Annotated in this window: 54 protein-coding genes, 5 tRNA genes and 2 pseudogenes (1 of these 61 running past the window's edge); 17 read left to right on the top strand and 44 right to left on the bottom strand. The window is 57.5% G+C overall.

The window, feature by feature from the left end; genetic code table 11:
• Nucleotides 1-114 precede the first annotated feature (114 nt).
• From KRR23_RS29445 to KRR23_RS24150, 5 genes are all read right to left on the bottom strand, one after another.
• Nucleotides 115-414 carry a GH-E family nuclease gene (locus KRR23_RS29445; RefSeq protein ID WP_216744553.1) on the bottom strand — a complete coding sequence of 100 codons (300 nt, stop codon included), beginning with the start codon at nt 412-414 and terminating at the stop codon, nt 115-117.
• 182 nt (nt 415-596) lie between these two features.
• Complete coding sequence (locus KRR23_RS24135; RefSeq protein WP_216744554.1) at nt 597-992, bottom strand: hypothetical protein; 396 nt, start codon at nt 990-992, stop codon at nt 597-599.
• On the bottom strand, nt 992-9,220 hold the full coding sequence (locus KRR23_RS24140) for a hemagglutinin repeat-containing protein (RefSeq protein WP_216744555.1): 8,229 nt from the start codon (nt 9,218-9,220) through the stop codon (nt 992-994). Before KRR23_RS24140 ends, KRR23_RS24135 begins: the two co-directional genes overlap by 1 nt.
• A 60-nt stretch (nt 9,221-9,280) precedes the next feature.
• Nucleotides 9,281-9,793 carry a toxin-activating lysine-acyltransferase gene (locus KRR23_RS24145; RefSeq protein WP_103319800.1) on the bottom strand — a complete coding sequence of 171 codons (513 nt, stop codon included), beginning with the start codon at nt 9,791-9,793 and terminating at the stop codon, nt 9,281-9,283.
• 11 nt (nt 9,794-9,804) lie between these two features.
• The gene (locus KRR23_RS24150; protein ID WP_367880668.1) at nt 9,805-11,565 is read right to left on the bottom strand and encodes a ShlB/FhaC/HecB family hemolysin secretion/activation protein; all 1,761 of its coding nucleotides are present in this window, start codon (nt 11,563-11,565) and stop codon (nt 9,805-9,807) included.
• A 148-nt stretch (nt 11,566-11,713) separates the two neighbouring features.
• Between KRR23_RS24150 and KRR23_RS24155 the strand changes: the two are divergent.
• Nucleotides 11,714-11,869 (top strand): annotated as a pseudogene (locus KRR23_RS24155) (IS5/IS1182 family transposase); the annotation flags it as partial.
• A gap of 1,085 nt (nt 11,870-12,954) precedes the next feature.
• On the opposite strand, the gene KRR23_RS24160 reads toward KRR23_RS24155, so the two are convergent.
• Nucleotides 12,955-13,881: a LysR family transcriptional regulator gene (locus tag KRR23_RS24160; RefSeq protein WP_064616817.1), complete on the bottom strand. Its 927-nt coding sequence runs from the start codon at nt 13,879-13,881 to the stop codon at nt 12,955-12,957.
• 176 nt (nt 13,882-14,057) lie between these two features.
• On the opposite strand from KRR23_RS24160, the gene KRR23_RS24165 reads away from it, so the two are divergent.
• Both KRR23_RS24165 and KRR23_RS24170 read left to right on the top strand, forming a co-directional pair.
• A complete protein-coding gene (locus KRR23_RS24165) occupies nt 14,058-14,897 on the top strand; it encodes a pirin family protein (protein WP_216744556.1) in 840 nt (279 codons plus the stop codon).
• Between the two features lie 88 nt (nt 14,898-14,985).
• Nucleotides 14,986-16,065, top strand: coding sequence for an alkene reductase (locus KRR23_RS24170; RefSeq protein ID WP_216744557.1), 1,080 nt, complete (start codon nt 14,986-14,988; stop codon nt 16,063-16,065).
• A 130-nt stretch (nt 16,066-16,195) separates the two neighbouring features.
• On the opposite strand, the gene KRR23_RS24175 is transcribed toward KRR23_RS24170, so the two are convergent.
• Nucleotides 16,196-17,059 carry an aldo/keto reductase family oxidoreductase gene (locus KRR23_RS24175; protein WP_216744558.1) on the bottom strand — a complete coding sequence of 288 codons (864 nt, stop codon included), beginning with the start codon at nt 17,057-17,059 and terminating at the stop codon, nt 16,196-16,198.
• Nucleotides 17,060-17,090: 31 nt separating this feature from the next.
• On the opposite strand from KRR23_RS24175, the pseudogene KRR23_RS24180 reads away from it, so the two are divergent.
• Nucleotides 17,091-17,348: pseudogene (locus KRR23_RS24180) on the top strand (LysR substrate-binding domain-containing protein); the annotation flags it as partial.
• 278 nt (nt 17,349-17,626) lie between these two features.
• Here KRR23_RS24180 and KRR23_RS24185 read toward each other — a convergent pair.
• The 9 genes from KRR23_RS24185 to thrS form a co-directional block, all read right to left on the bottom strand.
• Nucleotides 17,627-17,703 (bottom strand) — tRNA-Pro (locus KRR23_RS24185).
• 89 nt (nt 17,704-17,792) lie between these two features.
• Nucleotides 17,793-18,149 carry a MerR family transcriptional regulator gene (locus KRR23_RS24190; RefSeq protein WP_003179985.1) on the bottom strand — a complete coding sequence of 119 codons (357 nt, stop codon included), beginning with the start codon at nt 18,147-18,149 and terminating at the stop codon, nt 17,793-17,795.
• A complete protein-coding gene (gene ihfA / locus KRR23_RS24195; RefSeq protein ID WP_002553164.1) occupies nt 18,130-18,432 on the bottom strand; it encodes an integration host factor subunit alpha in 303 nt (100 codons plus the stop codon). The genes KRR23_RS24190 and ihfA overlap by 20 nt, the downstream gene beginning before the upstream one ends.
• A 3-nt stretch (nt 18,433-18,435) precedes the next feature.
• Entirely contained in the window at nt 18,436-20,814 is a 2,379-nt protein-coding gene (gene pheT, locus KRR23_RS24200; RefSeq protein WP_216744560.1) for a phenylalanine--tRNA ligase subunit beta, read from the bottom strand.
• A 26-nt stretch (nt 20,815-20,840) separates the two neighbouring features.
• Complete coding sequence (gene pheS / locus KRR23_RS24205; protein WP_007905876.1) at nt 20,841-21,857, bottom strand: phenylalanine--tRNA ligase subunit alpha; 1,017 nt, start codon at nt 21,855-21,857, stop codon at nt 20,841-20,843.
• Between the two features lie 109 nt (nt 21,858-21,966).
• Nucleotides 21,967-22,323: a 50S ribosomal protein L20 gene (rplT, locus tag KRR23_RS24210; RefSeq protein ID WP_007905879.1), complete on the bottom strand. Its 357-nt coding sequence runs from the start codon at nt 22,321-22,323 to the stop codon at nt 21,967-21,969.
• Between the two features lie 29 nt (nt 22,324-22,352).
• Complete coding sequence (gene rpmI, locus KRR23_RS24215) at nt 22,353-22,547, bottom strand: 50S ribosomal protein L35 (RefSeq protein WP_002553160.1); 195 nt, start codon at nt 22,545-22,547, stop codon at nt 22,353-22,355.
• A gap of 60 nt (nt 22,548-22,607) precedes the next feature.
• Nucleotides 22,608-23,159: a translation initiation factor IF-3 gene (gene infC / locus KRR23_RS24220; RefSeq protein WP_173860028.1), complete on the bottom strand. Its 552-nt coding sequence runs from the start codon at nt 23,157-23,159 to the stop codon at nt 22,608-22,610.
• Nucleotides 23,159-25,081 (bottom strand): threonine--tRNA ligase, encoded by a 1,923-nt coding sequence (gene thrS, locus KRR23_RS24225; RefSeq protein WP_216744561.1) that lies wholly within the window; start codon nt 25,079-25,081, stop codon nt 23,159-23,161. Before thrS ends, infC begins: the two co-directional genes overlap by 1 nt.
• Before the next feature lie 385 nt (nt 25,082-25,466).
• On the opposite strand from thrS, the gene KRR23_RS24230 reads away from it, so the two are divergent.
• On the top strand, nt 25,467-25,766 hold the full coding sequence (locus tag KRR23_RS24230; protein WP_145021239.1) for a hypothetical protein: 300 nt from the start codon (nt 25,467-25,469) through the stop codon (nt 25,764-25,766).
• Between the two features lie 293 nt (nt 25,767-26,059).
• Nucleotides 26,060-26,272: a cold-shock protein gene (locus tag KRR23_RS24235; RefSeq protein WP_003179963.1), complete on the top strand. Its 213-nt coding sequence runs from the start codon at nt 26,060-26,062 to the stop codon at nt 26,270-26,272.
• 72 nt (nt 26,273-26,344) lie between these two features.
• Here the strand turns inward: KRR23_RS24235 and KRR23_RS24240 are convergent, their stop codons facing one another.
• Complete coding sequence (locus KRR23_RS24240) at nt 26,345-26,659, bottom strand: I78 family peptidase inhibitor (RefSeq protein ID WP_054596658.1); 315 nt, start codon at nt 26,657-26,659, stop codon at nt 26,345-26,347.
• 163 nt (nt 26,660-26,822) lie between these two features.
• A complete protein-coding gene (locus KRR23_RS24245; protein WP_054598288.1) occupies nt 26,823-27,128 on the bottom strand; it encodes a hypothetical protein in 306 nt (101 codons plus the stop codon).
• A 128-nt stretch (nt 27,129-27,256) separates the two neighbouring features.
• Between KRR23_RS24245 and KRR23_RS24250 the strand changes: the two genes are divergently transcribed.
• The gene (locus KRR23_RS24250) at nt 27,257-27,469 is read left to right on the top strand and encodes a hypothetical protein (RefSeq protein WP_123425772.1); all 213 of its coding nucleotides are present in this window, start codon (nt 27,257-27,259) and stop codon (nt 27,467-27,469) included.
• Nucleotides 27,470-27,502: 33 nt separating this feature from the next.
• On the opposite strand, the gene KRR23_RS24255 is transcribed toward KRR23_RS24250, so the two are convergent.
• The 8 genes from KRR23_RS24255 to KRR23_RS24290 all read right to left on the bottom strand — a co-directional run bounded on the left by KRR23_RS24255 (nt 27,503) and on the right by KRR23_RS24290 (nt 35,171).
• On the bottom strand, nt 27,503-28,531 hold the full coding sequence (locus KRR23_RS24255) for a nucleoside hydrolase (RefSeq protein ID WP_216744562.1): 1,029 nt from the start codon (nt 28,529-28,531) through the stop codon (nt 27,503-27,505).
• Between the two features lie 45 nt (nt 28,532-28,576).
• Nucleotides 28,577-28,981, bottom strand: coding sequence for a D-ribose pyranase (rbsD, locus tag KRR23_RS24260; protein ID WP_216744563.1), 405 nt, complete (start codon nt 28,979-28,981; stop codon nt 28,577-28,579).
• Nucleotides 28,978-29,895, bottom strand: a complete 918-nt coding sequence (gene rbsK / locus KRR23_RS24265) for a ribokinase (protein ID WP_103319789.1) — start codon at nt 29,893-29,895, stop codon at nt 28,978-28,980. Before rbsK ends, rbsD begins: the two co-directional genes overlap by 4 nt.
• 23 nt (nt 29,896-29,918) lie before the next feature.
• Nucleotides 29,919-30,938 carry a LacI family DNA-binding transcriptional regulator gene (locus KRR23_RS24270; protein ID WP_216744564.1) on the bottom strand — a complete coding sequence of 340 codons (1,020 nt, stop codon included), beginning with the start codon at nt 30,936-30,938 and terminating at the stop codon, nt 29,919-29,921.
• A gap of 3 nt (nt 30,939-30,941) precedes the next feature.
• On the bottom strand, nt 30,942-31,919 hold the full coding sequence (locus KRR23_RS24275; protein WP_216744565.1) for an ABC transporter permease: 978 nt from the start codon (nt 31,917-31,919) through the stop codon (nt 30,942-30,944).
• Nucleotides 31,916-33,469, bottom strand: coding sequence for a sugar ABC transporter ATP-binding protein (locus tag KRR23_RS24280; RefSeq protein ID WP_216744566.1), 1,554 nt, complete (start codon nt 33,467-33,469; stop codon nt 31,916-31,918). The genes KRR23_RS24275 and KRR23_RS24280 overlap by 4 nt, the downstream gene beginning before the upstream one ends.
• 57 nt (nt 33,470-33,526) lie before the next feature.
• Nucleotides 33,527-34,480 carry a sugar ABC transporter substrate-binding protein gene (locus KRR23_RS24285; protein WP_054596650.1) on the bottom strand — a complete coding sequence of 318 codons (954 nt, stop codon included), beginning with the start codon at nt 34,478-34,480 and terminating at the stop codon, nt 33,527-33,529.
• Nucleotides 34,481-34,715: 235 nt separating this feature from the next.
• Nucleotides 34,716-35,171, bottom strand: coding sequence for a hypothetical protein (locus KRR23_RS24290; RefSeq protein WP_216744567.1), 456 nt, complete (start codon nt 35,169-35,171; stop codon nt 34,716-34,718).
• Between the two features lie 349 nt (nt 35,172-35,520).
• Between KRR23_RS24290 and KRR23_RS24295 the strand changes: the two genes are divergently transcribed.
• From KRR23_RS24295 to KRR23_RS24305, 3 genes are all read left to right on the top strand, one after another.
• Entirely contained in the window at nt 35,521-36,609 is a 1,089-nt protein-coding gene (locus tag KRR23_RS24295; protein ID WP_103319779.1) for an asparaginase, read from the top strand.
• A gap of 226 nt (nt 36,610-36,835) precedes the next feature.
• Nucleotides 36,836-37,087 (top strand): DUF1654 domain-containing protein, encoded by a 252-nt coding sequence (locus tag KRR23_RS24300; protein WP_311196273.1) that lies wholly within the window; start codon nt 36,836-36,838, stop codon nt 37,085-37,087.
• Between the two features lie 4 nt (nt 37,088-37,091).
• Entirely contained in the window at nt 37,092-37,784 is a 693-nt protein-coding gene (locus KRR23_RS24305) for an endonuclease (RefSeq protein WP_103319775.1), read from the top strand.
• Nucleotides 37,785-37,798: 14 nt separating this feature from the next.
• On the opposite strand, the gene KRR23_RS24310 is transcribed toward KRR23_RS24305, so the two are convergent.
• Nucleotides 37,799-38,164 (bottom strand): SPOR domain-containing protein, encoded by a 366-nt coding sequence (locus KRR23_RS24310; RefSeq protein ID WP_216744568.1) that lies wholly within the window; start codon nt 38,162-38,164, stop codon nt 37,799-37,801.
• Between the two features lie 249 nt (nt 38,165-38,413).
• Here KRR23_RS24310 and csrA point away from each other — a divergent pair, with 249 nt between their 5' ends.
• Entirely contained in the window at nt 38,414-38,608 is a 195-nt protein-coding gene (gene csrA / locus KRR23_RS24315) for a carbon storage regulator CsrA (RefSeq protein ID WP_007920550.1), read from the top strand.
• 227 nt (nt 38,609-38,835) lie between these two features.
• Here csrA and KRR23_RS24320 read toward each other — a convergent pair whose 3' ends face one another.
• A complete protein-coding gene (locus KRR23_RS24320; protein ID WP_216744569.1) occupies nt 38,836-39,291 on the bottom strand; it encodes a DUF2214 family protein in 456 nt (151 codons plus the stop codon).
• A gap of 173 nt (nt 39,292-39,464) precedes the next feature.
• On the opposite strand from KRR23_RS24320, the gene KRR23_RS24325 reads away from it, so the two are divergent.
• Nucleotides 39,465-40,181 carry an alpha/beta fold hydrolase gene (locus tag KRR23_RS24325; protein ID WP_253912243.1) on the top strand — a complete coding sequence of 239 codons (717 nt, stop codon included), beginning with the start codon at nt 39,465-39,467 and terminating at the stop codon, nt 40,179-40,181.
• Between the two features lie 250 nt (nt 40,182-40,431).
• Here the strand turns inward: KRR23_RS24325 and KRR23_RS29210 are convergent, their stop codons facing one another.
• Both KRR23_RS29210 and KRR23_RS24330 read right to left on the bottom strand, forming a co-directional pair.
• The gene (locus KRR23_RS29210) at nt 40,432-40,632 is read right to left on the bottom strand and encodes a hypothetical protein (protein WP_054596642.1); all 201 of its coding nucleotides are present in this window, start codon (nt 40,630-40,632) and stop codon (nt 40,432-40,434) included.
• A gap of 159 nt (nt 40,633-40,791) precedes the next feature.
• Nucleotides 40,792-41,340: an NADPH-dependent FMN reductase gene (locus tag KRR23_RS24330; RefSeq protein ID WP_216744570.1), complete on the bottom strand. Its 549-nt coding sequence runs from the start codon at nt 41,338-41,340 to the stop codon at nt 40,792-40,794.
• 203 nt (nt 41,341-41,543) lie between these two features.
• On the opposite strand from KRR23_RS24330, the gene KRR23_RS24335 reads away from it, so the two are divergent.
• Nucleotides 41,544-41,726: a hypothetical protein gene (locus KRR23_RS24335; RefSeq protein WP_054596640.1), complete on the top strand. Its 183-nt coding sequence runs from the start codon at nt 41,544-41,546 to the stop codon at nt 41,724-41,726.
• Between the two features lie 14 nt (nt 41,727-41,740).
• Here the strand turns inward: KRR23_RS24335 and KRR23_RS24340 are convergent, their stop codons facing one another.
• The gene (locus tag KRR23_RS24340; protein WP_216744571.1) at nt 41,741-42,463 is read right to left on the bottom strand and encodes a metallophosphoesterase; all 723 of its coding nucleotides are present in this window, start codon (nt 42,461-42,463) and stop codon (nt 41,741-41,743) included.
• A 232-nt stretch (nt 42,464-42,695) separates the two neighbouring features.
• Between KRR23_RS24340 and KRR23_RS24345 the strand changes: the two genes are divergently transcribed.
• Nucleotides 42,696-43,217 (top strand): GNAT family N-acetyltransferase, encoded by a 522-nt coding sequence (locus KRR23_RS24345; RefSeq protein WP_145021289.1) that lies wholly within the window; start codon nt 42,696-42,698, stop codon nt 43,215-43,217.
• A 1,053-nt stretch (nt 43,218-44,270) separates the two neighbouring features.
• Entirely contained in the window at nt 44,271-44,816 is a 546-nt protein-coding gene (locus tag KRR23_RS24350) for an NADAR family protein (RefSeq protein WP_216744572.1), read from the top strand.
• A gap of 637 nt (nt 44,817-45,453) precedes the next feature.
• Here the strand turns inward: KRR23_RS24350 and KRR23_RS24360 are convergent.
• A tRNA-Val gene (locus KRR23_RS24360) sits at nt 45,454-45,530 on the bottom strand.
• A 184-nt stretch (nt 45,531-45,714) separates the two neighbouring features.
• Here KRR23_RS24360 and KRR23_RS24365 point away from each other — a divergent pair.
• The gene (locus tag KRR23_RS24365; protein WP_216744574.1) at nt 45,715-46,998 is read left to right on the top strand and encodes an FAD-binding oxidoreductase; all 1,284 of its coding nucleotides are present in this window, start codon (nt 45,715-45,717) and stop codon (nt 46,996-46,998) included.
• Between the two features lie 225 nt (nt 46,999-47,223).
• On the opposite strand, the gene KRR23_RS24370 is transcribed toward KRR23_RS24365, so the two are convergent.
• The 12 genes from KRR23_RS24370 to truA form a co-directional block, all read right to left on the bottom strand.
• Nucleotides 47,224-47,300: transfer RNA gene (locus KRR23_RS24370), tRNA-Asp, on the bottom strand.
• Nucleotides 47,301-47,395: 95 nt separating this feature from the next.
• A tRNA-Asp gene (locus KRR23_RS24375) sits at nt 47,396-47,472 on the bottom strand.
• 54 nt (nt 47,473-47,526) lie between these two features.
• Nucleotides 47,527-47,602 (bottom strand) — tRNA-Val (locus tag KRR23_RS24380).
• Between the two features lie 160 nt (nt 47,603-47,762).
• Complete coding sequence (locus KRR23_RS24385) at nt 47,763-48,539, bottom strand: SDR family oxidoreductase (RefSeq protein ID WP_216744575.1); 777 nt, start codon at nt 48,537-48,539, stop codon at nt 47,763-47,765.
• On the bottom strand, nt 48,536-49,747 hold the full coding sequence (locus KRR23_RS24390; protein ID WP_216744576.1) for an O-succinylhomoserine sulfhydrylase: 1,212 nt from the start codon (nt 49,745-49,747) through the stop codon (nt 48,536-48,538). Before KRR23_RS24390 ends, KRR23_RS24385 begins: the two co-directional genes overlap by 4 nt.
• A 66-nt stretch (nt 49,748-49,813) precedes the next feature.
• Nucleotides 49,814-51,319, bottom strand: coding sequence for an amidophosphoribosyltransferase (purF, locus tag KRR23_RS24395; RefSeq protein ID WP_216744577.1), 1,506 nt, complete (start codon nt 51,317-51,319; stop codon nt 49,814-49,816).
• Between the two features lie 41 nt (nt 51,320-51,360).
• Complete coding sequence (locus tag KRR23_RS24400) at nt 51,361-51,921, bottom strand: CvpA family protein (protein ID WP_103319170.1); 561 nt, start codon at nt 51,919-51,921, stop codon at nt 51,361-51,363.
• 98 nt (nt 51,922-52,019) lie between these two features.
• Nucleotides 52,020-52,682, bottom strand: coding sequence for an SPOR domain-containing protein (locus KRR23_RS24405; RefSeq protein WP_216744578.1), 663 nt, complete (start codon nt 52,680-52,682; stop codon nt 52,020-52,022).
• Nucleotides 52,666-53,973 (bottom strand): bifunctional tetrahydrofolate synthase/dihydrofolate synthase, encoded by a 1,308-nt coding sequence (folC, locus tag KRR23_RS24410; RefSeq protein WP_216744579.1) that lies wholly within the window; start codon nt 53,971-53,973, stop codon nt 52,666-52,668. Before folC ends, KRR23_RS24405 begins: the two co-directional genes overlap by 17 nt.
• On the bottom strand, nt 53,970-54,890 hold the full coding sequence (gene accD / locus KRR23_RS24415) for an acetyl-CoA carboxylase, carboxyltransferase subunit beta (protein ID WP_123425734.1): 921 nt from the start codon (nt 54,888-54,890) through the stop codon (nt 53,970-53,972). The genes folC and accD overlap by 4 nt, the downstream gene beginning before the upstream one ends.
• A 218-nt stretch (nt 54,891-55,108) precedes the next feature.
• On the bottom strand, nt 55,109-55,732 hold the full coding sequence (locus KRR23_RS24420) for a phosphoribosylanthranilate isomerase (RefSeq protein WP_216744580.1): 624 nt from the start codon (nt 55,730-55,732) through the stop codon (nt 55,109-55,111).
• Between the two features lie 63 nt (nt 55,733-55,795).
• Nucleotides 55,796-56,650, bottom strand: coding sequence for a tRNA pseudouridine(38-40) synthase TruA (truA, locus tag KRR23_RS24425; RefSeq protein ID WP_173860009.1), 855 nt, complete (start codon nt 56,648-56,650; stop codon nt 55,796-55,798).
• Nucleotides 56,651-56,832: 182 nt separating this feature from the next.
• Between truA and KRR23_RS24430 the strand changes: the two genes are divergently transcribed.
• Nucleotides 56,833-57,098, top strand: partial view of a M24 family metallopeptidase gene (locus tag KRR23_RS24430; protein WP_216744581.1) — the beginning only. Its footprint extends 394 nt past the window's final position; only the first 266 of its 660 coding nucleotides appear in the window; its start codon is at nt 56,833-56,835; its stop codon lies off the right edge, out of view.

Consider the following 57,098-nt stretch of genomic DNA (forward strand, 5'->3'; position numbering starts at 1 on the left):
GCACGCCGCAAATTCCAAGATAGCCATAGATCCCCACCTTTAAAAATGTGGGGTTCATGGAGCGCTTACGATCTAGTTGCCCAAGCGTATGCTCTATGTGCGAAATTAAAGTCATTAATCAGCAGGCCTCGCCCCGCGTGAACGGTTACAGCCCGGACATTCGAGCCTCGTACCTTGGTTATATTCATCCAATACCTCTGAGCGCGTTTTCCCGGATAGATCACGCTGACTCCAAGGTGGCTGGTGGTCTACATCCCAATCTCTGGGACCTTGTCCTGGCGCAACACTCACATCTTTATTGCAAGTAGGACATGCTTTTGTCCCCGGAGCAGAACCAGTTGCCGCGTTATCCCACGAAAAGGGGACGGATTTATTTTCGATGAGCCTGACAGGACTATCACCTTGCTCACACATATAAAATAAATCCGTCCCCTTTTAGACCGTCCCCTTTTAGACCTTTGAGGTTATCTCGCCATTGCACAAGCAAACCTTCCACAAAAAAGGGGACAGACTTATTTATTCGGATTTGTTTATTCGAAAAATAAAATCAAACAAATCCGTCCCCTTTTCGCTCCGATCTTGAATAAACGCCCCAACTAGACTAGAAACTTATTTGAGTAACGCTTCTCTAATCTTTCAGCAGACCTTAGAACAGCGCCCCCATCATTAGGAAAGAAAGTAGAGTACACATGAGCTGCAATTTTCATCAGGGAAACGTAGTCAGGCACTGGGAGACTCGAAGTTTCCACTTCACCCAAAAAGAAATTGACCTCACTAAAATCTTCTGGATTGTCCCAATCCTGATCGAGAGAGTAAAAAAATCCTTCACTCACAGAGAGGCCAACTCCCCGCGAAGCATCATAGATAAAAGCTGGGAAGTTAGTCCTCCCTCTCGCTATAGCAGCCTCTATGAGTTCGTAAAGATCTTCATAATCCAGGCCAGTTGAAGCAAATGACTCCTTGAGTTTCTCAAGCCAAGCCAATCCATCCATCATTTTGTCCTCGGAGGCATAGTGATAAAGGAGTTTGTTATTTCTCCAGTTTTACTGTTACGTGTTACTTGGAAGTGATAGCCATCAACTTTAATACTAGCCTCTCTCAACGCTGGATTGGCTTTGAACAAAGACTCGGCTTGGACTGCCGCTCGGTTAGACATATCAGCCACCCTGCTATCTGGCAGAACATTCGGATCGTAAGTCGTTTTCGTGGATGTAGGCTTATACCCACCCATCAACTCGCCCTTAGTGTTGGTTCTAGGCAACTGGTAGCTATACTCAACAAGGCCAGGATAGCGGACGTCCGTGATTTTGTTGGAAATTTTTGCGCCAGTTATTTCAACCGACTCTAGGAAGGCATCGCTATTGTGAGCACCAGAAATCGTCCCCGCCTTACTATTTCGCACGCCAATCTGGGTGTTATGACCGAGAACTGACTCACCAAAGTTCTTCGAAAGTGTAGAAGCTGCTTGATCTCCAACCGTGGCAGTTGCTTTTGCACCAACTTCTGCACCTTTTAGAGCCAAAGCTCCGCCACCTAACACTCCAAACGCAGTGCCGCCCAGCGCCGCATCCCCACTTGCCACTTCTGCTGCAATGATAGCCGCCTCATTGCACATCACTGGAGCTAACGCACACCCCATCGCAAGTTCCGGTGCTGCCACTGCAAGCGCTGGAGCCCCAGAAGCATACACCCAGCCAGCGACATATTCATGCCCTGGCCCTTCATACCCGTCCCCTTTGGCAAGGGCTCTCTGCGCTTGACTCCTCTCTTCCGGTGTTGCCCCTTGCTTGATCAAATAGGCATCAAGACTGGCAGCCGCCGCTCCGTAACCGGGATCAATCGGAAGTGATATTTCGTTGTTTTCAACCGAATTCTTAGCCGCCTGAGCGCCTGTCCCCGCACCAGCCGAATTGCCTCCAACCAGCCCCCCGGCAAAACCACCCGCCAACGTCGAAAGCGCCGAAATGGTCTGTTTTTCGGTTTCGGTTAGTTCATCAGTGGATTTGTTCGGGTGCAATTGTTTGGCAATGTACTCCCCTACCCCAGCTCCGGCAGCACCTGCCAATGCCGAGTTACCACTGGCTCCAGCAACCACAGCCCCCAACACGGCATGCGCCATTACACCCGCGGTATCGTCGCCATTAGTCATCGTCTTGATTTCTTGGGCGAGGTAAGGAGCCGACGCGCCTGCTAACGCCCCACCAATATTTCCTCCAGCCACCCCTTCAACAATCGCGGTGACGGCTTGGGCCGCTTTTCTGAAGCTGCTGCCCACTCCGTACTCATGACTAACCTGCTCGGCGATTTGCTCATTGGTCGGGTCAGGATTGCCCTTGTCCAACAGCGCCTGTCGGGCAGCCTTCGATTCTTCGCTATTGGAGTCTTGAGCCGCCTTCATTTTTGCCGTAGCGATGGCATCCGCAAGACCATTGGCCAGTTCTACCGAACTCCTTACAAGCTCCATGCGCTCTTGCATGGCCTTTTCATCAGGCTTGTCCAGCTTCTGATTGGCATTTGCGGTATCGCGGTTGAGCCCAACCAAATCATTCGCGCCCTCGGCGCTACGCACGACTATCGTGCCCTCGCTGACCGCGCTGCGGGTGCGGCTGTGGTCCGAGTCAGTCAGCGCCATACCAAACAAACCACCCAGAGAGGCCGTTGGTCCTCCACCACCACCTGAGCTTCCGGACACGCTCACACCAACCGACTGACTCGTGATCTCGCTGACGTTTTTAATGTCACTGACCATCAGCCGATTCGTGTTCAGCAGGTTCTTGTCCGCAGACGCTTCACTGGCAATCACCGCGCCTTGCAGCGTAGTCTTGTCGCCGACATGAATGTTGTAACCACCCGCCCCGGCGAACAGCCCGCTCTGATCCGTCACCGCCTTGTAGTTGCTGTTCATGTTGCCCGCCGCCAGGCTGGCGGAGGCCGTCACGGGGGTGCCTATGCAGAACGGCGGAATGCAAATGCTCCCGCCGAAACCGGCACTGCCCTGCTTGCTCTTCTGCGTCTCGCTGTCCTGGCGCGAGGTGATAGTGAGGTTGCCGCCGATATCCGCCTTGATGCTCTGCGCCCGAACCTGCGCGCCAGCCAGGGTGGTGTCCTGTCCACTGCGCAGGATTAGCGAGCCGGTATCCAGCGTGCTGTTGACCTGGGTGACCGAATCGCCGGTGCCCATGCTCTTGGCGATGGACGCGCCCAGGTCGAGGGTGAAGCCATTCTGTTCGCCGATATTGAAACTGACACCAATGGCGGTTCGGTCGTTATTGCTGTCGTTGGCCCACTTCGCGGTGCTCTGCGCGCTTTCCAGGGTGAGGTTGTTTTTTGCCTGCAACAGCGTATCGGCGGCTTTCAGGCTGCTGCCGATGACATGAATATCGCCCGCCGTTCCCGGCGCGCTGCCATCGGCGATGATCGTCAGGGTTTTACCGGCCGTGAGCGAGCTTTGTTTGGCGGTCTGGCTGTCGTACTCGCTGGTGCTGGTGTTGTGGGTGCTCGCCAGTTCGGTGCCGATCTTGATCAACGAGCCATTGCTCGCGGAAGCGGCTTTCTTGTTCGTATCGTCCGACAGACCATCGTAGGCATCTGACGCCGCGACCCCCAGGTTGTAACCCGCCAACGCTGCCTGCGCCCACTTCACCGCCTTGAGTCGAGGATTGTCCGCGCTGTTCGCGGCTTTGATCGCGCTACGCATGGTGTTGATGCTATCGATCACCATGCCGCCCACCACTCGCCCCACCGCCAGGCTGCGGCTCTCGTCGGTGCTGTTCTGACTCGCGCTTGCCATACCGGCGGCGATCGTCACGTTGGCACCGGTCAGGCTCATGCTCTGGGTGCTGACCAGGTCACTGGCAGTGACGCCGAGCGTGCGACCGGCGTTGAGCGACACATTGCCGGCACTGGAACCGAGGGTGCTGCCGGTCAAGGTGGTTTCCGAGGAGTCACCGGTATGGTTCTGGCTGCTGGTGGACAAATGCTGGTTGCCGGTCATGTCATCGAGGCCCAGCTTGTTCCCCGTCAACACGCCGGTGAAGTCGTGGTTCTTTTCCTTGTGCAGTTCGTTGCGGCTGAAGGTGTTTTGCGCCGCATCGATCTGCAGGTCGCGCCCCGCGCTCACCGAGAGGTCCGCCGTGCTTACCAGTGACGAGCCGCGCACCAGTCCGTCTTGCCCTGCGTGGACATCGACGCTGTTGCCGGAGACCAGGCTGCCGACCGCCGTGGTCCGGCTTTCGTTGACCTTGTCGGTCACTTTGCTGGCCTTGAATCCACCCAGGCTGCGGCTGTTGCTGTCTTTGTCGTGGCGAGTCTGCGTGCTGTCGACCGCGGCGATAATCGAAATATCGTTGCCGGCCTGGAGCTGCGCCGCGCCTTTTTCCGCGACCACTTGGCTACCTTGAACCACCAGGTTGCGACCGGCCTGGACCGCCAGTTGCTGCGCATCGAGGTGCGAGCCCTGGGCTGTGGTTTCACTGGTGGAGTCGCGGGTGGTCGTGGTTTTGCTGGAAAGGAAGCCATTGCTGCCTTTGACCTTGTGCGCTTCGTCGGCGCTGCGCGCGCTCTCGCCGGCCGTCAGATTGACATCCCGCGCCGCCTGGGCAATCACCGCACCGGCGGTGCTGCTGAGGCTGGCGGCACGCGCGTTGAGGTCGTTGCCCGCACGAAGACCCAGGTCGCCCTGGGTCTTAAGGCTGCTGCCACTCTCGCTACGGCTGGTTTCGGTACGCCAGTTGTCTTTGTCCCAGTGGTTGCTCTGGTCGCGACTCTCGATGACCGTCGTCAGGTTCAGGTCACGACCGGCGGACAGGCTGCTGACGCCCGCGCTGCCGCTATTGACCACCTGCGCGCCCTGCAGGTTGATGTCACGTCCGGCAGTGGCCATCAGGCTGGCCGCCGGATCGGAAACGAACAAACCCGCGACCCGCGACAGGTTGGTCTGGCTGCCCTGCGCACTGTGCGTGGTGATCGTGCTGGACCGCACATTCAGATCACGCCCGGCGCTGACCATCAGGCTCTTGTCGGCGGCGATCTGGCCACCGAGGTTGTTCAGGTCCTGCGTCGCATCAAGGCTGACGGCGCTGCCTTGAATGCGCCCTTCCAGGTTATTGAGCGTGTCCGCCTTGATCGCGACCACTTGACGTCCCGACAAGCTCGCGCTGTTGACCAGATTGCCCGTCACGTTCAGGTTCAGTTGCTGCCCGGCCATCAACCCGCCCGCACCGTTGATGTCACCATCACGGACCCGCACATACACCTGCGGCACCAGCACGCTGCGGACTTCGCCACTGGCCAAGGTGACATCCTTGGCCACCAACCAAACGATATCGCTGGTCAGTTGGGCCATTTGTTGCGCGGTCAGGGCCACACCGGGAATCAGCTTCCAGCTATTGGCGTAGGTGACGGCGTTGTCGATCAGGCCTCGGTACTGCGCTTCGTCGTTGGCATAGCCGTCGACGAAACGGCGACCGGTCAGTTGCGCCACCTGCTCGCGAATCAACTTCTGCTCATAAAAACCATCACCCACGCGTTGCTGGGTCGCCGCCGGGTTCAGGTTCAGCCTGCCGAGCATGTAATCCGAAGACAACCATTTGGCATAGTTGGTGAAGCGCGGATCGGTCTCGATCAGATAGCCGGAGGTGCTGCTGGGCATCGACCGAAACAGTGCGTTGTCCGGCAAGGCGCTGTTCACCCCGCCGGTAAGAATGCGCTCTGCCACGCCACCGACGTTGTTGGTGGAATTGGCCAGTACCTCGCTGATCGGCGTGAGGCTGGGTGCAGTGATCGTGCGGCTGGACACCTCGCTAGCGCCCACCTTCCCAAGACTCAGGCCGGCGAGCTGGGTACCACTGCCTTGCGGGGCGGTGTTCTGTTTATAGACCGTCGGTTGCAAGGAAATGGCCTGCACACTGGGCGCCGGGTTGTAGGCGGCAGAGTCGATCCCCTGACGGTCGCGGCCTTTGCGCTGGATGCGATAAAAGTGTTCGAGTGCGCCGCTGTCCGTGGTGACCTGCTGTCCGGCGACTTCGGTGTTGGTCAGGCTGTTGGCGCTGGCTTGCAACGCGCCACCGGCGATGATCCGACTCTTGTCGTTGAGGACCTGGTCGGCGTTGATGCGCAGATTGCCGCCGGCGAGTATTTGCCCGGGGTCGGAACTGGCAATCTGGGTTTGGATCACGACACGGGTCAGGTTGTAGCGGTTCCAGTCGTCATTACTGCCTTCGGGTGTCACCAGAGTGTCGACTTCGTTGTTATAAGTCGAAATCTGATTCGGATCGTAGCGATTGACCGAGCCGGTCAGTTGATACTGTTGCAGCGCCTGGCGCGAGACCTCGACCTCGCGTGTCGAGAAGTGTTCGTTAGTGTTGCGCACAGAAGCTGCGTTCAACGTCAGGCCGCCGAGGGCCTCGATAGTCGCACTGGCGTTATTGAGTTCGCGGGCTTGACCGGTGGCCTGGTAGGCACTGTCCAGCGCCCCACCGATGGCCATGTCACCGACACTGAAGATCAACCCGTGTTCGCTGTTGTTCAGGTATTGCGCACCGATATCCAGCCGTACGCGGGCGGCAATCACCGCCGCCTTGCCGTTTTCGACGGTATTGGTCAGCGTGCCCGCTGCCAGCGACAGCTGGTCACCGTAGATTCGCCCGGTACCCAGGTTGCTCAAGGTGGGCGCGCTCAGCCGAGTGGACTGGCCGTCGATCAGGCCGCGGTTGACCAGCGACTGGCTGGCACTCAGCTGTACCTGCGGGGCACTGATCACACCGAGGGCGGCGTTATCGATTTGCCGGGCCGACAGCGTCAGGAGGTTGCCCGCCTGCAAGCTGGCCTGGTTGCTCAGTAGCCCCGTAGTTGCCAGGGTCAGGTTGCCATTGGCCTGCAGCAGACCGGTATGGACGTAATCGCCATTGAGCGTGAAGGACAGATCACCCAGGCTCAAGGCCTGACCGCCGCCGCTATAGCTGGCGCTGTTGAGCGTCAACGAGCGTCCGGCGACCAAGGTGCCGCCCTGGTTGCTCACGGTTTGGGTTTTAGCCGCCAGGTTACGGTCAGTCAGCAAAAACTGAGTACCGGCCGAGATCTTCCCGGACTGGTTGTTCACTACCCCGCTTCCGGTCAAGGTCAGTGCCTGATCGGCAATGATCGAGCCGCCCTGGTTGCCCAACTGATCGGCGGTAAGGGTGAGGGTGCGCCCACCAATACCTTGATCCAGACCTTGGGTGCCCGCGTTGTCGATCTGCGCCGCGGTCATCAGCAGATCAGCACCGGTGCGAATCAGGCCGCCGCTGTTATCGAGCTTGCCGTCGATAGTGAACTTGAGGTCGCCCAGCGCTTCGATGCGTCCACCGTGATTGTCGAGGCTGGCGCCCACGATTGTCGTACCGGTACCGCTCTGTAGTTGCCCGGCGCCGCCATTGCCGATGGTCCCCGCGTCGATGTCCAGGGCCTGCCCGGCACCGACGAAGCCTGCGGTGTTGAGCAACTGGCCCGAGACCAGCGCGATCGATTGCAGCGCCTCAAGGTGACCGCTCCTGTTGTCCAGCAAGCCGTTCGTGGCCGTCAGTGTCAGGCTCGACTTCACCGAACCGAGGCTGCCTTGGTAGTTGTTCAGCGAGGCGGCGGTGACTTTCAGTGCGCCCTGACTGGCGATCACACCTTGACTGTTATCCAGTGCTCCCTGCAAATCAATGCTCGTGAGTGAAAGGCCGCTCTGCAGGACTTCGCCTTTCACGTTGGACAACTGACCGGCCTTGATCCCCACTTGAGCCGCACTGACTTTGGCGCCATCGGTGCGCAATACCTTCGCGGCAGTGGCGGTCAGCGTGCCCTTCGCGGCCACGCGCGCCCGGCTGACATCGACATCAACCTGGCGGCTGGTGAGCGTCACTTGGGCGGCGGAGGTCTGACTGTCGCTCAAGTCGAGGGCCCCTGCCTGGGCCTGCAAACTCTCGGCGGCGATATTCTGCCCGTGGGCGCTGAGCTGGCCCGAAGCGTCCAGGGTCAATCCGCCGGTCTGACCCAGCTTGCCACTGCTGTCGACCCCGCCGGCCAGGGTCGAGCCGCTGGAGCTGCGCAGGTTCGCAACCGTCACCCGGGTATTGCCCTGGGCGGACACGATACCGCTGTTGTCGAGGTCGGACGAGGTATTGATCGTCAGGTCGCCCTTGGCGTACAGCGTGCCGCTGTTCTGGACTCCGGTGCCTGTCTCGACCGTGGTCGAACCGGCACTGCTGATCTGCCCGCTGTTTTCCAGACGCCCGTCTGCCCGGATGACCACATCGCCGACACTGGCGCCGATCTGCCCGGCATTGCGTACCCCGACACCCGCGCCATTGCCCACCAGGACGATCTTGCCGGCATACATACCGCCCAGTTGCGCGACATCAATGCCGACCACCGGCGTGCCCGCTGCGCCGTTGTCGGCGCTGGTCTTGCCGGCCTGGATGTTCAAGTCCTTGGCCCAGATGCCCGCGTTGACCTCGACGGTGCGCGCGATGACTTCGGTGTAATCGCTGTCACGCGTATCCATCCCGGCACCGTTGACGGTTATCTTGCCGCCGTCGACTTGATAACCCTGCAGTACTCCGTTCTCGAACTGCGCCTTGCCAGTGGTGAGGGTCGCGCGATTGGCGTTGATGAAACCACAGCCATCACAGCTGATCCCGGACGGGTTGGCGATCACCACCTGCGCCCTGGACCCGGCCACTTCGACATAGCCGTTGAGCTGGCTCGGATTGCTCGAATTGACTTCGTTGAGGATCACCCGCGCCGTGCCGCGACCCAACGCCGGATTGGCGTCCACCCAGCCGCCCAGCTGGGTCTGAGTGCTGGTCGCCGAGTTATTGAGGATCACGCCACGCCGATCGACGTCGAACTGTTGATAGGTATTGCGTGACACACCGCCCGCGCTGGGCGCGGTGATGTTGACCTGGGCTACCCCGTTCCCGGTCACCCCGATTCCCGGCTGCTGCGCGACCGGCGCGCCGGGGTCGGCGACCACGGCTGCCTGGGCCGACGAGGCGTCCAGCATGATCAGGCCGAGCGCCGCCATCAGGGCAAAACGCAGGGGTGTCAGGCGGACCACGCAACCGCCGCCAGACGTTGTACCGGCTGCACTACCACCGGCTGATTTCGAGCCGCTGCTCACATTTTCGGCAACCACCATCAACAGGCCACGCGCCTTGTTGAAAATGATCCGATACAGATGCTTGTTAATGATCAATTCCTTTTGAACTGCGCCAGGCCACAGATGCGCCAGACGCCAAAATAATGAGGCCGAAAGCTACTGAAGCAGCGGGTGAGCGGCGAACCAGGCGCGCGCCTCGGCGGGCAGGACGCCGATGCCCTGCCACTTCTTGATACGAAAGCCGCGCTCATCGCCCCGATGCTCCAGGAAGCGGCCAAAGCGTTGCGGCCAGAGCCGACGCAGCAGCAGTCTCGACAGTTGTCGGGTATGCCCGAAAGGCGCGACCCAGTCGCTGATCCAAAGACGCTCGCCACTGTTCCAGTCAGCCTCAGACATGCACACCGGAGCATTGTTCAGATAGCGCTGCTCAGCCTCGGCACTGAGGTTCATCCAGGACATGAAAAACACCGGCGTGCCTTGCTCGCTGGCGAGCATGAACTGGCGCTGCTTGATTGCCGGCAGCAGCAGTGCCGACAAGGTATGCAGCGGCGCATCACGATGCGCCGCCGACTGCATCCACAACCAGACGGCGGAACCGAACACTGTCGCCTCGTTCCAGGGTTCGTCGGACAGCTGGGGGGCAAGGATTTCAAGACTGTCGAAGTGCATGCCGGTCTCCGTCAAAACGACCAGTTGAGGTTGAAGCCCGTGGTTACGGCGGCCGTTTCGAAATGGCTGGGCTTGATGAGCGGTTGGCCGACGAACAGGTCATAGGAGAACTGCTTGTAGCCGCCCCGCACACCGACCACCGAGCCCGCCAGACGGCGCCCGGACAAGGACTGGCTGGAATGTCCGCCGACCTCGCCATAGTCGACGCCGAGATAGAGTTCCTGGCTGCTCTGAAAGACGAACCAGCCCAGGTCATTGCGCAAGGTCCAGCCGCGTTCGGCGGAGAGGATCTGTTCGCCATCGAACCCGCGGACGCTGTAGCGCCCACCAATGGAGAAACGATCCTGAGCGATCAACGGCGAGCGATTCCATTGGCCGCGCCAAGCGCCGATGTAGCGAAATTGCTGCGTCCCCAGACGGAACGGGGTTTGCAACTGGGCGTTGGCGCTGATGATCTTCGGCCGTGACGTCCCCTCGCCGAGGTCTTCTTCCGGTGCTCGCAAGGCATGGTCCGCCCCGGTTCCACGTCGATAGCTCAGGCCCAAATCCAGGGTATTGCTGCCCATGAACTCGCGGTGATCGAGCCCCAGCTCCCAGCCCGCCATGCGCCGGCGCTGCACTTCAATTTCGGTGTCGTCGATAGAGTTGCTGGAGGTGCGCGACCAGCCACTGGCCCATGCCGACGTCTTGCGCACGGCATCGCGGTAGAGCAGTCGTGAAAGTTTCAGTTCGTTGTTGCTACTGTGGCCCTGATAGTCATAAGTCTGATTGCTCCCGGCCACGGTCTGGTGATAGTCGTACTCGCTGGACGTCAGGCCCAGTTGCCAGTAGTCGTACGGCAGCGAATAGTGCAGGGTGTGCCCTTCAGAACCACGATCACCACTTTTGCCGCCGCCCAGGTTGTGGCTGAAACTGGCATAGAACAGGTCATTGAGGCCCAACGGATTGTCCAGCGACAGCGCGACATTGCCCTGATATTTACCGGTGTCGTAGGTGCCCGAGTCGTCCGTCGACAGACTCAGGCGCGCCATGGAAGCTTGCTTCCAGAGGATCACCACATCGCTTTCTCCCGGCTTGGCGTCAGCGTCGTTTGCCGGCGTAATCTGCACGTCAGCTTCGGCCGTGGGCACCCGCTTGAAGTTCTCCAGGGCTTGCTCGATGTCCCGCAGGTTCAACAGATCACCGGGTTGGGCGGGCATGGCGTTCCACAGCGTCGCCCGCGACGAGGTGCCGTCGGCAAACCGAATGTGTTTGATGCGTCCCGGAACCAGTACCAGAGCAAGCGTCCCCTGGCTCAGGTCCTGAGGGGCGGCCAGCACCCGCGTGGTGACGAAACCCCGCGCGATGATCAGGTTCTGTATACGCTTCATGGTCAGGTTGATGCCCGTGGCCCCCAGGCAACGGTTCAGCGCCGGATCGGACGCCGGGTTGGCAGCACGCAGCGCCCACTGGAAGGCGGCTGAATCCTCACCTTCGAGCACGATATGGCGAATCGTGAAGCATGGCGTTTCATTGGCCGGCAGCAGGCCCTGACCATCATCCGGGGAGGCCTTGAGGCGTACGTCAGGAGAGGGTTCGAGCTGCTCGCGCAAGACCCGTTCGCGCTCTTGTTGGCGCAGCAACGACTGTTCCTGCGCGCTCGGCTCTGCCGCCGTGGCGGCAAGACTGGCAAACAGGCTGACGATTGCGAGGGGATACAACGAGCGTTGCACGACGAAACGGCCACGCACAAAAGCACGCAGCCGGGTACACGAATGAGGCTTGAAAAACACGACACTTCCCTGAGAATGAAACTTCCTGCACGCACCCGTTAGTCAGGTGCATTGTCGGACAATTGTAATCGAAAGGTGACAGGATCGAAACAATTAGCAACATTCAATCAGAGAAGCCCCCAGTCTCAGGGAAACAAAGGAGGCATCTCTGTGCCAGCAGCTGGGATTATTCAGAGAAAATCTGGTTGCCATCGACGGCAGTAAATTCAAGGCAGTCAACAATCGTGACCGCAATTTCACCAGTGCCAAACTGAAGCAGCGCATGGAAGAAATTGAATCGAGTATCAATCGGTATCTGAGCTCGGAATTTGCCTATGGCAAACAACGCATGCGGGGGTTGATTGCCCTCCCTGCGCTAGACCGCCATCAATGAGCGCTGCGGACGGCCTGAGCGACTAACGAAGCAGCCAGAATGGGTCCCCAAGACGGGAATCAGCGTATGCAAAACAACGGACTGGATAGGCTCGTGAGAATCAGCCAAGCACTGCCTGAGTGTTCTAACTACATGAGCAGTTATCCCCTACTGGTATCGAATCCGCGCTGACGATTCCCTGTGAGTTCGCAGCGGATTTGGCACCGGCCAGGACCTTGTAAGAAATCCCGAGCTGACCGCTAAAAGCGGCGGCCAACGGATCTTTCGTGGGTTCAGCGGAACTCAATCGGTGCCAACTACCCGCAAAATGGATTGTCACCAAAACCGCAAAAAGTCGGTTGAATTTGCGGTCTGATTGACACTAAGGTGCTTTCGCTGCTTCCGTTTGTCTTCAAAGGCAAGGCTATCTGACATGCGAAAATGCTGGGAAATGAAGAGAAGTATCGGACTGGACTGGTGCCAAAGGCAGCGCGAAAAAGGGCCAAAAGCGGCGTGAACTTACATATCAGCAACTGACTCTCGGGGGCCGGTACTGACAATATTGAAAAGGAAAACGGGATGAAGTCCCGAAAATCTCCCCACAATGAAATAGCCCAACCTTTTCAGATTGGGCCAAGTCATTGAAAAATATGGTCGGGACGGAGCGATTCGAACACTCGCCCCCTAGCACCCCATCTCCTTTTTCATACTTCTTGAAAGCTTCCAAAATTTTACTCTGGATTTTTCCAAGCCAGTATTTGCTTGAGCTCCAGCGGTGTTCTGCTCTACGAGAGTCCAGTAACGTCCATCAAGAGCCGACGTTTTTGTGGGGGGAAAAGTAGAGGAAACCCATCTCATGGCCAAAATCACCATCACAGAACTCGAGTCGTTGACCGCCAACGATGCCGGCCTGTTCCTCAGGGAAGATGGCAATTTGGCCGGTCGAATCTCGGTCCGTAAATACAGATGACGTGACTAATGGTGGAGGACATTACTACCCGTCCCGCTGTGTGAAAGTCATAAGCCCAAATACCGTGTCAAACCTGCTCAGGTAAAACCCTTGCTGGGAATGCTTCCACTTTTAGCTTCTCCATCACCAGTCCTATAAAGGCTGATACCGCCAACGGCAAATGTTGCCGACTGGGATAAAGCACATGCAGGCCGTATCCAGTGCGATGGTAATGCGGTAGCACAGGCACAAGGCGGCCAGCCCGAAGATCGAAATCAACTATCGTGGGCGGCAGCAACGCAATACCCAAGCCAGCCACCGTGGCCTTACGCAATGCCTGAGCCGTGTTTCCATTGAAACGGCTGGTAATCTGCACGTCTTCCTCAACACCGTTTGGCCCATTAAGACGCCACGTGGTGACGCCGCTAGGATGACCGAAACTCACACAGTCGTGATTGACCAGATCCTCTAGCGTAGCGGGCACACCTCGGTTATTGAGGTACTTGGGGCTGGCGACCAAACCTTCATTGCCTGCTCCAATGAGTTGGCGACCGACGTATCCCGAATCCTGCAAAGTGCCCCCTCGAAACGCGATGTCGATCCGATCAGCGATCAAATCGGCGCGCGCATCACTTAGCACGAAGTCAAGCTGAACCCGTGGATGCAAGGCTAGAAAATCGGCCACCCATTCCATAGGGAAGAAGTCGAAGAAATCAGCCATCGCCGCAATGCGCACGATGCCACTCGGCTCCTGGTTTCCCGTCATTAATTGCTGTCCGGCATCGATCAGGCCTTCTACCGCGCCAGAGCAGCGGTCATGAAAAGCCTGACCTGAATGGGTAAGTGTGAGCTTGCGCGTGGAGCGCTGCAGCAGCCGTGTGCCGAGCTGCGCCTCGAGTTGTTGAACGCGTCTGCTTAAGGTGTTGGGCGGCATTCCAAGCTGCCGCGCCGCTTCGGCAAAGCTGCCGTTGCGTACCACTTGTACAAACAAGGCGACGTCATTCAGGTCAATCACTTTATCGCCACCCCTTCGTTAAATGGATTGGTTCAATCCAATTATGCCATCTAATAAAGCAATCCGAATACGCATATCCTTCAGGCATTGCTGCATTTGACCTCCCAGGCAGCCAAAGCGCTGCTCGATGACATTGTCTGGTGGGCCCAGGCGCTCAAAACCCCGAGAGAAAACATATGACCGCCACCGTCGCTGTTCTGCAACGCGCCATTGTCCATCGCACTAAAGGCAGCACCCATGGCCCTATAACGCGGCTTATGAGCCCGGGCGATCTGGGCGAGCTTTTGAAGCCTTTCATTTTCCTTGATATTTTCAGTTTGAACACCAGTCGCGGTAAGTCCAATTTTGGCATGCACCCGCACTCCGGGATCGCGACGGTTACCTTCATGACCAAAGGTAACGTCGCCTATGAAGATACCACCGGTGCGACAGGTGTATTGCTGGCAGGTGGCGTTGAGTGGATGCGCGCCGGTAACGGGGTGTGGCACGACGCTACGCTAGCCAACGAGTCCTCAATGCAGGGATTCCAGCTCTGGGTGGCACTACCGCCGTCGTTGGAAAACGCCCCCGCGCTGAGTGTCTATCTTGCGCCCTCCCAAGTTCCGCAATCAGGCCCGGCGCGCGTGCTCCTGGGCCGCTACGGTAATGCGCAGAGCCTGATTGAAGCGCCGAGTGACATGAACTATCTCGCCGTGAATTTGAAAGACGGCGAGCGCTGGCGGTATACCCCGCCGTCCGGACACACCGTGGCCTGGCTCGCGGTTAATGCAGGACGGCTGGACACAGGGGGCCTGATTAATGCCGGCGAACTCGCCGTATTCGAGGAGTCCGAGCAATACATCGATTTCGTGGCTCAAGGCGAATGCTCATTCGTACTGGGCTCAGCAGTGAAGCATCCGCACGAACTGGTGACGGGCTACTACTCGGTACACACGAGCAGGGCAGCTCTGGCACAGGGCGAAACTGAGATACAGCGCATCGGTGAACGCCTGCGGCAGGAGGGACGACTGAGCTAGCCCCTGAGGCGCGCCTTCAGTCGATACGACTCCCCGCTAAACATCCCACCAATCCTGAATTATTAATCCTCACCTACTGAGATACATCATGACCACGAGCAATCTCGACCTGCTTTTGTCCCCTGCACAAATCGGCTCCCTCCCTCTGAAAAACCACATGGTCATGGCGCCTTTGACGCGAAGCCGCGCCGGTGAAGGTGATGCTCCGACGCCCACCGTGGTTGAGTATTACCGGCAACGTGCCGGTGCCGGACTCATCATCACCGAGGGTTCTCAGGTCTCGGCACAAGGCAAAGGCTATATGAGAACGCCGGGCATCTTCACCTCCGAACAAATCGCCGGCTGGAGACAAGTGACCGACGCTGTTCATGCAGAAGGTGGACGGATATTCCTGCAACTCTGGCATGTCGGACGGCTCTCACATCCATTGGTGCAGATCAACAGCGCCCTGCCAGTAGCACCTTCAGCGATCAAGGCTGATGGCGAGATCTATACGCCTGAGGGACTGAAGTCTTACGAATTGCCACGAGCTCTGGATCTCGATGAGGTTCCTGACGTGATCGCTGATTTTCGCCAAGGTGCTGAAAACGCAAAACGTGCTGGATTCGACGGCGTAGAAATCCATGGTGCAAACGGTTATTTGATCGACCAGTTCCTACGCGATGGCACCAATACCCGAACCGATACCTACGGCGGATCTGTAGAGAATCGCGCTCGATTTCTCAAGGAGGTAGTCGAGTCCGTCATCGAGGTCTTCGGGGCCAGCCGCGTAGGCGTTCGCCTGTCGCCAATCTTCAATTATTTCTCCATGAGCGACAGCGATCCCCAAGCAACTTTCAACTACGCGGCGAAGATGCTCAGTCGCTATGGGTTGGCCTACCTTCACGTGGTTGAACTCGGTGCAGGGCCATTTGATTTCAGAGAACTAAAGCGTCGTTTCGGTGGCACCTACATCGCCAATGGTGGCTATGACGCAGAGCGAGCCGGAACGGCGCTCAGCTTAGGCGATGCTGATCTGGTGTCGTTTGGCACCGCGTTCCTGGCCAACCCGGATTTGGTAGAGCGATTCAAACACAATAGAGCCCTGAACGAAGCCGACCCGACGACGTTCTACCAAGGTGAGGATCGCGGTTACACGGACTATCCGACCATGGCGCAATCCCGATAGGCACTATGAGCAAATTACTGGATTAGACGTCAGTCAGCGTAATGTCTCACGGCGATCGCGAGCCATTCGCTGGCGCTTACTGGGCTGCTTAGTAAAAGCTCCAACTAATCAGCCCTGGACTCGCCGTCCGCTATCCCAGCGCCTCCAACTCGTCCAGCATATCAGGCGCGATTAACAATTCACTCGCGGTGAGATTCTCTCGAAAGTGTGCCACCGAGGAAGTACCAGGAATCAACAAGATATTAGGAGCACATTGCAGCAGCCACGCCAGCGCCACGCACAGAGGTGAAGCTCCCATGCGCGTCGCTACGTTCAAGAGTACTTGCGACTGCAACGGCGTGAAACCACCTAGAGGAAAGAACGGCACATAAGCAATGCCCTGCTGACCCAACTCAGAAATAAGTGTCTCGTCTTCACGGTGAGATAGATTGTAGTGATTCTGCACGCAGACGATGTCAGCGATCCCCTGCGCTTGCTTGACCTGCGATGGCGTGACGTTGCTTACGCCCAAGTGGCGAATGAGCCCCTGGCGTTGTAATTCTACAAGTGTGGTAAATGATTCCTCGATGGCCCCCTCGGCGGGCGATTGCTGGTTGCCCATTGCCCTAAGGTTCACCACATCCAGTACGTCCACACCAAGATTGCGCAGGTTGTCATGCACGGCCTGGGTCAATTCAGCGGGGCTCTGCGCTGGATTCCAGGAGCCATCAGAACCACGGAGTGCGCCGACCTTTGTCACGATGACCAGGTTTTCAGCGTAAGGGTGTAAAGCTTCACGGATCAGTTGGTTGGTCACGTGAGGGCCGTAAAAATCTGCGGTATCAATGTGGTTTACACCCGACGCCAGCGCTTCACGCCGCACGGCAATGGCCGCTTTCGGATCCTTCGGAGGGCCAAAAACGTTAGGTCCCGCCAATTGCATCGCACCGTAGCCCATACGATTTACCGCCCGATCGCCCAATAAGAACGAACCTGCTTTGGCCACTTTGCTCATTTTGTCTACCTCAATCAGAGTATGTGTGAGCGTGGACCCGACTGGGCCGTTGATTGTCAGGGTGGGGGGCGCCGTGGGCCTGACTGTTCAGGCTGCGATTGATGGGCTGGGTATCGTCTACCTGTTTGAGGACTGGCTTCAGCCCTATCTGGAAAGCGGGGCACTTGAACCGGTGCTGGAACCATGGTGGCAGAGCTTTACCGGGCCGTTTCTCTATTACCCTGGTAGACGCTATCTGCCCTCGCCTCTGAGGGCATTTATAGACTTTATCAATGCCCAGCGAACGTAGTTCATCAATAACCATTCGACGAATGTTAAACGCGGAAATGCCTTGAGTCTGAGGTATCACCGGCTCAATGAACGCCGAAACCGCCATAGGCAATGTCACCGACTTAAATAAAGCAGGTGCAGGCCTCTATTGGTGCGCTGATAGTGCGACAGAACACCAACCAGCTCCTTGATATCCGCTGAGATTCCAGCCAGAGCCAGTGGTTTTGTGGGGGGGGGGGGAACGACTTTAAATAGAAAGGGGTCGCGAGATAAAATCTCGCAACCCCTTGAATTATATGGTCGGGACGGAGTGATTCGAACACTCGACCCCTAGCACCCCATGCTAGTGCGCTACCGGACTGCGCTACGCCCCGACTAGGCGTGAAACCTGTTCCTCATCTCGAGGAACGCTCAAGAATATATCGCAAGCTTTTGAAAACTGGAAGTATTTAAAAGCAGGAATTTATTTCTTGAGTACCACCAGAACATCTTCGAGCTCGGCGATCATCTGGCGGATCATTTGCTTGTATTGGGTGGTGTCGTCTTTGGCTTCATCGCCGGAAAGGCGCAGGCGCGCTCCGCCGATGGTGAACCCCTGGTCGTAGAGCAACGCGCGGATCTGCCGGATCATCAGCACATCCTGGCGCTGATAGTACCGGCGGTTTCCGCGGCGCTTGACGGGGTTGAGTTGAGGAAACTCCTGCTCCCAGTAGCGCAGCACGTGTGGTTTTACCGCACAAAGCTCGCTGACTTCACCAATGGTGAAGTAGCGTTTGCCTGGGATGACGGGAAGCTCGTCGTTATGACTTGGTTCCAGCATAAGCCTCAACTCGGGCCTTCAACTTCTGCCCTGGACGAAAGGTGACCACACGGCGAGCCGTGATCGGGATTTCTTCTCCCGTTTTCGGATTGCGGCCAGGCCGCTGGCGTTTGTCACGAAGGTCGAAGTTGCCGAAACCGGACAACTTCACCTGTTCGTTGTCTTCAAGAGCGTGCCTGATTTCTTCAAAGAACAGTTCGACCAATTCCTTGGCCTCCCGCTTGTTCAGGCCCAGCTCTTCATACAGACGTTCCGCCATCTCAGCTTTCGTCAAAGCCCCCATACGTCACTTCCTTAACGTGGCGTTCAACCTTTGTTCGAGCGAGGTGAGGATGTTTTGCGTCGTGGTATTCACCTCATCGTCATTAAGAGTGCGCGATGGATGCTGCCAGGTCAAGCCAACTGCAAGGCTTTTTCTATGCGGATCAATACCTTTACCCTGATACACGTCAAATAGCCTGAGGTCCGTCAGCCATTCGCCTGCATTTTCACGGATTACGTCCAGTACAGCACTGGCTGCAACGTCTTTGTCCGCCAGCAGCGCAAGGTCTCGACGCACTTCAGGAAAGCGCGACAACTCGCTGAATTTAGGCATTTTGCCCAACGCCACTTCGGCCAGCACCAGCTCGAAAACAAAGACCGGACGGTCGAGACCGAGGGTTTTCGACAATTCAGGGTGGATAGCGCCGATGTAGCCGACTACGCGACCTTCACGCTCGATGCGCGCGGTTTGACCCGGGTGCAACGCAGGGTGGCTGCCTGGTACGAATGTGAACGAATCCAGCGCACCGGCAAAGCCCAGCACTGCTTCCACGTCGGCTTTGACGTCGAAGAAGTCCACGGTATCGCGACCTTGTGCCCAGCCTTCCGGCAGACGGCCGCCGCAGACCACACCGGCCAGCATCGGCTCTTGCTTCAGGCCTTCCAGCTGACCGACGAAGCGCAGGCCGCTTTCGAACAGACGGACGCGGTCTTGTTGACGGTTCAGGTTGTGCTGAAGCGCCTTGACCAGACCCGGCCACAGGGACGAACGCATGGCGGCCATGTCGTTGGAGATCGGGTTGGCCAGCAACAGAGGCTCGACACCCGGGTTGAACAGTTCGAACTGCTTCGGATCGATGAAGCTGTAGGTGATCGCTTCCTGATAACCACGAGCCACCAGCAGGCGGCGCAGCTCAGGCAGATCGCTACGCGCCTCAGCCTTGGCTTGCGGTGCCAGACGGGCTTGCGGGTAACGAACCGGCAGACGGTTGTAACCGTACAGGCGGGCCAGCTCTTCGATCAGGTCGACTTCCAGGCTGATATCGAAGCGATGGCTTGGCACTTCAACACGCCACTGCCCTGCCCCATCCGCGGAAATCTTCAGGCCCAAAGCGCTGAGCAGACGCTCGACTTCGGTTGAATCCATTTCCATACCCAGCATCTGGGTGATGCGCTGGGCACGCAGGGTGACCGGAGCAATCGACGGCAGGTGCTGCTCGCTGACGGTTTCGATAATCGGGCCAGCTTCGCCACCGGCGATTTCCAGCAGCAGGCCAGTGGCGCGCTCCATGGCTTCACGGGCCAGTTGCCAGTCCACGCCACGCTCGTAGCGGTGCGAGGCGTCGGTGTGCAGGCCGTAGGAACGAGCCTTGCCAGCAACGGCGATCTGATCGAAGAACGCGCTTTCAAGGAAGACATCGCGAGTGGTCGCGGAAACACCGCTGTGCTCGCCACCCATCACGCCAGCAATCGCCAGGGCGCGGGAGTGGTCGGCAATCACCAGCGTATCGCTACGCAGGCTGACTTCCTGACCGTCGAGCAGCACCAGCTTCTCGCCCTCTTCGGCCATGCGCACGCGGATGCCGCCATTGATTTCGGCAAGATCGAAAGCGTGCAGCGGCTGACCCAGTTCCAGCATCACGTAGTTGGTGATGTCGACGGCAGCGTCGATGCTGCGCACGTCAGCGCGACGCAGACGCTCGACCATCCACAGCGGCGTAGGCTTGGACAGGTCGACGTTACGGATCACGCGACCCAGGTAACGCGGGCAAGCGGCGGGTGCCAGAACCTCAACCGAACGCACTTCATCGTGCGCGGCTGGAACACAGGCAACGACCGGACGCGTGACTTCGGCAGCATAGAGCGCACCGACTTCACGAGCCAGACCGGCCAGGGACAGGCAGTCGCCGCGGTTCGGGGTCAGGTCGACCTCGATGCTGGCGTCGTCCAGGCTCAGGTATTCACGAATGTCCTGACCGACCGGCGCATCGGCCGGCAATTCCATCAGGCCGTCGTTGCCTTCACCGATTTGCAATTCGGCTTGCGAGCACAGCATTCCGTTGGACTCAACGCCACGCAGCTTGGCTTTCTTGATTTTGAAGTCGCCTGGCAGTTCGGCACCGATCATGGCGAACGGGATCTTCAGGCCCGGGCGCACGTTTGGCGCACCGCAAACTACCTGGAAGGTCTCCGTGCCATTGCTGACCTGGCAAACACGCAGCTTGTCGGCGTCCGGATGCTGCTCGGTGCTCAGCACCTCGCCCACCACCACGCCACTGAATTCACCGGCGGCCAGCGTAACGCTATCGACCTCAAGACCGGCCATCGACAGACGAGCAACCAGCTCGTCGCGACTTACCTGCGGGCTTACCCAGCCGCGCAGCCATTGTTCACTGAATTTCATCCTGCTCTCCTAAGAATTCGTTACGACTAGCGAAATTGCGCGAGGAACCGCAAGTCGTTGTCGAAGAACAGACGCAAGTCGTTCACGCCGTAACGCAGCATGGCCAGACGCTCAACGCCCATGCCGAAGGCAAAGCCCGAAAACTCTTCCGGGTCGATCCCGGACATGCGCAACACGTTCGGGTGAACCATGCCGCAGCCCATCACTTCCAGCCAGCCAGTCTGCTTGCAGACGCGGCAGCCTTTACCGCTGCACATCACGCATTCCATGTCGACTTCGGCGGACGGCTCGGTGAACGGGAAGTACGAAGGGCGGAAACGCACTGCCAGTTCTTTTTCGAAGAACACGCGCAGGAACTCTTCGATGGTCCCTTTCAGGTCGGCGAAGTTGATGTCGCGGTCGACCAGCAGGCCTTCGACCTGGTGGAACATCGGCGAGTGGGTGATATCGGAGTCGCTGCGATACACACGGCCTGGGCAGACGATGCGGATCGGCGGCTGTTTCGATTCCATGGTGCGGACCTGTACCGGCGAGGTATGGGTGCGCAGCAACATGTTCGCATTGAAATAGAAGGTGTCATGCATCGACCGGGCCGGGTGATGGCCTGGGATGTTGAGCGCCTCGAAGTTGTGATAGTCGTCTTCGACCTCAGGGCCTTCGGCGATGCCGTAGCCGATATGGGTGAAGAACTGTTCGATACGTTCCAGAGTGCGAGTAACCGGATGCAGACCACCCGAGGTCTGACCACGGCCAGGCAGGGTCACATCAATGGACTCGGCGGACAGTTTGGCGGCCAGGTCGGCCTCTTCAAACAGTGCCTTGCGCGCATTGAGAACCTCTGTGACACGCTCCTTGGCAACGTTGATCAGGGCGCCGACTTGCGGGCGCTCTTCTGCCGGCAAATTCCCCAGGGTCTTCATCACCTGAGTCAATTCACCCTTTTTGCCAAGGTAGTGAACCCGGATTTGCTCCAGGGCATTGATATCTTCAGCGCTTTGCACAGCCTCTAGTGCTTGAGAGACCAGCGCATCCAGGTTTTCCATGTACAGACTCCAGATACAAAATAGGGGAAGAGCTTGAAGGCTCTTCCCCTATTTATGACGTTTAACACCTAGCCCCACAGAGGTGAGGCCGGGTGACTGTCGGGGGTACTTAAGCCAAGGTGGCTTTAGCTTTCTCGACAATCGCAGCAAACGCCGCTTTTTCGTTCACTGCCAGATCAGCCAGAACCTTACGGTCGATCTCGATGGACGCTTTTTTCAGGCCGGCGATGAAACGGCTGTAGGACAGACCGTTGATACGTGCACCAGCGTTGATACGAGCGATCCACAGAGCGCGGAACTGACGTTTTTTCTGACGACGGTCACGGTAGGCGTATTGGCCTGCCTTGATTACCGCTTGCTTGGCAACACGGAATACGCGCGAGCGAGCGCCGTAGTAGCCTTTAGCAAGTTTCAGAATTTTTTTGTGACGTTTACGGGCAATGACGCCACGCTTTACACGAGCCATGAGTTACTTCCTCTATTCTTAACCAAAAATTAACGAAGGCGCAGCATGCGCTCGACTTTTGCCACGTCAGACGGATGCAGCAAGCTGCTACCGCGCAGTTGACGCTTACGCTTGGTCGACATTTTGGTCAGGATGTGGCTCTTGAAAGCGTGCTTGTGCTTGATACCGTTAGCAGTTTTCAGAAACCGCTTAGCAGCACCACTTTTAGTTTTCATCTTTGGCATGTTCGGATACTCCGCATTCAGTTGATAAACATAATCGCAAGGCCTGCCGTGCCCTGTTGATTACTTCTTCTTTTTCGGGGCGATGACCATGATCAGCTGGCGTCCTTCCATCTTAGGATGCTGTTCGACCGAACCGTACTCGAGCAGGTCACCTTCAACCCGCTTGAGGAGTTCCATCCCCAGCTCCTGGTGGGCCATCTCACGGCCGCGGAATCGCAAGGATACCTTGGCCCTGTCCCCGTCACTCAGGAAACGTACCAGGTTGCGCAGTTTTACCTGGTAATCCCCTTCCTCCGTCCCTGGACGAAACTTGATTTCTTTTACCTGAATCTGCTTCTGGTTCTTTTTCGCTGCGGCAATCTGCTTCTTCTTTTCGAAGATCGATTTGCCGTAATCCATCACACGGCAAACCGGTGGGATTGCGTCGGCGGAAATTTCCACCAGATCCAGTTTGGCTTCTTCAGCAATACGAAGCGCTTCATCAATCGAGACGATGCCAATCTGCTCGCCGTCAGCGCCAATTAACCGAACCTCGCGTGCCGAGATATTCTCGTTGATCGGGGCTTTCGGTGCAGCTCGTTTATCTTGTCTCATTTCACGCTTAATAATAATTACTCCGAATCTGGGCGACCACGCCGGGAAACCGCTTGCGCGAGGAACTCAGCGAACTGGGCGACGGGCATCGAGCCCAGGTCAGCACCTTCACGAGTACGCACAGCGACAGTCTGCATCTCGACTTCCCGATCTCCAATAACCAAGAGATAGGGAACCTTGAGCAAAGTATGCTCGCGGATTTTAAAGCCGATCTTTTCATTTCTCAAGTCAGACTTGGCACGAAAACCGCTTTGATTGAGAGTTTTTTCAACTTCAGCGGCAAAATCTGCCTGTTTATCAGTGATATTCATGATCACTGCCTGAGTCGGAGCCAGCCACGCAGGGAACGCACCCTCGTAATGCTCGATCAGAATCCCGACGAAACGCTCGAAGGAACCCAGGATCGCCCGATGCAACATAACCGGGTGCTTGCGACTGTTGTCTTCGGAGACGTATTCGGCTCCCAGACGGATCGGCAGGTTAAAATCGAGCTGCAAGGTACCACATTGCCAGACACGACCGAGGCAATCTTTTAGCGAGAACTCGATTTTCGGACCGTAGAAAGCACCCTCGCCTGGCTGCAGATCGTACGGCAGGCCCGCACTATCAAGGGCTGAGGCCAGCGCCGATTCTGCGCGATCCCACAGTTCATCGGAGCCGACGCGTTTTTCCGGACGAGTGGACAGCTTCATTTCGACGTCGGTAAAGCCAAAATCGGCGTAGACATCCATGGTCAGCTTGATGAACGCAGCGGATTCGGCCTGCATCTGCTCTTCAGTACAGAAGATGTGTGCATCGTCCTGGGTGAACCCGCGCACGCGCATGATGCCGTGCAGCGCACCGGACGGCTCGTTACGGTGGCAAGCACCGAACTCGGCCAGACGCATCGGCAGTTCACGGTAGCTTTTCAGGCCCTGATTGAACACTTGCACGTGGCAAGGGCAGTTCATCGGCTTGATCGCGTAATCGCGGCTTTCCGACTGCGTGGTGAACATATTCTCGGCGTAGTTGGCCCAGTGCCCGGATTTCTCCCACAGGCTACGGTCAACCACTTGCGGAGTCTTGATCTCCAGGTAGCCGTTTTCACGCTGGACCTTGCGCATGTACTGCTCGAGCACCTGGTACAGGGTCCAGCCGTTCGGGTGCCAGAAAACCATGCCCGGCGCTTCTTCCTGGGTATGGAACAGGCCGAGACGCTTGCCGATCTTGCGATGGTCGCGTTTTTCGGCTTCTTCGATACGCTGGATGTAAGCCGCCAGTTGCTTCTTGTCAGCCCAGGCAGTGCCGTAAACGCGCTGCAGTTGCTCGTTTTTGGCATCGCCGCGCCAGTAGGCGCCGGACAGTTTGGTCAGCTTGAAGGATTTCAGGAAGCGGGTGTTCGGCACGTGCGGACCGCGGCACATGTCGACGTATTCTTCGTGATAGTACAGACCCATGGCCTGCTCGTTCGGCATGTCTTCGACCAGGCGCAGCTTGTAGTCTTCGCCGCGGCTGGTGAACACGTCGATCACTTCGGCGCGCGGAGTGACTTTCTTGATGACGTCGTAATCTTTTTCGATCAGCAGGTGCATGCGCTGTTCGATCGCCGCCAGGTCGTCCGGAGTGAAAGGACGCTCGTAGGCGATGTCGTAATAGAAGCCTTCATCGATGACCGGACCGATCACCATTTTCGCCGTCGGGTACAGCTGCTTGACCGCGTGGCCAATCAGGTGAGCACAAGAGTGGCGAATGATCTCCACCCCTTCTTCATCCTTGGGCGTGATGATTTGCAGGGTCGCGTCGCTGTCGATGACATCGCTGGCGTCAACCAGCTTGCCGTTGACCTTGCCGGCCACGGTGGCCTTGGCCAGACCGGCACCAATGGATGCGGCGACCTCGGCTACGGAAACCGGATGATCGAAGGAACGTTGACTGCCGTCGGGAAGAGTAATAGTGGGCATGGCGCCTCCTCTCCTAGTGGTGACCCCTACCAAAGGTCACGTGGGTTGGGATGAGCAGCCAGTACGCGATTCAGTCCAGGCCATTCAATAATGAACGCCTGCCTTACAGCGGCAGGAGCCTTGCGGCCAACCGGAAACCGAACCAGAGTGACTGGAGATCAAATCAGGGTTATTCGGGTATTGACCGCTACTGGCGAGCAGATCGTCCAGAGCCTGAAAATACCCAAGCGTTGGATCCTAGCACAGATGAACGGTCGTCGCCGCGACCTTGTTTGACCAACGCCGAATTCAGGGCTTTTGTATCAAAAAGTGAACTTGAGATGTACGGCCCACCTCAAATAGGCTGAGAATCGCCACACATTATCGACCTCACGGAGTTCCAGCTATGCGTCTTATCCGCCTTATCGCCCTTGCCTCCCCACTGATCATGCTGCTCCCGCTGAGCGCGCAGGCTGCCTGGCCTGCCGGGGTTCGCGAAAGCTATATGAAGGACTGCGTTGGTGCCGCCAGTCAGAGCGTCGACCAGAAGACTGCCGAACAGCATTGTGCCTGTGGCGCGGACAAGCTGAACGAGAAGTTTACAACGGCCGAAATCAGCGAGCTGATGAGTAAGACGAAACAGCCGAGTGCGGAGCTGCGAACCAAGGCGCTGGACGCCATTGCGGCCTGCAGAGTCGTTAAATAAGCTGCCGCCGGGCTAAAAACAACGCCTTTGGCGAGTAGAAAACCGCCGAAAACCCGCTATTTCAGACAAATTACGCAGCTTTTACAGCTTTTTTTACAGGACATGTATTTGGCTACAAGCCTTTTAAACCGGGGCTTCCAGCCATATACAGCGACAAAGAACAGACGATACGAAGGCAAACAGCACGTCCGGGGGGCTCCCAAATCGAACATTTCGACTATGATACTCCGGTGTGCCCAGTTGGCCTGAGCAGCACAGCACTACTGAAAATATATGTTTCTTGGAGATACACCATGTCTAATCGCCAAACCGGCACCGTTAAATGGTTCAACGATGAAAAAGGCTTCGGCTTCATCACTCCTCAAGGTGGCGGTGACGACCTGTTCGTACACTTCAAAGCTATCGAAAGCGACGGTTTCAAAAGCCTGAAAGAAGGCCAAACCGTTTCCTTCGTGGCTGAGAAAGGCCAAAAGGGTATGCAAGCTGCACAAGTTCGCCCAGAGTAATTTCCTGGCGCACTAAAAAAACCCCGTCCATGTGACGGGGTTTTTTATGGGCGCAACCAAAGCCTGAAGCAATCAGCCGCAGTTGACGCGGGTAATGACCAGGTTGGCATCGGTGTTGAGATTCAAACGATCCGAACGGTATTCCAGAGTGATCATGTCGTTCGGCCTAAGGACTCGTGCAGTCTGCGACCCGGAACGCGTGCGGGCCTGTTCCAGCAACTCTGGCGAAGCCTTTTTGCCAATGACGAATTCGGCAGCCTTTGCCTCACAACGACCGTTACCGGCCCCGGCTACCACAGGGTCTTTTGCCGACTCGGAGGTACTGCTGCAACCCGCTAACATGACGGCGGCCAGCAAAGTACCCAATGACGCGAGCTTCCAAGGCATGACGCCTCCTTTTCAATAGTTGAACTGCATTCGTGCGACAGCCGTTTGGGCGTTTGGTTTCATGGTCAGTGCCATCCCCCGCCTTCAAAGCCGTCAAACACGCAAGTTTGCCTGAGCTATCACCTGCTGTTCAGTGCGCAATCGTGACTGAATATGAGCAGACTCAGTAGATATCGATGTAATCAAAGGGTGGCTTCGGCCAGTTTTGCTTCAATGCGTTGAATATCTGCATGACCCAGACCTCATCACTGGCGGCAACCATGCCTACATACCCGGAGCCCTTGGCCCACGTCTCAAGGCGAAACAGCAGCCCGTCGATATCCGTTCCGCCGACAACACCTGACGAAATGTAGGCAATTCCTGACTTGGTGACCCGCAACTGGGTGTGCGTATCGTCGCTGGCAGACGCCAGCAGCTGGCGCACTGCCTCTAGCGTCAAGCCGTCCGGGGTATTCAAATCGATCTGCACAGCACTGTCCTTGAAATCTACAAAGCCCAAGTGTCGCATAGCCCTCCGTTCATGCCTAAGTCGGAGTGCCAAAAGCTGCGCAAGGTGGTTAACTCAACAGACAGACTTCCCGACCTCGCGAGACACTCATGACCACCGTGACCATCGACGCCGATATCAAAGTCAGCTGGCCCCAAGGCCACAGCTCTTACAGCCCCAGCAGCCCGGAAGAATTGGCGATTATTGGCATAGACCTGCTGGTCAAGGACCTGGGCACGAAAGCTGCTCAACAGTTCATCGAGCAGGTATTCGAAAAGTACCCCATCGACGACATGGGCGCACCCCACACGGAAAGGGAGTAAAACCCCGCAGACTGGCACCTGCGGGGGTATGGCTTACTTGAGACGGGCGAGACGCCCCGTCAGCAAGTCAAAGAAGCCCTGAGCATCGCCGTTCGCAACCCAGAACGCGTTCTTCGGGGCTTTCAGGCCGTCGTACCAGTCAACGATGGTCTGGCCAAAGGTCGGCCCTTCGCGACTGTCGACGACCACGTTCACCGCACGACCGGTAAACAGTTCCGGCTTGAGCAGGTACGCGATCACCGTGGCGTCATGCACCGGGCCACCAGGAATACCGTAGTGTTCCATGTCGCCTTTGACGTATTCGTTGAGAATATCGCCCACCAGTTTGCTGGCATTGTTGTTCAGCGCAGCAATCTGCTTCAGGCGAGCGTCACTGGTCAGAATCTTGTGAGTGACGTCCAGCGGTAGATAGGTCAGCTTGACGCCGCTTTTGAGGACCACTTCAGCTGCCTGCGGATCGGCGAACAGATTGAACTCGGCCACCGGGGTAATGTTGCCGCCGTTGAAGTGCGCGCCGCCCATGATCACCACTTCCTTGATGCCTTGGGTGATTTCCGGATCCTGAATCAGCGCCAACGCCAGGTTGGTCTGCGGCCCGAGCATTGCGATAGTGATGCTGTGAGGCTTGGCCGCGCGCAACGTGTCAATCAGGTAACTGACCGCATCGCCTTTGGCCAGACCTTTCTTCGGCTCGTGCACCGTGACACCCGACAGGCCTTCCTTGCCATGAATGTTCTCGGCATAGATTGGCGTGCGCATCAGCGGTTTCGGTGCACCCGCATACACTGGCACATCTTCGCGCCCTGCCCACTCGCGGGCCAGCCGCGCATTACGCGAGGTCTTGTCCAGGCGCACGTTACCAGCAACGGTGGTCAGCGCACGAATGTTCAGTTCTTCGGGCGACGCCAGGGCAAACAGCAGCGCCACCACGTCGTCGGCACCTGGATCGGTGTCGATGATCAGATCTATCTTTTCCGCCGCGTGGGCGCCTGTAGCGGTGAGCAAGGACAAAAGCAGCAGACTCCGGATCAGGTGATGCAGTCGTTGAGCATAGCGGTACATAGCGCACTCCTTGTGCGTGGATAAATCGAATCGGGATATGGCGGACTAGAAAGTCACTCCTGCGACCAGCACGATGTTGCAGTACGGCTGACATTCGCCCGTACGAACAATCGCCCGCGCCTGTCGGCTAAGGACTTTAAATTCTTCATGACTCAGCAACCGCCGCTGGCCCATCGCGGCATTGGCCGTCAGCTCGTCGATCGCCTGCAGCGCCGGCGGCTGCTTGAGCAGGACTTCTTCGGCCAGCACATGGCTTTCCACCTGCATTTCACTGAGTACGACGCGCAAGGTACTGACGAAGTCCGGAATGCCCGGGGTCAACGCCAGGTCGATCAACTCAACGCCGGGCGGCACCGGCAGACCGGCATCGCCAATCACCAGCATGTCGCCATGCCCCAAAGAGGCAATCAGCCGCGACAATGCGATATTGAGCAAGGGTGTTTTTTTCATGATGCTTTGAAGGCCTGTACGTCTGACAAGGAAGGAATCGAGGGTTGTGCGCCGGCCCGCGTCACCGACAAGGCTGCTGCGACCTGACCAAAACGAATGGCCTCGACTTCGCTTTTGCCAGCAGCCAATGCCGCGGCAAAACCGCCGACAAAGGTGTCACCGGCCGCCGTGGTGTCTACGGACTTGACCTTGGGTGCCGGAAAATGTTCGCAGCCCTGCCCGTTGGCAAACAATGAACCCTGGGGCCCCAACGTGATGATGACCTTGCCGGCACCGGCGGCAATCAATCGGCTCGCGGCCAACTCGGCGCTCTCCAGAGAGTCCACCGGCAAACCGCTCAGGGCCGACGCTTCGCTTTCATTGGGGATCAGGTAATCGATTGACGAATACCAGTCGGCCGGCAATGGGCTCGTTGCCGGCGCCGGATTGAGGATCACCGTCTTGCCCAGCTCACGACCGCGTTTGAGGGCATAACCAACCGTGTGCATCGGCACTTCAAGCTGACAGATGATCACGTCGGCCGCTGCAAGCACCGCATCGAACCCCGCGACCATGCCAGGTGTCAGCTGACCGTTGGCACCCGCAACGATAACAATCGCATTCTGGCTGTTGTCATCGACCACGATCAGCGCCACGCCGCTGGAGCCCTCGACCGATGTCAGCGCCTGACAATCGATCTGTTCTGCCAGCAGCGCCGCGCGCAATTGCTCGCCATAAGCATCGTCACCCACACAGCCGATCATCGACACCCGCGCACCCAGCCGGGCAGACGCGACCGCCTGATTAGCACCCTTGCCGCCCGACACGGTGGCAAACGACTCGCCATGCAGCGTTTCTCCGGCATGTGGCAACCGCTGGGCGCGGGTCACCAGGTCCATGTTCAGACTGCCTACAACCACTACTTTTGCTGGCATACATCCCTACTCATCAATTCGCTTCAGCGGTATTGGTCGAATACGCCGGCCAGCGGCGCGGTCGACTCTCGCATGACAATACTGGGCGTCACGATCCGCTGATCGGTCGCCAGTTCGGGTGTCGCGATCCGTCGCAACAGTACCTCCGCAGCCATTTCGCCAAGCTGCAGGATCGACTGGCCGACGGTGGTCAGCGCAGGATAGACATAACGACTCATCTGAATATCGTCGAAACCGATGACCGAAAGCTCGCTCGGCACCCGGATATTGCGCTCGGCGGCGGCCCGCAGTACGCCGATACCGATCATGTCGTTACCGGCAAAAATTGCGCTGGGCGGGTGTTTTTCCAGCAACATTGTCGCCGCGTTGTAACCGCCGATGCTGGTGAAATCACTCTCGAGCATCCAATCTCCCGGCACTTCGACGCCTGCCTCTTTCAAGGCCCGGCAGTAACCTGCCAGACGCATCTGCGCCACACTGGTATGTGCCGGACCGCCAATAGTGGCGATGTCGCGATGGCCCAGCTCGAGCAAATGCCGGGTCGCAAGATAAGCACCGTACTCATGATCGATGCGTACCATGTCCGCATCGAGCCCCTCCAGCCCACGATCGACGATCACCATCGGCGTGCGCACGCCCGCCAGCCCTTGCGCCAACCCGCTATCGCCGCCGGCGGACGCGACAATCAGCCCGTCGATGCGTTTTTCCAGCAGCACGCGCAGGTAACTGCGCTGCTTGTCGGGGTTGTCATCGGAGTTGCAGAGGATCACGCAATAACCGTTACGCTCGCAGTAATCCTCGATACCACGGGCCAATTCCGCGAAGTACGGGTTGAGACTGTTGGGCACCAGCAGACCGATAGTCGCGGTGGTTTTCGCTTTGAGCGAGCGCGCCACGGCACTGGGCACGTAATCCAGGCTTTTGATCGCGGCCTCGACCTTGAGCCGAACCTCTTCACTGACCGGCCGGGTCTTGTTCACCACATGGGAAACCGTGGTGTAGGAAATCCCTGCGAGCGCTGCCACATCCTTGATCGTTGCCATGATTCAGCTCCGTCGACTTGCACGTTGGCTGCGGTAGGTGTCCAGCACCACCGCGACCACGATCACCGCACCGGTGATGATGCGCTTGGTCGGCTCGGTCGCACCGATCTGTGCCAGCCCGGCAGCCAGTACGGAAATAATCAAAACACCGAAGAAAGTGCTGATTACCGAACCGCGACCACCCATCAGGCTGGTGCCACCGATCACCACGGCAGCGATGACTTGCAGCTCCAGGCCGGAACCGGCGTTCGGGTCCGCCGCTTCCAGACGCGATATCTGGAACAGCGCGGCAACACCCGCCAGCAACCCCATCAGACTGAACACCAGAATCTTGTAGGGTTTTGGGTTGATACCCGCCAGACGCACGGCCTCTTCGTTGGTGCCGATGCCGATCAGGTAGCGACCGAACACGGTGCGGGTCAACACCGCCTGAGCGATGAAGATGACCAACAACGCAATGATGAACGACGGCGAAATACCAAAGGCAATCGGATTGGACAGCCAGGCAAAGGCATCACCAATGTAGGCCGTGCGCGAGCCGGTCATCTGATAGGCAACGCCGCGAGCCATCTCCAGCACACCCAGCGAAACAATGAACGACGGAATGCGCCAGGCCACGGTGATCGAACCGGTGATGGTCCCGGCCAATGCGGCGGCGGCCATGCCCAGCAGCGCCGCCGGCAAGACACTCCAGCCCCAGCCAAGGATCGCCACGCTGACGGTCGAGGCTGCCAATGCCAGCACCGAACCCACCGAGAGGTCGATGCCGCCGATGATCAACACGAACGTCATGCCGACTGCCAGCACCATCAGGTCCGGAATCTGATTGGCCAGCGTGCTGAAGGTGTCATAAGAGAGGAAATGGCTGCTCAAGACCGAGAACAACGCAATCATCGCCAGCAAGGCACCAGCCAGACCCAGATAGGTACCGAGGCCGTAAAAATTGCTACTACGTTTGCCAGCAGACAGTGCAGTTATCATGGGAGATCCCTAGGCGCCGCTTCATGGAGCAACGCATCACGTTTTTGGTAGCCGGCAAAAGCGGCGGCAAGCAAATCATCCTGAGTCCAGCTGTCGCGCTCGAAGGTGTCGATCAAGTGTCCGGCCGACAACACGCCAATACGGTCGCAGATCAACATCAGCTCGCGCAGATCACTGGACACCACCACCAGCGCCTTGCCCTGACGCGTCAACTCGCCAAGCAACGCGTAAATATCAAATTTGGCACCGACATCGATGCCGCGAGTCGGCTCATCGAACAACAGCACCGAACACTCACGCTCAAGCCAGCGGCCAATCACCACCTTCTGCTGATTGCCGCCCGACAACTCGCAAACCAGCTGCGCAGGACTGGAGCTGCGAATGTGCATCGCGTCGATCTGACGCTGCGCCAGCGCCATCTCGTCACGCGCATTTACAATGCCGCCACTGGAGATCACCGGCATATTGCCCAGGGCGATGTTGGCGCTGATCGACTGAGTCAGCAGCAGCCCCTCGCCTTTGCGATCTTCGGTAATCAGGGCAATGCCGTGACCGACCGCATCGGCGGGCGAACGAATGCTCACCACTTGCGCCGGCGAACCCAGCGCGACCGTGCCACTGTCTGCCGCATCGGCACCGAAGATCAGCCGCAGCAGCTCCGTGCGCCCTGCCCCGATCAAACCGGAAATTCCGAAAATCTCGCCGCTGCGCACCTCGAAAGACACATCGCGAACCTTGTCCGAACGGCTCAGCCCTTTGACGGTCAGGGCCGGCGCGCCGATCTGCCGCGGACCGAGATCGATGTTTTCGCCCAATTCGCGGCCGACCATCAGATTGACCAGTTGCTCGCTGTTGTAGTTGGCCATCGGTTCGACGCAGATCAGATTGCCGTCACGCAATACCGCGATGCGCTGAGCAACCCGCGCCAGCTCTTCCAGCCGATGGGAAATATAAATGATCGCCACGCCACGAGCTTGCAGGCGGGTAATTTGCTCAAAGAGCATCTCGACTTCGCGAGCCGTCAACATCGCTGTTGGCTCATCGAGAATCAGGACATGGCAGTCGCCGATCAGGTTGCGCGCGATCTCGACCATTTGCTGATGACCGATCCCCAGCTCACCGACCAGCGTGTCCGGATCGATCGCATCGAGCCCGACCTGAGCCATCGCGGCGATTGCCGCTTTGCGCAGTTGCTTGCGACTGATCCATCCGCCATTGCTCGGCAGGTTGTCGAGAAACAGGTTCTCTGCGACAGACAGGGTCGGCAGCAGATTGAGTTCCTGCATAACCATGCGAATACCCAGCTCTTCTGCCTGGGTTCGGCTGCCAGGACGGTAATCGCGCCCCTGGAACTGCATTTGGCCGGTGGTCGGAGTGACCAGCCCGCCAATGATTTTCGAGAGCGTGCTTTTGCCGGCACCATTCTCGCCGGTCAACGCCAGCACTTCACCACGCATCAGCGTCAGGTCAATGCCGGTCAATACCGGTTGCGCATACGTCTTGCCGATACCGCTGACCGAAAGGACCGCGTTCGGAGCACAAACTGACATAAAAAACTCTCCATGCGCTCGCCCTTGCGAGCGAGCGCCGTTGTATCGCCAGAATGACTACTTGGTAACCAGCTCAACCGGAGTTTCGATTACGCCGTTGGTGCCGCTGTCGACCTTTTCGCCCTTGAGCATTTTCAGGGCAGTCTCGATGCCGAACACCGCCTGTTTGGCTGCAAACTGATCGGCAGTCGCCAATACGCGGCCATCCTTGAGCATTGGCTTGATGGCATTGATGTTGTCGTAACCGACCACTTGCACCTTGCCCGCCTTGCCTGCTGCGCGCACCGCCGAAACAGCACCGACCGCCATGCTGTCGTTACCCGCCAGCAAAGCCTTGGTTTGCGGGTACTCGCTGAGTATTGAGGCGGCAACCTTGTTGCCTTTATCGATTTCCCAGTCACCGGACTGCAACGAGACGACCTTGATCTGCGCCGCTTCCATTGCGTCCTTGAAGCCAGCGGTGCGAGCCTGGGCGTTGGTGGTGGTGGAAACACCTTCGATGATGCCGACTTCGTCACCGGCCTTCAGCTGTTTGGCCAGGTACTCGCCGACCAGACGCGCGCCTTTGCGATTATCCGGGCCTACGAACGGTACGGTCATGTTCTTGCTTTTGACGACGGCCGGGTCCAGCTGGTTGTCGATGTTGATCACGGTGATACCGGCATCGATGGCCTTCTTGATCACCGGAACCATCGCTTTGGAGTCGGCTGGCGCAATCACCAGCGCATTGACCTTGGCCAGAATCATTTGCTCGACGATGCGCGTCTGACCAGCGGTGTCCGTTTCGTCCTTGATACCATTGGAGATCAGGTCGAAATCGGCAGAATGCTCTTTCTGGTAAGCCTTGGCGCCATCCTCCATGGTCAGGAAGAATTCGTTGGCCAGGGATTTCATGACCAGCGCGACTTTCGGTTTTTCAGTGTCGGCAAAGGCCGAAGAGAGGGGCAAAGCGGCGGATGCGGCAGCCAGCATAGCGACAGCGAGAAGACGTCCAGCGAATGGCAGCTTCATGAGTTCACTCCGATCTTATGATTATTGTGAGCAACGCTTGCACTGCATACGCTTCAAATCCGTTCACCAGCGCTCTGATACGCGGGAACGAGGATCGCCGCGCCCACGGAACCAAACCGTCGACAGGGCTGCGCAAACGTTTGCGTAGACCGAACTATGCGAACCCTGTCGACATTTGTCAACGGTCAGAAAAAACCGTTTTGTGGTCTGTCAGGCGAAAAAACGGCAATGCCGATTATGCCGTGGTGTTGACCACCGATCCGCTATTGGAACCCTTGGCCAGCTCCTTGACCAGGCTGCTGGTCACCTCCATCAGCGCACCGTTGGTTTGAGCGATCTGCCCCTGAATCGCCATGACCGCGGTGGTCTTGGCTTCCGGCGTCGGATATGACGCGGCCTGGGCCGCAGCCAGTTGCTGTTGTTGCTGGCGCAATTGCTCTTGCAGTTCCTTCATGCGTTTGAGCAGCATCTTCACCGTGATGCTTTGGTTACCACCGTCATCCGCTTGGGTCTCAGTGCCCTGGTTTTGCCCTACCGGACCTGTCTTGACTTGCTTGCTGTCACCTTCCTTGCCAGTCGTCAGTTGTGTCTCGGCTTCTGCCCTCGCGTCGTTCAATGCGTTGATCGTAGCGAGCGACTTGCCGCCAATCGTGATGCCGCCTGCGTTTGGAAAACCTACTGAAATGGACATATGAGCTCCTGCACAAAAAATGATCCTGAAGGGATCATCGACCTCTGAGCGGTTTTCTTTAGCACTAATTCCCATTCAAAAATGTGGGAAATCCTAGATTTACGCTGTAGGAGATTTCGGACAGCCGAACGCTTCCATTGCACATATTCGGAAACCCGGACGACTATCGCCTCGAGCGCCACCGCACAAAAGATATAAATCTATATAAATCAAAAGGTTAAAAGATTTTTAAATCGAAGATATGACTGGTACAGATCCTGCTCTTACTGGGTACCCCGGCAACAGATCTGCTTGGGGTGTTTCTAGATGAACCTGCATCAGCACCGTCATCACTATTAGAGAGAAAACAATGAAATCTGCCTTCAACACCTTTATTCCGGGCGCTTTGGCCCTCCTGCTGCTCCTCCCGACTGCACTGCAAGCAAAAGAAGTCGAAACCCGACAGAAACTGGCAAACGTGGTCGTCCTGGCTACAGGCGGCACGATTGCCGGTGCTGGCGCCAGCTCAGCCAATAGTGCTACGTACCAGGCCGCAAAAGTCGGGATCGAACAGTTGATCGCCGGCATTCCTGAACTGAGCCAATTGGCCAATGTTCGCGGCGAGCAAGTGATGCAAATCGCCTCCGAGAGCATCACCAACGAAAACCTGCTGCAACTGGGCCGTCGCGTGGCCGAACTGGCCGACAGCAAAGACGTCGATGGCATCGTTATTACTCACGGCACCGACACCCTGGAAGAGACCGCCTACTTCCTGAACCTGGTGGAAAAAACCGACAAGCCAATCATCGTTGTCGGCTCGATGCGCCCAGGCACCGCGATGTCGGCTGACGGCATGCTCAACCTGTACAACGCCGTCGCCGTAGCGGGTAGCAAAGATGCTCGCGGCAAAGGCGTGCTGGTCACCATGAACGACGAAATTCAGTCGGGTCGTGATGTCAGCAAAATGGTCAACCTCAAGACCGAAGCGTTCAAAAGCCCATGGGGCCCATTGGGCATGGTGATCGAAGGCAAATCCTATTGGTTCCGCTTGCCAGCCAAGCGCCACACCATGGATTCGGAATTCGACATCAAAAACATCAAGAGCCTGCCTGACGTCGAAATCGCCTATTCCTATGGCAATGTCGACGGCACTGCTTACAAGGCCCTGGCCCAGTCTGGCGCCAAAGCCATCATCCATGCCGGCACCGGCAATGGCTCGGTATCTTCGCGCCTGGTTCCAACCTTGCAGGAACTGCGCAAGGATGGCGTGCAGATCATTCGTTCTTCCCACGTCAATGCTGGCGGCTTTGTCCTGCGTAACGCCGAACAGCCAGACGACAAGTATGACTGGGTCGTTGCGCATGACCTGAACCCGCAAAAAGCCCGCATCCTGACGATGGTTGCACTGACCAAGACGTCGGACAGTAAAGAGCTGCAACGGATGTTCTGGGAGTACTGATTCATTGCGTCCGACCGGATCCGGTCGGACGCTTGCCCCCCCACTCGCCCACTCGGGCGAGTGATCTACCCTCCCGCCTTCCCTGCCATTACTTGTGAATAATCACCAATCGGTTTACAGCAAACGGAAAAATTCGCTGTCAGAGGAATTTCTTGAACTTTAAGCAGTTGCGAAATCGCCTACAGTTAAATACTGTATGCACGTACAGCTTAATAAGGATTACCCCGTGGCCACGACCTCTTCAGCAGCGACTAACCCTCCAGGCTCTTACGAACGACTCGGTTTGCGCGTTCAGAAAATCATCAACTCCCCGACCGCCCAAAAAGCCAAGGCCGCCTTGATCTTCCGCCTCCCCGACGAGCCGGTAGATGAATGGGAACGCTTGCTCGAGGAAATCGCCGAGAACGACAACGTCACCCTCGCTTATCGCGACGATGGCGGCGTGCAGATTTTCTGGGTTGTGCCGAAGGAAGATTGAGTCAATGATTGCTCGCTGTTTTGCTTTGCTGTTGTTGCTCTTCGTTGTCATCAGCGCTCAGGCGGATGCGCCACGCACTTTCAACGAAGCGAAAAAGGTCGCCTGGACACTCTACGCCCCACAGTCAACCGAGTTCTATTGTGGCTGCAAATACACGGGCAATCGGGTCGACCTCAAAGCCTGCGGGTACGTGCCACGTAAAAACGCCAAGCGCGCTGCACGCATCGAATGGGAGCACATTGTTCCGGCATGGCAAATCGGTCACCAACGCCAGTGCTGGCAACAGGGTGGTCGCCAGAACTGCACACGTCACGACCCGACCTATCAGCGCGCCGAAGCCGACTTACACAACCTGGTGCCAAGCATCGGCGAGGTGAACGGGGACCGCAGCAATTTCAGCTTCGGCTGGCTCCCCGTGCAATCAGGGCAATACGGTTCGTGCCTGACCCAGGTCGACTTCAAGGCCAAGAAGGTCATGCCCCGCCCGTCCATTCGCGGGATGATCGCTCGCACTTATTTTTACATGAGCAAGCAATACGGTTTGCGACTGTCCAAACAGGATCGGCAACTCTACGAAGCCTGGAACAAGACTTACCCGGCACAAAGCTGGGAGCGCCAACGCAATCAGCGCGTCGCGTGTGTGATGGGGCGCGGCAATGAGTTCGTCGGCCCCGTCAACATGAAGGCTTGCGGTTAATCAGGTGGCGTCAATTACTGAGCCATGCTGTGCTCAATGACCATTGATTCGATATTCATCTTCTTCGCCTTGGCCAGTGCCGCGGTCAGCTCGACCTGCCTTGCCTCGGCTTCGGCTTTCGAGTTGAACGGCCCGACCAGCACGCGCTGTTTACCGTCTTGCGTGACCACGTAGGAAACAAAACTGTGTTCGATCAGCCAGCCAGTGAGATCGCTGATCGCCTGCACGGTCTCGCCCTGAACCAGAACATCCCATTGCGGGGCAGCAGCCACAGCGGGCGCAGAAACAACCGGCGCCTGAGTTTTTTTCGACTCCCCAGCCTTTTCCTGACCACATCCGGCCAATACCAATACCGCGACCACCAACGCCATTTTGCGCACAACCTTCCCCTCTGAATGCCAAAAGCCGGGATTTTATCACCCGAAAATGCTTCGCGACCCAGTAAACGGGCCTCAAAACAACGAGAATGATGTTTCTCGCCTCTGTATAGTCGCACCTTGGGAATTAATGCAGCGTCTGCACGTCAGAAAGAGGCACCCAAACCGTGACACTTCGCACTAATCTATAGGTACTACCGACATCTGCATTGTCTGAGTCAGGTGCCCTACAAAGCTATCAAGGAGAAGATCATGCTGATACTCACCCGCAAAGTCGGTGAAAGCATAAACATCGGTGATGACATTACCATCACCATTCTGGGCGTTAGCGGCCAGCAGGTCAGAATCGGCATCAATGCCCCGAAAGACGTTGCGGTGCATCGCGAAGAAATCTACCAACGTATTCAGGCGGGCCTTACTGCGCCGGACAAGCGCGAAACCCCCTGAGCCCGTCAGCAATCAGTAGCCAGCCTTTTCTCTCACGGCAACGGCTGGCTAAAGATTCTGTGCGCCCCTCCTTCCCCCATGACAACGACGCAGCACCGACACCCCCGTCGGCGATGCTGATACTAACGACATCGCCATATCCCTTACTGTCGGACGATTCGGATTCAGCCAGGTGAAAACTTCACCGCCGGCCTGGACGCATCAAGCCATAGCGCAACGTTAGCCGACTATCCAAACGTCACACCTCGCGCCATGCCTGTCGCAGCCACGACCATCAGGATAATCAACAGTGCCTCGATATGACTGATGCGCGCAAAGAGACGGACCCGCCCGACATCAATCAGCGAACCTCGACGCAAAGCTATCCGCCATTTGATCAAGGCCACCATCGGTGCAATCTCAAGCAGCAGGATGATGACGAATAAAGTCATTTTCAGATGGAACAGCGGTTGATGCAGGTAATAGTCCGCCCCCTTTTCGTACCCGCCAAAGGCACGGATCCCGCCGGTAACCAGAAGAATCAATGCGCAGACTCCCCAAACGTTATCTGCCAGCAAAACACTGCGAGCCCCCGCACCCTCTGCGTCCACTCGACGAAAAGCCATGCCACGCGTCAGAACACCCCAGAGCGCCAGGGCATAGGCCAAGAGATGGACCGCTGCGAGAAACCAGTGAACCAGCATCGAATTGCTCCCCCATTCAAGACGAAAAATAATCGGCCTGTCAGTTGTAGTCCAAAACGCCTCGCTTCGCTCACAAGCGCCTCGGAGCCCCTCAAGGAAAACCTGCAATTTTTAAACCGGGAACACGTTAATATCGGCGAGAATGCACACACTCAATCCAGGGATAACGGAGCATGAGCTCATCAGGGATGAATTCATCAGGAACAATCACACTGGTTCTCCTCCCGGGGATGGATGGCACAGGCGAACTGTTCGAACCTTTACTCTCGGCACTGGAAGGGCAATTCAACACGCTCGTCGTGAGTTATCCCAACGACCGGTCCTTGAGTTATGCCGAACTGCAGTCAATAGTGCTCAAGGCATTGCCAACCGACAGCCCTTTTGTCTTGCTTGGCGAATCGTTCTCGGGGCCGATTGCCATTTTACTTGCAGCGCTGCAACCCTCTCAACTCAAAGGGCTCGTATTGTGCAGCACGTTTGTACGTAACCCGCGACCGCGACTACGTGGCTTGAGTTTTCTGCTGAATATCCTGCCACTGCACCCTGTGCCTATCGGACTGATCAGCACACTATTACTGGGGCATTTTTCCACCCCTGCGCTACGCCGTTCATTGCATCGGGCAATATCGCTGGTCACACCTTCGGTGATGCGTGCACGGTTACGCGCCGTTCTGACTGTCGACGTGGCAAAAGAGCTCGCGTGTGTCAGCGTTCCAACCCTTTACTTGCGCGCAACTCATGATCGACTGGTACTTGCGACAGCCTCTGCGCTGATCTCGCAGCTAAAACCGGATATACGGATAACCGACCTGGACGCTCCACATTGCGCACTTCAGGCCGCGCCTCATAACGCCACAAAAAGCATCAAAGCGTTCGTGAGCAGCCTGTGAGACTTCGACTCTGACAGAAATTCGATGCGCGTTACCTATACTCGCGGCCAACGCCTCGACACTGCATTTTTTATTTCTGCGTTTCGTCGCCATTCAGTTGATTGGGCATGAGCCGCAGAGCACACTTGCGGCAGTTGAAGGATCAACGCCCCCATCGATCAAAAGCCCGCCCACCTGCGGGTTTTTTTTCGCCTGCGCGATGGTCGTTACCGACGCATGTGAAGAGCCCAGCACGATGGCTGGGCTCAGTTTATTGCCGGTGTTCCATCATCTTGTCAGCAAGAATCCTGGCCCTGTCGACCAATAGACTCTGCCACTCATCGTGACTCGACTTCGAGCCCCCTATCGTCGGCGCCGTGAGATTGCTTTCGGCTATCAGCGCAGCACAAAAATACTGATCCCAAACGACTCTTTCTCCAGCCGTACGTCTGTTCATTTGGTCGGAGTTCATATGCGGCTCCTTTTGATGAGGTAGCCCAGCTATTTTACGCCCGAACCACGCACATGCCGCACTTGAGTTGGCAGTTGGCGCGCGCCGCCCCAACAACCGTAGGTCGATCCCGACAGGCTGTCATTCCGAGTATCGGCAATCGGCCAAAAACATTCGGACTCAGACAGGAACGGTGCCAGAAAGACCACCCTCAATTTGATTTTTGAATGCGCCCAAGGCCGAAACGATTTGCTGACTGATCTGCGGGCTCGCTGCGATGTCTGCCTCATCCATTCCTTTAGCCAGCAAGTCGACTGTTATCGAGGCGGGCTCGACAATAATCGCGGACATCGTTTCCAGCACTAACTTGAGTGCCGCCTGGGCGTGACTTGCTCGTGGAGATGCATTGAAAAGTGCTACCGGCTTGCCGGGAAAGTCCTGACTGGCCACGAGCCAATCCAGTGCATTCTTGAACGACCCCGGAATTCCACGAGCGTACTCAGGGCACGAAATCAGAATGCCGTCTGCCTCGGCAATAATCCCACGCAACTCTGCGACGATCTGCGGCGGATCGTCAGCCAGATCCGGATCAAAGTGAGGTAATTGACCCACCTCCAGGTAGTGCCTGATCGACATCCCTTCAGGACTGAGCCTCTCGGCAGCACGCAGTAGCGCGGAGTTTGAAGAGGCTGCGCGAAGGCTTCCTGAGATCGCAAGCAGTTGCACCATGTGTATACGCTCCATGAATTGGTGGACGGATGAATTGTCGCATACGCAGGCCAAAGCCATCTTTAGCGTGAGAGCAATCCCGATCGGCAGGCGCACTTGATTGCCTCGCGGTCAGGCAGTCCGTTGTCATGGCAGATCTCGGGGGTAGAATTAATTGTGGACTGCCGGCATCAGTGGAACCGATGCACTTCGAGGGCAACATCATGCAAACGACTGAAGACGCGATCATTGCAGCAGCACGACTGCGCGCTGCAAGCCGGGGAGATAACGAAGCCCTGGCAGCAGCTTCAGCACTCGAAGTCGTGGAAGCCCTGAAAAAGTCCTTAACAGGAGATAAGTACCAAGAGGCTCTCGAAAGACTGTATCTCGAGTACACAGCCTCCTGAGCTCTGTAACCCACTCACCGGCCGCGCATTTCTGGATTGACCGTCGGCATACACTCGAGAGTAGCCAGATCAATCAGCGTGAAATGGCCGCCCATCCAGCCGCCAGTGTCGATGTGATAGACATTGCCCAGCACCGCAGGCTGAAGGACCACCGTGTGACCGACGATCACGGCCCTGATGCCACTGACGCCAGTAGCGTTTTCGCTGGTAATGCGAGAACGCGACCACTGGCAGATCGTCTGAATACTACGCTGCATCGCGCCTTGCTCCCGCTCAAGGGCGCCAAGCATTTGCGCCCAATCATCGAACGGGCAATCAGCATGCACGATTCCCACCGGCCCTATAGGCGTCATTACTTCAATTGCGATAGGCAGCTCGGTAAGCAGATCGACATAGAAGGCCTGCTCAGCGCTGGACAGACCGTACAGCCAGGCACCGCCGTTGATCATGTGTATGTAAATGGCCCGACCGTTATGACTGAGCCGATGGGCATCGACCGCCATTTGCTCATGATTGCCCTGCACGGCAAAGAACCACGGCTTGGCCAGCCACACATCAACGTCGGTAGATTCGGGGCCACGGTCGACCATATCGCCAACACTGAACAGGCGATCGGTTGCGGGGTTGAAGCCGACAGCATCAAGTGCTGCCTGAAGCCTGGTGAAATGGCCGTGAATATCACCCACGGCAAAGTCGCGGCCCGCGGTGTTGATTGTGAAACGCCGAACCTGGGTCATGCTGCCACCCCCGGTACCGTCTTAAGGCTCTGTTCAATCCAGTGTATTCGCCTCACCTGCGACTCTTATGCTACCCCCTTGAACGCTTCGAGCTCAGCTATTTACGAATGGTAAATGCTGACCCGAAGGTGTAGCGCGGTGGGGTGTGGCCTGTCCATGGGTGACCTAATACTTGAAATACCGGCGCGTTGTAGGTATTGGTCGAGATCAACTCAACGCAAGGAGCGAGACAGTGATCAAAATTCGAGAGGCGACCATTGAAGATATCCACGCACTTCGTGATATCGGCATAGAGACGTATCGGGACCACTTCTCCGACATCTGGAGCCCCTCAGGCATGCAGCATTTCTTGAGTGAAGACTTTTCAGTCCTGGCGCTTCAGGAATCGATAAGGGCACCCACGCATCACTGTTGGCTCATAGCCCTCGATGAAGACGACAGAGCGGTAGGGTTCTCAAAGGTTAACTGGTCGAAGCCAATGCCTATTACCGGCAAGGCCGGTGCGGAGCTCCAAAAAATTTACTTCCTCAAGACCCAAGCAGGCAAAGGCTACGGGAAACAGCTTCTGCAATTCATCCGCCAACTTGCCAAAGATCGTAAAGAGCATTTCATTTGGCTCGACGTACTAAAAACCAACGCCAGCGCGAGGCGCTTCTACGAGGGCTTCGGCTTCGAAGTACTAGGCGAGATCCCATTTAGCACCGACAAGACCGAGATCGGAATGGTTGTGATGTGCTGCGACATTTCCCGATAGGCGCATTCGATCGCCTCCCAGTCGGCTTGCTTGGTTGTCATAGCATTACTCTGGCATTTGAAATACTGGCGCAGATAACACAGGCGGCATCGTACAGCGCGCAGGCAGCGCTGGGATTACAAATTGAACCATTTAAAGGCTGGCAGGCAGCTCACATCATCTCGCTGTGCGCCTGCCCATGCAGCAGGCCACAATGAATCCTTGAGGCAGCCCGGCTTCACGCTGCGTGATTGCAATACAATTGACCGAACAACAGTTCCACGATCAATGGATGATCCTATTGAAGAGTCTCAAAAGCCGTTATTTAGCCATCACAATGACAACGCTCCTCAACATTACAATCTGGAGCGGTGCGGTATTTTTGATTTGGCTACTGATTGACCGCTCGGCAGTAGACTATTTCGAAACTTATGCAGCGCTTGCAGTCGCGAATATCTGCCTCTTCTACCTTGCCGCGTTTTTTGTGCGGTGTCCGGAGTGTAATAAATCGATGCATCATTTCTACAGACCAGGGGATGGATTGCTAATTAGTCGTGCGTTATTGCCACATGAAATCTTCACGGAAAAATTCATTCAGTGCTCCCACTGTGACAAGGTCGTAAGTCTTGGTGATTAGCACAGCTCGCCACACACTTTGCCTATTCGCGAAACGTGTCGCGACTTAACGTGCCACATCAAATACATGCCCACGCCGAGCCCAGGCATGGTCAGATCCACGGAATCGACCAGTGCCAGTTAAAAATTGTTACCTATGTGCTTGAACCGTTTTGTTACCTATGTGGGTGAGTCATACCCTTTGTGGTTTTTTCACTGTGTGTGGTCATTCTTGAGCTCGTCATACTCAATGACTGGGTGAGCCGCCGCCAGGCAAGGAGCTGGATGAGCTCACCCACCACTGTATCGCCCATCCACATCTGCTGACTCATGCCTGATCAGTTAAGTTTTCCAGTGCTGGGTACGCAGCCAAGCGCAAGTAAACCCTTCAATCGAGATTTACCTTGATGCATAGTGGTAAACCTCTCACGTCAAATGCTAATTGCTGAGGAAGCCTCATTGCACGATTCTAAGTATCTAGAAGATCTCCGCTCCCGCTTCAATTCTGGAGAGGAGCTGAAATATGCCTTTTTCTGGGGACACCAGCGAAGCAAGAGTGGAATTACATCTTCGTGCTTTAGCCAGTGGTTCAACGCCGAATTCATTGTCGAGGGGCAACGCTACCCAACTGCCGAACATTTCATGATGGCAGAGAAAGCAGCCTTGTTCGGCGATCAAGAAATTCGTGCTCAAGTGCTCCAAGCTCCAACCCCCGACGCAGCCAAAGCTCTTGGCCGCAACGTGCGCGGATTCAACGATCACGATTGGCTGCAACACAGATATGCAATTGTCGTCCGGGCCAACCAAGCCAAGTTCTCCCAAAACCCGGAGTTGAACGCTTTCCTCAAGGAGACCGGTTCTCGCATCATAGTTGAGGCAAGTCCGGTTGATAGCATCTGGGGCATTGGGCTCGCCCAGGACGACGAAAACGCGAGTAACCCCAACCTGTGGCGAGGCCTGAATCTGCTGGGGTTCGCGCTTATGCAGGTCCGCGACGAAACCTAATTTGCCCGTTAATGGGGCGTCGAAGTGTTCCGCATTTTCGTTCTCTGCGCTGCACACAAGGCGCGGAGCAAGACCCACGGTCTACTCCACCCTTCCAGAATCTATCAAGCCGCAATATGAAGCCCGCCATGTGCGGGCTTTTTTGAGTCTCAGGATTCGCGGGGAGGTCAGCCCTGGCCACACCTGTGGGGCGGGAGAAAGTCAGGTGAACAAAATCGCGCTGCCACTACTGGCGACCGGCGACAGACAGGCACGAAAGCCTGCCCACGATGGGATACCCCATACGGCTGTCGAGGTGCCAGCGGCACATATTGGTCAGTACCAGCAAAAAGGTAGTGAAGCCGTATCGGCCACGAAAGTGAATGGTAAGTCGATGAGTACAAACGGACCGACGAACTGCGCGAACACGTATTCACCCCTGACACCGTCATAGCAATCATACGGAGGGTTCGTAACGGCCCCAAGCCAGGCGCAGCCACTCAGTTGTGACATGGCAAAAATCAAGATGAGCTTGCGTAGCACGTAATTTCCTTATTACTTTTCCGTCGTGTTTCCCATCGACGCTATCGCGAAGCAACAAAAAAGGGCCCACCTTTCGGTGAGCCCTTCTAGACCGCCCAGCAGAGCGGATTTTGTTTGGTAGGCGCGATTGGACTCGAACCAACGACCCCCACCATGTCAAGGTGGTGCTCTAACCAACTGAGCTACGTGCCTGCTGTGAGGCGGCATTCTACGGAATTCCGTAGGGGTGTCAACACCTTTTTTTCACCTAACCCTATGAATATGCAAAATATTTAATTTCGGTACGGCAAAGAAGATATTCCGGGTATCTGGCAGTCGATTTTTAACTCAGGTAGGATCGGAGCACTCGTAAAATATATTAAACAGAGGCTGCAGGATGGCGAACACCCCCTACCCGGAATCCTATTACGCGGCGTCGGCCAACGCCGCGCCGTTGCGCCCAACGCTGCAGGATGACGTAGAAACCGATATATGCGTTATTGGTGCGGGCTATACCGGCCTGTCCAGCGCATTGTTTCTGCTGGAGAGCGGGTTTCGGGTGACGGTCCTGGAGGCAGCCAAAGTCGGCTTCGGCGCCTCGGGTCGCAATGGTGGCCAGATCGTTAACAGCTACAGCCGCGATATCGATGTGATCGAACGCAGCGTCGGCCCCAAGCAAGCGCAAATGCTCGGTCAAATGGCGTTCGAAGGCGGCAGGATCATTCGCGACCGCGTGGCCAGATACCAGATCCAGTGCGACCTGAAAGACGGCGGCGTGTTTGCAGCGATCACCAGCAAACAGATGGGCCATCTGGAGTCGCAGAAGCGCCTGTGGGAGCGCTACGGCCACACTCAGCTGGAACTCCTGGACAAGCGCCGCATTCGCGAGGTCGTCGCCTGCGATCAATACGTGGGCGGCATGCTCGACATGAGCGGCGGCCACATCCACCCGCTCAACCTGGCACTGGGTGAAGCCGCGGCCGTCGAGTCGCTGGGCGGGACCATTTACGAGCAGTCACCCGCCATACGCATCGAGCGTGGCGCCAATCCGGTGGTGCATACGCCTCAAGGCAAGGTCAGGGCCAAATTCATCATCGTCGCCGGCAATGCCTACCTGGGCAATCTGGTTCCAGAGCTGGCCGCCAAATCAATGCCGTGCGGCACCCAAGTGATCACCACCGAACCCTTGGACGATGAGCTGGCGAAGAGTCTGTTGCCACAGGATTACTGCGTCGAGGACTGCAACTACTTGCTCGACTACTATCGCCTTTCTGGCGACAAGCGCCTGATCTTCGGTGGCGGCGTGGTGTACGGCGCTCGGGATCCGGCGAACATCGAAGCGATCATTCGACCGAAGATGCTCAAGGCCTTCCCGCAGCTCAAGGATGTGAAGATCGATTACGCCTGGACCGGCAACTTCCTGCTGACCTTGTCACGCTTGCCGCAGGTCGGACGCCTGGGCGACAACATCTATTACTCCCAGGGCTGTAGCGGCCATGGCGTGACTTACACGCACCTGGCAGGCAAAGTCCTGGCCGAGGCCTTGCGCGGTCAGGCAGAGCGCTTTGATGCCTTTGCCGACCTGCCGCACTACCCTTTCCCAGGCGGCCAGTTGTTGCGCACACCGTTTGCGGCGCTAGGCGCCTGGTATTACGGCCTGCGAGACAAGTTCGATTTCTGATTGAATGCCAGCACACCTGTAGGAGCACGGCTTGCCGGCGATGGCGTCATTGAAATCGCTATCGCGAGCAAGCCTGACTCCTACGCACGGCGGGAACCAACATTCGGATTCCAAATTCCAGAAACAAAAAACCCCGGTCTTTCGACCAGGGTCTTTGCTATCGATTCGAAGTAGCCAGTGACTCTCTTCGTGCTTCAAGGCGTTCAGTGGGCCTTGAGGCAGATATGGCGCAGCGGACGGGACTCGAACCCGCGACCCCCGGCGTGACAGGCCGGTATTCTAACCGACTGAACTACCGCTGCGTATCGCTCAGACTTGCGTCTGTGTGAACCTTTGTCGGATTGAAGAGCTTGTAAGCTTTTCAATCTCAAACCGGGAAAGCCCGATCTGGAAAATATGGCGCAGCGGACGGGACTCGAACCCGCGACCCCCGGCGTGACAGGCCGGTATTCTAACCGACTGAACTACCGCTGCGCGTCGGTGGAGGCTTTTTACAGCTTCCTTCCTGCTTTCGCAAGACTCAAGAAGTGGTGGGTGATGACGGGATCGAACCGCCGACATTCTGCTTGTAAGGCAGACGCTCTCCCAGCTGAGCTAATCACCCTTTGCTTCTCTGAGGCCGCGAAATTTACGCAGATACCGAAGCTAAGTCAATAGCCTGCTTGAAGTTTTTCTGAAAAAGACAAAATCATGTCATCTCCCAGGGCGCCAATCCGCGACACCCTCAACCTCAAGCCCTCTCCAGCCCCGCCCCGGAACCTCGGTTAATCGCTATAAATCATTTTCTTGGTCATGCCACCGTCGACCACAAACTCCTGGCCCGTGACAAACCCGGCATTCTTCGACAGTAGCCAGGCCACCATCGCCGCCACATCCTCGACGGTCCCTACCCTGCCCGCCGGATGCTGAGCATGATCTGCATCACTCAGCGGTTCGGCACGCCGCGTCGCTGGATCACGCGTATCAATCCAGCCGGGGCTGACCGCATTGACCCGAATCTCCGGCCCCATGCTGATGGCCAAGGCGTGAGTCAATGCCAGCAAACCGCCCTTACTCGCCGCGTAAGCCTCGGTATCCGGCTCCGACTGCGCCGCTCGGGTCGAGGCCAGATTGACGATGGCGCCGCTGTGAGCGCGCAAATAAGGCGCACAGTGCTTGGCCAGCAACATTGGCCCACTGAGGTTCACCGCCAACACCCGATTCCAGTAAGCCAGATCGAGGCTTTCCAACGTGATGTTGTGCGGGTCGGCGACGGCCGCATTGCACACCAGCGCGTCGATGCGACCGAACCGCCCAAGCACCTCGGCGACACCCTGAGCCACCTGCTGTTCATCGGCCACGTCCATGCCAATGAAGCAGGCATTGTCACCCAGCACCTTGGCAACCTTCGAGCCACGCGCACGGTCCAGATCGGTCAGTACCACCTGCCAGCCTTCGCTGACCAGCCAGGCGGCAATCCCCAGACCTATGCCGCGCGCAGCACCGGTGACCAGTGCAACCCGACCATTAGCGCCGCTTGCAGGCGCGGACAACTCGATCACAAGGCAGCCAACCCGCGCGCCAGATCCGCTTGCAGGTCAGCCACATCTTCCAGGCCGACCGCAATGCGGATCAAGCTGTCACGGATCCCGGCCGCCTCACGTTCTTGCGGCGTCAGACGACCGTGAGAAGTGGTCCCCGGATGGGTAATAGTGGTTTTGCTGTCACCGAGGTTGGCGGTGATTGAAATCAAACGCGTGGCATCGATAAAGCGCCAGGCGCCGTCTTTGCCACCCTTGACCTCGAAACTCACCACGGCGCCAAAACCTTTCTGCTGACGCAGGGCCAACTCATGTTGCGGATGGCTCTTGAGACCGGCGTAATGGACTTTCTCGATGCCGTCCTGCTGCTCCAGCCACTCGGCCAGTTGCTGAGCATTGGCGCAGTGCGCCTTCATGCGCAGGTTCAACGTTTCCAGACCCTTGAGGAAGATCCAGGCGTTGAACGGGCTCAAGGTCGGCCCGGCGGTACGCAGGAAACCGACGATTTCTTTCATCTGCTCGCTGCGACCAGCCACTACGCCACCCATGCAACGGCCCTGGCCGTCGATGAACTTGGTTGCCGAATGCACGACCACGTCCGCACCGAGCTTCAGCGGCTGCTGCAAGGCCGGCGTGCAGAAGCAGTTGTCGACCACCAGCATCGCGCCCTTGGCGTGAGCGATTTTCGACAACGCAGCAATATCCACCAACTCGGCCAAAGGATTGGACGGCGATTCGACGAACAGCAATTTGGTGTTGGCCTTGATCGCCGCGTCCCAGCCGGACAGTTCAGCCAGAGGCACGTAATCGACTTCGATGCCAAAACGCTTGAAGTACTTTTCGAACAGGCTGATGGTCGAGCCGAACACGCTGCGCGAGACCAGCACATGATCGCCAGCACTGCACAGGCTCATCACCACCGCAAGGATCGCAGCCATACCAGTAGCCGTTGCCACTGCTTGCTCTGCACCCTCGAGAGCGGCAATCCGCTCTTCGAACGAGCGAACGGTCGGGTTGGTGTAGCGCGAGTAAACGTTGCCCGGCACTTCGCCAGCGAAGCGTGCCGCCGCATCGGCAGCGGTACGGAACACGTAGCTTGAAGTGAAGAACATCGGATCACCGTGTTCGCCTTCCGGCGTACGGTGCTGACCGGCGCGTACGGCCAGGGTATCGAACGCTACGCCATCGAGGTCGCTGTCCAGCCGACCGGCATCCCACTCCTGACTCATGCTGTCACTCCTTGCCTTGTTCTTTATGGGTAGATACAAAACCGGCCCCTCAGGGCCGGTAGAAACTCAGTTGTTGTACAGATCGATGATCGCACTGACTGCCTGCGTCTTGACCTTGGAGGCATCGTTACGCGCCTGTTCGATCTTGTTCAGGTAAGCCTCGTCGACGTCACCGGTGACGTACTTGCCGTCGAACACCGCACAATCGAAGCTCTCGATCTTGATCTTGCCGCCACCGACCGCTTCGATCAAGTCAGGCAGGTCCTGATAGATGAGCCAATCAGCGCCGATCAGATCAGCCACGTCTTGCGTCGTACGATTGTGGGCGATCAGCTCGTGCGCGCTTGGCATGTCGATGCCGTATACGTTCGGGTAACGCACGGCTGGCGCTGCCGAGCAGAAGTAGACGTTTTTGGCGCCCGCTTCGCGAGCCATCTGGATGATCTGCTTGCAGGTGGTGCCGCGAACGATCGAGTCGTCCACCAGCATCACGTTCTTGCCGCGGAATTCCAGTTCGATGGCGTTGAGCTTCTGGCGTACGGATTTTTTCCGTGCGGCCTGGCCCGGCATGATGAAGGTCCGGCCGATGTAGCGGTTCTTCACGAAGCCTTCACGGAACTTCACGCCCAGGTGGTTCGCCAGCTCCAGCGCTGCGGTGCGGCTGGTATCCGGAATCGGGATGACCACGTCGATGTCGTGCTCTGGACGCTCGCGCAGGATCTTCTCGGCCAGCTTCTCACCCATGCGCAGGCGAGCCTTGTAAACCGAAACGCCGTCGATGATCGAATCCGGACGCGCCAGGTAGACGTGTTCGAAAATGCACGGAGTCAGCGATGGGTTGGTCGCGCACTGACGGGTGTGCAGCTTGCCGTCTTCAGTGATGTAGACCGCTTCGCCCGGTGCGAGGTCGCGAATCAGGGTGAAACCGAGCACGTCAAGGGAAACGCTTTCGGAGGCGATCATGTATTCAACGCCTTCGTCGGTATGACGCTGGCCGAAGACGATCGGACGAATGCCGTGCGGGTCACGGAAACCGACGATGCCGTAACCGGTCACCATCGCAACGACTGCATAACCACCCACGCAACGGTTGTGCACGTCGGTGACGGCCGCAAACACGTCTTCTTCGGTTGGCTGCAACTTGCCGCGCTGGGCCAGCTCGTGAGCGAACACGTTGAGCAGCACTTCCGAATCGGAGTTGGTGTTGACGTGGCGCAGGTCAGATTCGTAAATCTCCTTGGCCAGCTGTTCAACGTTGGTCAGGTTACCGTTGTGCGCCAGGGTGATGCCATACGGCGAGTTGACGTAAAACGGTTGAGCTTCGGCCGAAGTCGAGCTGCCTGCAGTCGGATAACGCACATGGCCAATGCCCATGTGACCGACCAGGCGCTGCATGTGACGCTGATGAAACACGTCACGAACCAGACCATTGTCCTTGCGCAGGAATAACCGGCCATCATGGCTGGTCACGATTCCGGCAGCGTCCTGGCCGCGGTGCTGGAGGACGGTTAGCGCGTCATACAGCGCCTGATTGACGTTCGACTTACCGACGATACCGACGATGCCACACATGCGACGCAACCCCTACTTAATGAAACTGAACTGAACACATCTCACTGCGGCGTTTTGGCCGTCGGCAAGAGATGCTCCTTGAACGGTATGTCAGCGGGTACGCTGATACCGCTGGCCAGCCACTGACTGCTCCACCCTAATATGAGGTTTTTGGACCAGTCTGCAACCAATAGAAATTGTGGCACGAGCCTTGACTCCTGCCACCACTTATCCTGCTGTACCGGGCCCAGACTCAAGAGCCCGACGGCGGTGACCACCAGCAGCGCGCCACGCGCCGCGCCGAAGGCCATGCCAAGAAAACGGTCGGTCCCGGACAGGCCGGTGACGCGAACCAGTTCGCTGATAAGGTAATTGATCATTGCGCCCACTATTAAGGTGGCGACAAAGATGATGGCACAACCCGCGATCACGCGAGCCGACGGGGTTTCGATGTATCCGGCGAGGTACTCGGACAGTGAGCCACCGAACATCCAGGCAACGGCTCCTGCGATGATCCAGGTCAGCAGCGATAAGGCTTCCTTGACGAAGCCGCGGCTCAGACTGATCAAAGCGGAGATGGCGACGATCGCGACGATCGCCCAGTCAACCCAGGTAAATGGCACAGTGCAGCCTACAGACGGATAAGGCGGCGCATTTTAGCAGAGCCCAGGGCAGTCGGTAAGCTGCGATTGCAAGTGCATTTGAAATCAGTCAGTTAGCGTTAGCCGCGCTCAGGCTGAAAGCGAACGACAAAGCCCTTGAGGTTCTGCTGCCGACCCAGCAGATCACGCAGACGATCGGCTTCCGCACGCTCGATCAACGGCCCGACAAACACCCGGTTCTTGCCATCGGCGGTACGGATATAGGCGTTATAACCCTGGCTACGCAGGGTTTTCTGCAAGCTTTCAGCACTTTCACGGCTCGACAGGCTGGCCAACTGCACTGACCAACTGACCGACAGGCCATTGGCATCGACACGACTCTGACTGGTGTCAGGCTTGCTCGGCGCCGCAGCGATCGGTTGCGCCGGAGCCGGTGCCGGTGCTGGCTTGGCGGCAGGAGCCGGCGCTACAGGCTTGGCGACAACCGGGGCTGGTGCGATGGGAGCGCTGGGGGCAACCGGCTTGGACGGTGCTTGTTGGGCAGTAATCTCTTCATCGCTTGGAACCGGCTCCTGCGGCAACGCTTGCGGCTCCGGCACCACCACGGGCTCGATCTGCACCTGCGGCATTGCCGGGGCTTGAGGTGCAGCCGGGGCATGAACCACCACCTGACGCTGCTCATCTTCCCGGGAAAACAGCATTGGCAAGAAAATCACCGCCAATGCCACCAGAACCAGAGCCCCAACCATCCGCTGCTTGTACGCGTTATCCAGCAAAGCCATGTGCAGCTTCCTCCGTGGAGCGCCGAGCCAACCATTCGAGGGCCTCGGCAACACAATAAAATGATCCGAACAGCAGAATTTCATCTTCCGCCGTTGCCAGCGCGCACTGCCCTTCCAGGGCATCGGCGACACTTGCATAGGATGTTACCGACGCCCCAAGGTTCTGCAACGCAGCCTGCAAATCCGCAACCGGACGTGCGCGCGCAGAATCGAGAGGGGCGACAGCCCAATGCTGGACACTACCACTCAATTCGCCGACAACTCCATCGAGATCCTTGTCAGCCAACAAACCAAATACCGCCAACCGTCGACCTGCTATTGGCCGGCGAGCCAAACGCTGGGCCAGATACTCGGCCGCATGCGGGTTATGACCCACATCCAGCATCAGGTTCAGGCGCTTGCCATGCCAGCTGAACTGGCGGCGATCCAGACGCCCAACCACTTTCGTCGCTTTCAACGTAGCGACAATTTGCTCGGCCTGCCATGGAAAACCCAGCAGCGCATAAGCCTGCAACGCCAGCGCGGCGTTCTCCATCGGCAGATCGAGCAGCGGCAAGTCGTGCAGTTCTATCGCAAGCCCTTGGGGATCGACGCCCCGCCACTGCCAGTTCCGCTCGGTAACGCCCAAATCGAAATCACGCCCCCGCAAGAAGAACGGGCAATTGAGCTCGCGCACTTTATCCAGCAGGGGTTGAGGCGGATTGAGGTCACCACAGAGCGCAGGCGCGCCCTGACGGAAAATGCCGGCCTTTTCGAAGGCTACGGATTCGCGGGTATTGCCGAGGTAATCTGCGTGATCGACGCCAATACTGGTGACCAGCGCGATGTCGGCATCCACCAGATTGACGGTATCCAGGCGTCCGCCTAGGCCGACTTCCAGCACCACCGCATCCAGATCAGCACGCTGAAACAGCCAGAACGCCGCCAGAGTACCCACTTCAAAGTAGGTCAGGGAAATTTCACCGCGTCCGGCATCGATTGCCGCAAAGGCCTCGCACAGCTGCGCATCAGTGGCTTCGACACCATTGATCTGCACCCGCTCGTTGTAACGCAGCAGGTGCGGAGAATTGTAGACACCAACCGTGAGCCCTTGCGCCCGCAGCAATGATGCCACGAACGCACAGGTAGACCCTTTGCCGTTGGTGCCGGTGACCGTGATCACCCGAGGCGCCGGCTTGCCCAATCCCATCCGGGACGCTACCTCTTGCGAGCGCGCAAGCCCCATGTCGATGGCTGACGGATGCAACTGCTCAAGGTAGGCGAGCCAGTCGCCAAGGGTACGTTCGGTCATAGGTTTGCAGGCACCGGCGGAACCACAACAGCCTCGACTGGCGCAGCCACGAACTCAGGCGTCGGCAGGCCCATCAGTTGTGCCAGCAGGTTACCCAGACGCGGGCGCAGTTCCTGACGCGCAATGATCATGTCGATTGCACCGTGCTCCAGCAGGAACTCGCTGCGCTGGAAGCCTTCCGGCAGTTTTTCACGCACGGTCTGCTCGATAACACGCGGACCGGCGAAGCCGATCAGGGCTTTTGGCTCACCGACAATCACGTCGCCGAGCATCGCCAGACTGGCGGAAACACCGCCGTAGACCGGGTCGGTCAGTACGGAAATGAACGGAATGCCTTCTTCGCGCAGACGCGCCAGTACCGCGGAGGTCTTGGCCATTTGCATCAGCGAGATCAGCGCTTCCTGCATCCGCGCACCGCCGGAAGCGGCGAAGCAGATCATCGGGCAACGGTTTTCCAGCGCGTAGTTGGCCGCACGCACGAAGCGCTCGCCGACGATCGCGCCCATCGAACCGCCCATGAAGGAGAATTCGAACGCCGACACCACAACCGGCATGCCCAGCAGGGTACCGCTCATGGAGATCAGTGCGTCTTTTTCACCAGTCTGCTTCTGCGCAGCGGTCAGGCGATCCTTGTACTTCTTGCCATCGCGGAATTTCAGACGGTCAACCGGCTCCAGGTCAGCACCCAGTTCGGCACGGCCTTCGGCGTCCAGGAAAATATCGATCCGCGCACGCGCGCCGATGCGCATGTGGTGGTTGCACTTGGGGCAAACATCCAGGGTCTTTTCCAGCTCCGGACGATACAACACCGCCTCGCAGGACGGGCACTTGTGCCACAGGCCTTCAGGCACCGAGCTTTTCTTCACCTCGGAACGCATGATCGAAGGGATCAGTTTGTCTACTAACCAGTTGCTCATGCTTTCTTTCTCCAGTACCGGCGGCCCGAACGCTTTGGTTCGCAGCCCCGCGTATGCCCTTGAGCTAAATTCATGTGTGCGGCGATGATCGGTGGATAGCCGGGTCAGCAAGACTGACCTTCGTACAACCCAACAACCCTCAGCCATGCCTGCCGTATGCAGTACACCTGTTTCGTACAGTGCAATGGACGGCGGCAGACTGCCAGCCGTCACATCGACTACACGCTACTGCGCACTGCCTGTATAAACGCGCGAATCTTCGCGTGATCCTTGATGCCCTTGCTCTGCTCTACCCCACCGCTGACGTCCACCGCGTACGGGTGAACCCGGGCAATGGCCTCGGCCACATTGGCCGCCGACAGCCCGCCTGCAAGGATGATCGGCTTGCTCAAACCTTGCGGTATCAATGACCAGTCAAAGGCCTCGCCGGTTCCACCGGGAACACCTTCGACATAGGTATCGAGCAAAATGCCGCTGGCTTTAGCGTAAAGATTACAACTGGCAGCGATGTCGTCGCCCGCCTTGACCCGCAATGCCTTGATGTACGGCCGATGGTAACCCTCGCAATCGGCCGGGGTTTCGTCGCCGTGGAACTGCAACAGGTCCAGCGGCACCGCGTCGAGAATCTCACCGAGTTCGCAGCGGCTGGCGTTGACGAACAAGCCCACCGTGGTCACGAATGGCGGCAACGCGGCGATGATCGCGCGGGCCTGCTGCACCGTCACCGCCCGCGGGCTTTTGGCATAGAACACCAGACCGATTGCGTCCGCCCCGGCATCAACCGCCGCCAACGCATCTTCAATGCGGGTAATCCCACAAATTTTGCTGCGAACGGCTGACATGTCGTTTGAACCTCAGGGCAAATCCGGGAAAGTCCCGGATGGTAGCAAATGCATTCGAGGGCGTCAGCCGTCAAGTTCCGAGAAGCCGGTCAGGAAGTGCGGACCGATGTAACGCTCGGGCAACTCGAACTCGTCGCGGTACTCGACCTGCACCAGGTACAGCCCGAATGGATGGGCCGTGACGCCACCGGTACGGCGGACCCGGCTTTCCAGCACTTCTTTGGCCCACTCCACCGGACGCTCACCGGCACCGATGGTCATGAGCACGCCGGCGATATTGCGCACCATGTGATGCAGGAACGCACTGGCGCGGATATCCAGCACGATCATCTTGCCGTGCCGGGTGACGCGCAGGTGATGGATTTCCTTGATCGGCGACTTGGCCTGACACTGCCCGGCACGGAAAGCGCTGAAATCGTGGGTACCGATCAGATGTTGCGCCGCCTCGGCCATGCGCTGGACATCCAGCGGCCGGTGATTCCAGGTGACCTCTTCGTTGAGGTGCGCCGGACGGATCTGATCGTTGTAGATCACATACCGATAACGCCGGGCAATCGCCTTGAAGCGCGCATGAAAGTGCGCGGGCATGACCTTGGCCCAACTGACACTGATGTCGTGGGGCAAGTTGATGTTGGCGCCCATGACCCAGGCCTTCAATGAACGGTCGACCTGGGTATCGAAATGCACCACCTGGCCACAGGCGTGCACGCCGGCGTCGGTACGACCCGCGCAGTGCAAGGACACCGGCGAGTCCGCGACCTTCGACAGCGCTGTTTCGAGGGCTAGCTGCACGGTGGCCACACCGGACGCCTGACGCTGCCAGCCGCGGTAGCGCGAGCCTTTGTATTCAACGCCCAACGCGATCCGGAAAAAGCCGTCGGCCGCCATTTCGGCGGCCGGGTTATCTATATTTGCCAAGGAATGACAGCCTGCTGATCTACGCAAAGGCGGGCATTATAAGGCCGTGGTGCCGGGACGCCATGTTCATGGTGTTTTTTGTTCGAGCCCCGATAAGCGATTTGACATTTGCATGCGCCGTCGCAGTTTCGCTATATAGATAAACACATAACGAAAACCAAAAACCTGACGAGACCTGACACATGAGCGCCATACAAAAGGAAGCTGTTGGATTGGCCTACAGCCTGGAGGGAATGCTCCATGCCAAACGCAAGACCTGGGAAGCCATCGAAGAAATGGCCAGCCGGATAAAACCCGGCATGCTCGAGTCCGAAGCCCTGCAGATGGGACTTGAAGTACTGACCGGACTGGGCATGGACCGCATCTGGCACCCGACCAAGATCCGCTTCGGCGAGAACACCCTGAAAACCTTCAAGCAGCCTTCCAGCGGCGATCCGGTGCTGGGCGA

This window comes from Pseudomonas sp. CVAP#3, from assembly GCF_018986375.1.
Taxonomy (GTDB): Bacteria; Pseudomonadota; Gammaproteobacteria; order Pseudomonadales; family Pseudomonadaceae; genus Aquipseudomonas; species Aquipseudomonas helvetica.

Excerpts from the sequence above, each read along its gene's own strand:
- KRR23_RS29445 (WP_216744553.1), bottom strand. The coding sequence starts at position 414 with ATGTGTGAGCAAGGTGATAGTCCTGTCAGGCTCATCGAAAATAAATCC.
- KRR23_RS24135 (WP_216744554.1), bottom strand. The coding sequence starts at position 992 with ATGGATGGATTGGCTTGGCTTGAGAAACTCAAGGAGTCATTTGCTTCA.
- KRR23_RS24145 (WP_103319800.1), bottom strand. The coding sequence starts at position 9,793 with ATGCACTTCGACAGTCTTGAAATCCTTGCCCCCCAGCTGTCCGACGAA.
- KRR23_RS24165 (WP_216744556.1), top strand. The coding sequence starts at position 14,058 with ATGACCGCCACCGTCGCTGTTCTGCAACGCGCCATTGTCCATCGCACT.
- KRR23_RS24170 (WP_216744557.1), top strand. The coding sequence starts at position 14,986 with ATGACCACGAGCAATCTCGACCTGCTTTTGTCCCCTGCACAAATCGGC.
- KRR23_RS24175 (WP_216744558.1), bottom strand. The coding sequence starts at position 17,059 with ATGAGCAAAGTGGCCAAAGCAGGTTCGTTCTTATTGGGCGATCGGGCG.
- KRR23_RS24190 (WP_003179985.1), bottom strand. The coding sequence starts at position 18,149 with ATGCTGGAACCAAGTCATAACGACGAGCTTCCCGTCATCCCAGGCAAA.
- ihfA (WP_002553164.1), bottom strand. The coding sequence starts at position 18,432 with ATGGGGGCTTTGACGAAAGCTGAGATGGCGGAACGTCTGTATGAAGAG.
- pheT (WP_216744560.1), bottom strand. The coding sequence starts at position 20,814 with ATGAAATTCAGTGAACAATGGCTGCGCGGCTGGGTAAGCCCGCAGGTA.
- pheS (WP_007905876.1), bottom strand. The coding sequence starts at position 21,857 with ATGGAAAACCTGGATGCGCTGGTCTCTCAAGCACTAGAGGCTGTGCAA.
- rplT (WP_007905879.1), bottom strand. The coding sequence starts at position 22,323 with ATGGCTCGTGTAAAGCGTGGCGTCATTGCCCGTAAACGTCACAAAAAA.
- rpmI (WP_002553160.1), bottom strand. The coding sequence starts at position 22,547 with ATGCCAAAGATGAAAACTAAAAGTGGTGCTGCTAAGCGGTTTCTGAAA.
- thrS (WP_216744561.1), bottom strand. The coding sequence starts at position 25,081 with ATGCCCACTATTACTCTTCCCGACGGCAGTCAACGTTCCTTCGATCAT.
- KRR23_RS24230 (WP_145021239.1), top strand. The coding sequence starts at position 25,467 with ATGCGTCTTATCCGCCTTATCGCCCTTGCCTCCCCACTGATCATGCTG.
- KRR23_RS24235 (WP_003179963.1), top strand. The coding sequence starts at position 26,060 with ATGTCTAATCGCCAAACCGGCACCGTTAAATGGTTCAACGATGAAAAA.
- KRR23_RS24240 (WP_054596658.1), bottom strand. The coding sequence starts at position 26,659 with ATGCCTTGGAAGCTCGCGTCATTGGGTACTTTGCTGGCCGCCGTCATG.
- KRR23_RS24250 (WP_123425772.1), top strand. The coding sequence starts at position 27,257 with ATGACCACCGTGACCATCGACGCCGATATCAAAGTCAGCTGGCCCCAA.
- KRR23_RS24255 (WP_216744562.1), bottom strand. The coding sequence starts at position 28,531 with ATGTACCGCTATGCTCAACGACTGCATCACCTGATCCGGAGTCTGCTG.
- rbsD (WP_216744563.1), bottom strand. The coding sequence starts at position 28,981 with ATGAAAAAAACACCCTTGCTCAATATCGCATTGTCGCGGCTGATTGCC.
- rbsK (WP_103319789.1), bottom strand. The coding sequence starts at position 29,895 with ATGCCAGCAAAAGTAGTGGTTGTAGGCAGTCTGAACATGGACCTGGTG.
- KRR23_RS24270 (WP_216744564.1), bottom strand. The coding sequence starts at position 30,938 with ATGGCAACGATCAAGGATGTGGCAGCGCTCGCAGGGATTTCCTACACC.
- KRR23_RS24275 (WP_216744565.1), bottom strand. The coding sequence starts at position 31,919 with ATGATAACTGCACTGTCTGCTGGCAAACGTAGTAGCAATTTTTACGGC.
- KRR23_RS24280 (WP_216744566.1), bottom strand. The coding sequence starts at position 33,469 with ATGTCAGTTTGTGCTCCGAACGCGGTCCTTTCGGTCAGCGGTATCGGC.
- KRR23_RS24285 (WP_054596650.1), bottom strand. The coding sequence starts at position 34,480 with ATGAAGCTGCCATTCGCTGGACGTCTTCTCGCTGTCGCTATGCTGGCT.
- KRR23_RS24290 (WP_216744567.1), bottom strand. The coding sequence starts at position 35,171 with ATGTCCATTTCAGTAGGTTTTCCAAACGCAGGCGGCATCACGATTGGC.
- KRR23_RS24295 (WP_103319779.1), top strand. The coding sequence starts at position 35,521 with ATGAAATCTGCCTTCAACACCTTTATTCCGGGCGCTTTGGCCCTCCTG.
- KRR23_RS24305 (WP_103319775.1), top strand. The coding sequence starts at position 37,092 with ATGATTGCTCGCTGTTTTGCTTTGCTGTTGTTGCTCTTCGTTGTCATC.
- csrA (WP_007920550.1), top strand. The coding sequence starts at position 38,414 with ATGCTGATACTCACCCGCAAAGTCGGTGAAAGCATAAACATCGGTGAT.
- KRR23_RS24320 (WP_216744569.1), bottom strand. The coding sequence starts at position 39,291 with ATGCTGGTTCACTGGTTTCTCGCAGCGGTCCATCTCTTGGCCTATGCC.
- KRR23_RS24325 (WP_253912243.1), top strand. The coding sequence starts at position 39,465 with ATGAGCTCATCAGGGATGAATTCATCAGGAACAATCACACTGGTTCTC.
- KRR23_RS29210 (WP_054596642.1), bottom strand. The coding sequence starts at position 40,632 with ATGAACTCCGACCAAATGAACAGACGTACGGCTGGAGAAAGAGTCGTT.
- KRR23_RS24330 (WP_216744570.1), bottom strand. The coding sequence starts at position 41,340 with ATGGTGCAACTGCTTGCGATCTCAGGAAGCCTTCGCGCAGCCTCTTCA.
- KRR23_RS24335 (WP_054596640.1), top strand. The coding sequence starts at position 41,544 with ATGCAAACGACTGAAGACGCGATCATTGCAGCAGCACGACTGCGCGCT.
- KRR23_RS24340 (WP_216744571.1), bottom strand. The coding sequence starts at position 42,463 with ATGACCCAGGTTCGGCGTTTCACAATCAACACCGCGGGCCGCGACTTT.
- KRR23_RS24365 (WP_216744574.1), top strand. The coding sequence starts at position 45,715 with ATGGCGAACACCCCCTACCCGGAATCCTATTACGCGGCGTCGGCCAAC.
- KRR23_RS24390 (WP_216744576.1), bottom strand. The coding sequence starts at position 49,747 with ATGAGTCAGGAGTGGGATGCCGGTCGGCTGGACAGCGACCTCGATGGC.
- purF (WP_216744577.1), bottom strand. The coding sequence starts at position 51,319 with ATGTGTGGCATCGTCGGTATCGTCGGTAAGTCGAACGTCAATCAGGCG.
- KRR23_RS24405 (WP_216744578.1), bottom strand. The coding sequence starts at position 52,682 with ATGGCTTTGCTGGATAACGCGTACAAGCAGCGGATGGTTGGGGCTCTG.
- folC (WP_216744579.1), bottom strand. The coding sequence starts at position 53,973 with ATGACCGAACGTACCCTTGGCGACTGGCTCGCCTACCTTGAGCAGTTG.
- accD (WP_123425734.1), bottom strand. The coding sequence starts at position 54,890 with ATGAGCAACTGGTTAGTAGACAAACTGATCCCTTCGATCATGCGTTCC.
- KRR23_RS24420 (WP_216744580.1), bottom strand. The coding sequence starts at position 55,732 with ATGTCAGCCGTTCGCAGCAAAATTTGTGGGATTACCCGCATTGAAGAT.